This window comes from Pseudonocardia sp. EC080619-01 (assembly GCF_001420995.1).
GTDB lineage: Bacteria > Actinomycetota > Actinomycetes > Mycobacteriales > Pseudonocardiaceae > Pseudonocardia.
In genome coordinates this window covers 113,923-171,593 of sequence record NZ_CP012184.1, presented here as the reverse complement: position 1 = coordinate 171,593, position 57,671 = coordinate 113,923, and the positions used below count along the sequence as shown (strand labels likewise).

Annotated in this window: 53 protein-coding genes (2 of these 53 only partly in view); 27 read left to right on the top strand and 26 right to left on the bottom strand. The window is 73.4% G+C overall.

Annotated features, from left to right (window positions below):
- Positions 1-237, top strand: partial view of a PEP-utilizing enzyme gene (locus tag AD017_RS00780; RefSeq protein WP_145982613.1) — the end only. The gene continues 1,263 nt to the left of window position 1, outside the view; 237 of the gene's 1,500 nt are visible here — the last part of the coding sequence; the start codon falls outside the window, past its left edge; its stop codon occupies positions 235-237.
- 55 nt (positions 238-292) lie between these two features.
- On the opposite strand, the gene AD017_RS35100 is transcribed toward AD017_RS00780, so the two are convergent.
- Both AD017_RS35100 and AD017_RS00775 read right to left on the bottom strand, forming a co-directional pair.
- Entirely contained in the window at positions 293-430 is a 138-nt protein-coding gene (locus tag AD017_RS35100) for a hypothetical protein (protein WP_168170481.1), read from the bottom strand.
- A 169-nt stretch (positions 431-599) separates the two neighbouring features.
- Entirely contained in the window at positions 600-1,244 is a 645-nt protein-coding gene (locus tag AD017_RS00775; RefSeq protein ID WP_227012625.1) for a TetR/AcrR family transcriptional regulator, read from the bottom strand.
- Positions 1,245-1,302: 58 nt separating this feature from the next.
- On the opposite strand from AD017_RS00775, the gene AD017_RS00770 reads away from it, so the two are divergent.
- Positions 1,303-3,072 (top strand): acyl-CoA dehydrogenase, encoded by a 1,770-nt coding sequence (locus tag AD017_RS00770; protein WP_060572272.1) that lies wholly within the window; start codon positions 1,303-1,305, stop codon positions 3,070-3,072.
- A 57-nt stretch (positions 3,073-3,129) separates the two neighbouring features.
- Here the strand turns inward: AD017_RS00770 and AD017_RS00765 are convergent, their stop codons facing one another.
- The 7 genes from AD017_RS00765 to AD017_RS00735 all read right to left on the bottom strand — a co-directional run bounded on the left by AD017_RS00765 (position 3,130) and on the right by AD017_RS00735 (position 10,237).
- On the bottom strand, positions 3,130-3,828 hold the full coding sequence (locus AD017_RS00765; protein ID WP_060572270.1) for a GntR family transcriptional regulator: 699 nt from the start codon (positions 3,826-3,828) through the stop codon (positions 3,130-3,132).
- Between the two features lie 53 nt (positions 3,829-3,881).
- A complete protein-coding gene (locus tag AD017_RS00760) occupies positions 3,882-4,802 on the bottom strand; it encodes an alpha/beta hydrolase (RefSeq protein ID WP_227012624.1) in 921 nt (306 codons plus the stop codon).
- Positions 4,803-4,845: 43 nt separating this feature from the next.
- Positions 4,846-6,642 (bottom strand): gamma-glutamyltransferase family protein, encoded by a 1,797-nt coding sequence (locus AD017_RS00755; protein WP_060572267.1) that lies wholly within the window; start codon positions 6,640-6,642, stop codon positions 4,846-4,848.
- Positions 6,639-8,033, bottom strand: coding sequence for an APC family permease (locus AD017_RS00750; protein ID WP_060572259.1), 1,395 nt, complete (start codon positions 8,031-8,033; stop codon positions 6,639-6,641). The genes AD017_RS00755 and AD017_RS00750 overlap by 4 nt, the downstream gene beginning before the upstream one ends.
- On the bottom strand, positions 8,030-9,175 hold the full coding sequence (locus tag AD017_RS00745) for an FAD-dependent monooxygenase (protein ID WP_060572257.1): 1,146 nt from the start codon (positions 9,173-9,175) through the stop codon (positions 8,030-8,032). Before AD017_RS00745 ends, AD017_RS00750 begins: the two co-directional genes overlap by 4 nt.
- A 13-nt stretch (positions 9,176-9,188) precedes the next feature.
- The gene (locus AD017_RS00740; RefSeq protein WP_010228702.1) at positions 9,189-9,611 is read right to left on the bottom strand and encodes a hypothetical protein; all 423 of its coding nucleotides are present in this window, start codon (positions 9,609-9,611) and stop codon (positions 9,189-9,191) included.
- 251 nt (positions 9,612-9,862) lie between these two features.
- A complete protein-coding gene (locus AD017_RS00735) occupies positions 9,863-10,237 on the bottom strand; it encodes a nuclear transport factor 2 family protein (RefSeq protein WP_060572255.1) in 375 nt (124 codons plus the stop codon).
- Between the two features lie 120 nt (positions 10,238-10,357).
- Between AD017_RS00735 and AD017_RS00730 the strand changes: the two genes are divergently transcribed.
- The 6 genes from AD017_RS00730 (at position 10,358) to AD017_RS00705 (ending at position 17,672) form a co-directional block, all read left to right on the top strand.
- The gene (locus AD017_RS00730) at positions 10,358-12,052 is read left to right on the top strand and encodes an FAD-dependent oxidoreductase (RefSeq protein ID WP_060576161.1); all 1,695 of its coding nucleotides are present in this window, start codon (positions 10,358-10,360) and stop codon (positions 12,050-12,052) included.
- A gap of 158 nt (positions 12,053-12,210) precedes the next feature.
- Entirely contained in the window at positions 12,211-13,038 is an 828-nt protein-coding gene (locus AD017_RS00725) for a MurR/RpiR family transcriptional regulator (protein ID WP_010228706.1), read from the top strand.
- A gap of 26 nt (positions 13,039-13,064) precedes the next feature.
- The gene (locus AD017_RS00720; RefSeq protein ID WP_060572253.1) at positions 13,065-14,231 is read left to right on the top strand and encodes an ABC transporter substrate-binding protein; all 1,167 of its coding nucleotides are present in this window, start codon (positions 13,065-13,067) and stop codon (positions 14,229-14,231) included.
- Positions 14,228-16,018, top strand: coding sequence for an iron ABC transporter permease (locus AD017_RS00715; protein WP_060572252.1), 1,791 nt, complete (start codon positions 14,228-14,230; stop codon positions 16,016-16,018). The genes AD017_RS00720 and AD017_RS00715 overlap by 4 nt, the downstream gene beginning before the upstream one ends.
- Positions 16,015-17,091 carry an ABC transporter ATP-binding protein gene (locus AD017_RS00710; protein WP_060572250.1) on the top strand — a complete coding sequence of 359 codons (1,077 nt, stop codon included), beginning with the start codon at positions 16,015-16,017 and terminating at the stop codon, positions 17,089-17,091. Before AD017_RS00715 ends, AD017_RS00710 begins: the two co-directional genes overlap by 4 nt.
- The gene (locus AD017_RS00705) at positions 17,088-17,672 is read left to right on the top strand and encodes a histidine phosphatase family protein (protein ID WP_060572249.1); all 585 of its coding nucleotides are present in this window, start codon (positions 17,088-17,090) and stop codon (positions 17,670-17,672) included. Before AD017_RS00710 ends, AD017_RS00705 begins: the two co-directional genes overlap by 4 nt.
- Before the next feature lie 64 nt (positions 17,673-17,736).
- Here the strand turns inward: AD017_RS00705 and AD017_RS00700 are convergent, their stop codons facing one another.
- A complete protein-coding gene (locus AD017_RS00700) occupies positions 17,737-18,309 on the bottom strand; it encodes a TetR/AcrR family transcriptional regulator (RefSeq protein WP_010228716.1) in 573 nt (190 codons plus the stop codon).
- Between the two features lie 89 nt (positions 18,310-18,398).
- Between AD017_RS00700 and AD017_RS00695 the strand changes: the two genes are divergently transcribed.
- The 3 genes from AD017_RS00695 to AD017_RS00685 all read left to right on the top strand — a co-directional run bounded on the left by AD017_RS00695 (position 18,399) and on the right by AD017_RS00685 (position 21,488).
- Positions 18,399-19,934, top strand: coding sequence for an MFS transporter (locus AD017_RS00695; protein ID WP_060572247.1), 1,536 nt, complete (start codon positions 18,399-18,401; stop codon positions 19,932-19,934).
- A gap of 73 nt (positions 19,935-20,007) precedes the next feature.
- On the top strand, positions 20,008-20,862 hold the full coding sequence (locus tag AD017_RS00690; protein WP_060572246.1) for an alpha/beta fold hydrolase: 855 nt from the start codon (positions 20,008-20,010) through the stop codon (positions 20,860-20,862).
- A 68-nt stretch (positions 20,863-20,930) separates the two neighbouring features.
- Entirely contained in the window at positions 20,931-21,488 is a 558-nt protein-coding gene (locus AD017_RS00685; RefSeq protein WP_060572244.1) for a GrpB family protein, read from the top strand.
- A gap of 31 nt (positions 21,489-21,519) precedes the next feature.
- Here the strand turns inward: AD017_RS00685 and AD017_RS00680 are convergent, their stop codons facing one another.
- Entirely contained in the window at positions 21,520-23,307 is a 1,788-nt protein-coding gene (locus AD017_RS00680) for an ABC transporter substrate-binding protein (RefSeq protein WP_060572242.1), read from the bottom strand.
- Positions 23,308-23,545: 238 nt separating this feature from the next.
- Between AD017_RS00680 and AD017_RS00675 the strand changes: the two genes are divergently transcribed.
- Both AD017_RS00675 and AD017_RS00670 read left to right on the top strand, forming a co-directional pair.
- Positions 23,546-24,463 carry a polysaccharide deacetylase gene (locus tag AD017_RS00675; protein ID WP_010228730.1) on the top strand — a complete coding sequence of 306 codons (918 nt, stop codon included), beginning with the start codon at positions 23,546-23,548 and terminating at the stop codon, positions 24,461-24,463.
- 3 nt (positions 24,464-24,466) lie between these two features.
- Complete coding sequence (locus AD017_RS00670) at positions 24,467-26,821, top strand: penicillin acylase family protein (protein ID WP_060572240.1); 2,355 nt, start codon at positions 24,467-24,469, stop codon at positions 26,819-26,821.
- Positions 26,822-27,059: 238 nt separating this feature from the next.
- Here the strand turns inward: AD017_RS00670 and AD017_RS00665 are convergent, their stop codons facing one another.
- Positions 27,060-27,662, bottom strand: a complete 603-nt coding sequence (locus tag AD017_RS00665) for a TetR/AcrR family transcriptional regulator (protein WP_060572239.1) — start codon at positions 27,660-27,662, stop codon at positions 27,060-27,062.
- Between the two features lie 25 nt (positions 27,663-27,687).
- Positions 27,688-29,241, bottom strand: coding sequence for an MFS transporter (locus AD017_RS00660; RefSeq protein WP_060572237.1), 1,554 nt, complete (start codon positions 29,239-29,241; stop codon positions 27,688-27,690).
- Positions 29,242-29,446: 205 nt separating this feature from the next.
- Between AD017_RS00660 and AD017_RS00655 the strand changes: the two genes are divergently transcribed.
- On the top strand, positions 29,447-29,821 hold the full coding sequence (locus AD017_RS00655) for a hypothetical protein (protein WP_145982612.1): 375 nt from the start codon (positions 29,447-29,449) through the stop codon (positions 29,819-29,821).
- 153 nt (positions 29,822-29,974) lie between these two features.
- The gene (locus AD017_RS00650; RefSeq protein WP_168170480.1) at positions 29,975-30,700 is read left to right on the top strand and encodes a G1 family glutamic endopeptidase; all 726 of its coding nucleotides are present in this window, start codon (positions 29,975-29,977) and stop codon (positions 30,698-30,700) included.
- Positions 30,701-30,744: 44 nt separating this feature from the next.
- On the opposite strand, the gene AD017_RS00645 is transcribed toward AD017_RS00650, so the two are convergent.
- The 3 genes from AD017_RS00645 to AD017_RS00635 form a co-directional block, all read right to left on the bottom strand.
- Entirely contained in the window at positions 30,745-31,050 is a 306-nt protein-coding gene (locus AD017_RS00645) for a DUF2795 domain-containing protein (RefSeq protein WP_060572231.1), read from the bottom strand.
- 181 nt (positions 31,051-31,231) lie between these two features.
- A complete protein-coding gene (locus tag AD017_RS00640) occupies positions 31,232-33,172 on the bottom strand; it encodes an alpha/beta fold hydrolase (RefSeq protein WP_060572229.1) in 1,941 nt (646 codons plus the stop codon).
- Between the two features lie 410 nt (positions 33,173-33,582).
- Positions 33,583-34,806 (bottom strand): IS110 family transposase, encoded by a 1,224-nt coding sequence (locus tag AD017_RS00635; protein ID WP_060572134.1) that lies wholly within the window; start codon positions 34,804-34,806, stop codon positions 33,583-33,585.
- A 224-nt stretch (positions 34,807-35,030) separates the two neighbouring features.
- Here AD017_RS00635 and AD017_RS00630 point away from each other — a divergent pair, with 224 nt between their 5' ends.
- From AD017_RS00630 to AD017_RS35095, 5 genes are all read left to right on the top strand, one after another.
- The gene (locus tag AD017_RS00630; RefSeq protein ID WP_060572228.1) at positions 35,031-36,725 is read left to right on the top strand and encodes a thiamine pyrophosphate-binding protein; all 1,695 of its coding nucleotides are present in this window, start codon (positions 35,031-35,033) and stop codon (positions 36,723-36,725) included.
- A gap of 71 nt (positions 36,726-36,796) precedes the next feature.
- Positions 36,797-37,999, top strand: a complete 1,203-nt coding sequence (locus AD017_RS00625; protein ID WP_060572225.1) for a CaiB/BaiF CoA-transferase family protein — start codon at positions 36,797-36,799, stop codon at positions 37,997-37,999.
- Positions 37,996-39,519, top strand: coding sequence for an FGGY-family carbohydrate kinase (locus AD017_RS00620; protein ID WP_082398985.1), 1,524 nt, complete (start codon positions 37,996-37,998; stop codon positions 39,517-39,519). Before AD017_RS00625 ends, AD017_RS00620 begins: the two co-directional genes overlap by 4 nt.
- The gene (locus tag AD017_RS00615; protein WP_060572223.1) at positions 39,516-40,229 is read left to right on the top strand and encodes a GntR family transcriptional regulator; all 714 of its coding nucleotides are present in this window, start codon (positions 39,516-39,518) and stop codon (positions 40,227-40,229) included. The genes AD017_RS00620 and AD017_RS00615 overlap by 4 nt, the downstream gene beginning before the upstream one ends.
- A 212-nt stretch (positions 40,230-40,441) precedes the next feature.
- Positions 40,442-40,585 (top strand): hypothetical protein, encoded by a 144-nt coding sequence (locus AD017_RS35095; RefSeq protein ID WP_168170479.1) that lies wholly within the window; start codon positions 40,442-40,444, stop codon positions 40,583-40,585.
- Between the two features lie 170 nt (positions 40,586-40,755).
- On the opposite strand, the gene AD017_RS00610 is transcribed toward AD017_RS35095, so the two are convergent.
- The 8 genes from AD017_RS00610 to AD017_RS00575 form a co-directional block, all read right to left on the bottom strand.
- On the bottom strand, positions 40,756-41,754 hold the full coding sequence (locus AD017_RS00610; RefSeq protein ID WP_060572221.1) for an LLM class flavin-dependent oxidoreductase: 999 nt from the start codon (positions 41,752-41,754) through the stop codon (positions 40,756-40,758).
- A gap of 92 nt (positions 41,755-41,846) precedes the next feature.
- Positions 41,847-43,235 (bottom strand): nucleobase:cation symporter-2 family protein, encoded by a 1,389-nt coding sequence (locus AD017_RS00605; RefSeq protein ID WP_010242319.1) that lies wholly within the window; start codon positions 43,233-43,235, stop codon positions 41,847-41,849.
- 5 nt (positions 43,236-43,240) lie between these two features.
- A complete protein-coding gene (gene pucL / locus AD017_RS00600) occupies positions 43,241-44,134 on the bottom strand; it encodes a factor-independent urate hydroxylase (protein ID WP_010242316.1) in 894 nt (297 codons plus the stop codon).
- 6 nt (positions 44,135-44,140) lie between these two features.
- Positions 44,141-44,446 (bottom strand): hydroxyisourate hydrolase, encoded by a 306-nt coding sequence (locus AD017_RS00595; protein ID WP_010242315.1) that lies wholly within the window; start codon positions 44,444-44,446, stop codon positions 44,141-44,143.
- The gene (gene uraD / locus AD017_RS00590; RefSeq protein ID WP_060572219.1) at positions 44,443-44,958 is read right to left on the bottom strand and encodes a 2-oxo-4-hydroxy-4-carboxy-5-ureidoimidazoline decarboxylase; all 516 of its coding nucleotides are present in this window, start codon (positions 44,956-44,958) and stop codon (positions 44,443-44,445) included. Before uraD ends, AD017_RS00595 begins: the two co-directional genes overlap by 4 nt.
- Positions 44,959-45,512: 554 nt before the next feature.
- Positions 45,513-45,656, bottom strand: a complete 144-nt coding sequence (locus AD017_RS35090) for a hypothetical protein (RefSeq protein WP_168172295.1) — start codon at positions 45,654-45,656, stop codon at positions 45,513-45,515.
- A gap of 11 nt (positions 45,657-45,667) precedes the next feature.
- The gene (locus AD017_RS00580) at positions 45,668-45,862 is read right to left on the bottom strand and encodes a hypothetical protein (protein ID WP_060572215.1); all 195 of its coding nucleotides are present in this window, start codon (positions 45,860-45,862) and stop codon (positions 45,668-45,670) included.
- 97 nt (positions 45,863-45,959) lie between these two features.
- Entirely contained in the window at positions 45,960-46,433 is a 474-nt protein-coding gene (locus AD017_RS00575; protein WP_010242309.1) for a ribose-5-phosphate isomerase, read from the bottom strand.
- A gap of 546 nt (positions 46,434-46,979) precedes the next feature.
- Between AD017_RS00575 and katG the strand changes: the two genes are divergently transcribed.
- The 4 genes from katG to AD017_RS00555 all read left to right on the top strand — a co-directional run bounded on the left by katG (position 46,980) and on the right by AD017_RS00555 (position 51,931).
- Positions 46,980-49,181, top strand: coding sequence for a catalase/peroxidase HPI (gene katG / locus AD017_RS00570; protein ID WP_174521778.1), 2,202 nt, complete (start codon positions 46,980-46,982; stop codon positions 49,179-49,181).
- A gap of 289 nt (positions 49,182-49,470) precedes the next feature.
- Entirely contained in the window at positions 49,471-49,926 is a 456-nt protein-coding gene (locus tag AD017_RS00565) for an MSMEG_3727 family PQQ-associated protein (RefSeq protein ID WP_010242305.1), read from the top strand.
- 16 nt (positions 49,927-49,942) lie between these two features.
- Positions 49,943-51,625, top strand: coding sequence for a PQQ-dependent dehydrogenase, methanol/ethanol family (locus AD017_RS00560; protein ID WP_010242303.1), 1,683 nt, complete (start codon positions 49,943-49,945; stop codon positions 51,623-51,625).
- A 108-nt stretch (positions 51,626-51,733) separates the two neighbouring features.
- Positions 51,734-51,931, top strand: a complete 198-nt coding sequence (locus AD017_RS00555; protein WP_060572213.1) for a hypothetical protein — start codon at positions 51,734-51,736, stop codon at positions 51,929-51,931.
- 21 nt (positions 51,932-51,952) lie between these two features.
- On the opposite strand, the gene AD017_RS00550 is transcribed toward AD017_RS00555, so the two are convergent.
- Entirely contained in the window at positions 51,953-53,344 is a 1,392-nt protein-coding gene (locus AD017_RS00550; RefSeq protein ID WP_060572211.1) for a DNA-binding protein, read from the bottom strand.
- 420 nt (positions 53,345-53,764) lie between these two features.
- Here AD017_RS00550 and AD017_RS00545 point away from each other — a divergent pair, with 420 nt between their 5' ends.
- On the top strand, positions 53,765-55,219 hold the full coding sequence (locus AD017_RS00545; protein WP_029240036.1) for a DNA-binding protein: 1,455 nt from the start codon (positions 53,765-53,767) through the stop codon (positions 55,217-55,219).
- Here AD017_RS00545 and rpe read toward each other — a convergent pair whose 3' ends face one another.
- A complete protein-coding gene (gene rpe / locus AD017_RS00540) occupies positions 55,220-55,912 on the bottom strand; it encodes a ribulose-phosphate 3-epimerase (protein WP_029240035.1) in 693 nt (230 codons plus the stop codon).
- A gap of 157 nt (positions 55,913-56,069) precedes the next feature.
- On the opposite strand from rpe, the gene hxlA reads away from it, so the two are divergent.
- Both hxlA and tkt read left to right on the top strand, forming a co-directional pair.
- Positions 56,070-56,699 carry a 3-hexulose-6-phosphate synthase gene (hxlA, locus tag AD017_RS00535; RefSeq protein WP_029239997.1) on the top strand — a complete coding sequence of 210 codons (630 nt, stop codon included), beginning with the start codon at positions 56,070-56,072 and terminating at the stop codon, positions 56,697-56,699.
- Between the two features lie 35 nt (positions 56,700-56,734).
- Positions 56,735-57,671, top strand: the 5' portion of a protein-coding gene (gene tkt, locus AD017_RS00530; protein WP_082398984.1) for a transketolase. The gene runs 1,169 nt beyond the window's last position; the window shows 937 of its 2,106 coding nt (coding positions 1-937); it begins with the start codon at positions 56,735-56,737; its stop codon lies off the right edge, out of view.

Below are 57,671 nucleotides of genomic sequence, written 5' to 3'. Positions count from 1 at the left end.
CGTCCCGGTGACGTCGTCGTCGTCGCGAGCGGCGGGGCGGAGTGGCTCCCCGCGGTCCTGCTCGTCGGGGCGGTCGTGGTCGATGCCGGTATGTCCTGCTCGCCGCTCGCGGCCCTCTGCCGGATGTCCGCCGTCCCGTGCGTCATCGCCACGGAGACCGCGACCGTCCGGATCCGGGACGGCGACGACCTCGTCGTCGACGGTGCGCTCGGGACGGTGACCCGCCGGCGGGGCTGAACGGGCCCGTCGCACCGCCCGGCGCGAGGGTGAGCCCGCGCCGGCCGGCGTGGAGTCACATCGCCAGCAGGACGTACGCGACCGGGACGGCGCCGCTCACAGCCGCCAGGAACGCGGCGGCGAGGGTCAGGACGCGGCTCGTACGGACGGGCGAGGTCGCGGTGTCGGGGGAGGTGCGGGGCAGTGCGGTCATTGCTTCTCTCTCATCGTCTCGGTGCGGATCGTGCTGACGCCTGGTGCATCGCGCAGGTCCGTTGCTTCGTTCCCGTTGTGCGAGGTGTTCTGCCTCTCCTCGCCCCGACGGAGTACCCGCGCCCACCTACCCGGTCCCGGCCGGGCGTGGACCACCCGCCGGGACTCGGTCACCCGTCGTCCCGGCGACACGGGTCGCGCATGCCGAGCAGCCCGGCCGCCAGCTCCGCGTAGTGGGCGCCGAGCTCGTCGGGGGTCCAGCGCCCGCCCGGCTCGTACCAGCGGGCGACGTCGATGCCCAGCGAGAGGATCGCGGCGGTCGCGGCCCGCTCGTCGGGAACCGACAGGACGCCCGCGGCCGCCCCGCGCCCGACCAGGTCGCGGACGGTCCGCTCGGTCTGCCGGCGCAGGTCGAGCACCTCGGCGCGATGGTCCCCGTCGAGTGCCCCCAGCTCGTACTGGACCACCCGCGCGAGCGTGCGGTGTTCGGCGTGCCACCCGGTGAAGGCACGCACCAGGACGTCGAGTGCCCGCCCGGGATCCGGGTCCGCGGCCGCCTCCCGAACCAGCGCGAGCGCCAGTGCGTGCCCGTGCCGGGCGAGGGCGAAGAGGACCTCCTCCTTGGAGGCGAAGTGGACGTAGAGGGCCGCGGTGCTCAGCCCGGAGCCCTGGGCGATGTGCCGGAGGCTGGTGCCGTGGAAGCCGCGCTCGGCGAACGAGTCCAGCGCCGAGGCCGCGATGCGGCGTTGCGTCGCATTCGGCCACGCGGCCCAGGGGTCCTGTGCCGCGGGCATCGCCTTGACCGGATCCGTCACGGCTCCGTAGCTTACTGATCGATCAGTAAGTTGGTGGCCCGCTTGTGAGGGAACGACGATGCCGCACGCCCGCGACCTGATCCTGTCCCGGCAGGATCTCCACTTCCTCCTCCACGACTGGCTCGACGTCGAGGCGCTCACGACCCGTCCGCGGTTCGCCGACCACTCGCGGGAGACCGTCGACGCGGTGCTCGACCTGGCGGCGGAGATCGCCACCGAGAAGTTCGCCCCGCACAACCGGCGCAACGACGTCGAGGAGCCGGTGTTCGTCGGCACCGACGGTGTCGGCCGGGTGGAGCTGCACGACGAGGTCGCCCCCGCCCTCCGCGCGGCCGCGGAGGCCGGGTTGCTGTCCGCGACCATGGACGAGGCGGCGGGCGGGCTGCAGCTGCCGCACGTCGTCGGCGTGGCGGTGCAGGCGTGGTTCCACGCCGCCAACGTCGGAACCTGGGCCTACGCGATGCTGAGCGTCGCGAACGCGAACCTGCTGCTCGCCCTCGCGGACCCGGCCCTGGTCGAGCGGTACGTCCCGCCGATGCTGGAGGGCCGGATGCACGGCACCATGTGCCTGTCCGAGCCGCAGGCGGGGTCCTCGCTCGCGGACATCACCACCCGGGCCGAGCTCGCGCCGGACGGGACCTACCGGGTCACGGGCACCAAGATGTGGATCTCGGGCGGGGACCACGAGCTCGGCGAGAACATCGTCCACCTCGTGCTGGCGAAGGTCCCGGGCGGACCGGCCGGGGTCAGGGGGATCTCGCTGTTCCTCGTCCCGAAGATCCTTCCCGACGGCCGCCGCAACGACGTCGCGCTCGCCGGGGTCAACCACAAGATGGGCTACCGGGGCACGGTCAACACGCTGCTCGCCTTCGGGGAGTCCGGCGGCGCCGTCGGGCACCTCGTCGGCGCGGAGGGCCAGGGCCTGGCCGCCATGTTCCTGATGATGAACGAGGCCCGGGTCGGCGTCGGGGCCGGTGCCGCCGCCCTCGCCTGCACCGGCTACCTCAAGTCCCTCGACTACGCCCGGAGCCGGCCGCAGGGCCGTCCGGCGGGGGAGAAGGACCCGTCGTCGCCGATGGTGCCGATCGTCCGGCACGCCGACGTGCGCCGGATGCTCCTGGCGCAGAAGTCCTACGCCGAGGGCGCCCTCGCGCTGGTCCTCTACTGCGGCCTGCTCGTCGACGAGGAACGGACCGGCCCCGACCCGGAGGAGGCCCACCTGCTGCTGGAGACGCTGACCCCGATCGCGAAGAGCTGGCCGTCGCAGTGGGGGCTCGAGGCCAACGCGCTGGCGATCCAGGTGCAGGGTGGTTACGGCTACAGCCGCGAGTACGACGTCGAGCAGCACTACCGCGACAACCGGCTCAACGCGATCCACGAGGGCACCCACGGGATCCAGGCGGCGGACCTGCTGGGCCGCAAGGTCGTGATGGCCGGTGGGGCCGGGTTCGCCGCGCTCCGGGCCCGGATCGCCGACACGATCGGCCGGGCCGGGGCCGACCCCGCGACGTCGGCGATGTCGGAGCAGATGCAGGGCGCCCTCGACCGCCTCGTCGAGGTGACGGCGATCCTGCACGCCCACCCCGACGCCGAGGAACGCCTCGCCAACGCGAGCGTGTACCTCGAGGCGGCGGGGCACGTCGTCGTCGCGTGGCTGTGGCTGGACCAGGTCCTCGCCGCAGCCGGCCGCGACGACGACCTCGCCCGGGGCAAGCGGGCCGCGGCGCGGTACTTCTTCCGGTTCGAGCTGCCCCGGGTCATGCCGCAGCTCGACCTGCTGGCGTCGCTGGACCGCACCACGCTGGACACCGACCCGGCCTGGCTCTGAGACGCGGCGGAGCCGCTGCCGCCGACGCCACGACCATCCCGCCGGGCGGGGCGGCGCTCACCCGGCGTGGCCGCCCGAGCGGTCCAGCCAGGCGGCGACCGCGTCGACGGACACCCGGATGTGCGCGGTCATGAGCTCCCGGGCCCGGGCCCCGTCGCCGTCGAGGACCGCCTCGGCGATCGCGTCGTGCTCGGCGAGGTTGCGGGCCAGCAGGCGGGAGTTCCCCGCATAGGCTCCGAACGAGATGTTGTGCGGCAGCCGGCGCCTGAGCTCCGCGACGGTCAGCGACAGGTACTTGTTGCCGGCCGCCTCGAGGATCACCGAGTGGAACTCCCCGTTCGCCGCCGCCCACTCCTGCGCGACGTCCCCGTCGACCGTCCCGTCGACGATCTCGCGGAACCTGTCCCACGCCGTCCGCAACCGGGCCGAGAGCCGGTCGTCGATGCGGTCCGCCGCCCACTGCGCGGCCATCCCCTCGAGCTCGGAGCGGACCTCGCCGATCAGGCGGATGTCGCCCGGGGACTGGCCGTTCACCCGGGCCCCGCGGTTCGGCACGATCGTGACGACGTCGCGCTCCGCCAGGATGCGCAGGGCCTCCCGGACCGGTGTCCGGCTGATCTCGAACTCCTCGGCCACCGCGCTGTGCCGGATCCACGTGCCGACCGGGATCGTGCCGGCGATGATCCGGCTCTGCAGCGCCTCCGCGACCCGGTCGCTGAGCGAGAGCCCGTCGTCGGTGAGCAGGTCGGACTCCACGGCTTCCCCTGGGATCGAGCAGAAGGTGCAAGAAAGAACCTACTGCATCCCATTCAGCGCGCCGCGTCCTCCCAGACCTGACGGAGGAACGAGATCGCCGGCTCGACGACCGCCGGTGAGCCGAAGACGTCCGCCCCGTGCCCGGCGCCCTCCACCAGGGTCAGCTCGCTCCGCCCGCCGGCCAGGCGTACGGCGTCGTGCAGCAGCTCGCTCTGGCTGTGCGGCACGACCTCGTCGGCGGTGCCGTGGGCGAGCAGCAGCGGTGGGACCCGGGTGGCCCGTGCGGCGGCCGCCGGCAGCGACCCGTGCTCCAGCGGTGACAGGTCGCCCTCACGGGTCACCCCGAAGAAGTTGCAGGCCGTCGTCCACCACATGGCGAGCCGGTCGGGATCGGCGGGCTGTCCCAGCAGCGCCGGGAAGTCCACCGCAGGGTAGTGCAGGACCACCGCATCCATCGTCGCCGCGGCACCGGCGAGCTCCGGAACGGCGTGACCGATCGACGCACCGTCGGTGAACGCGGCCCGGCCCACCAGGTAGGCGCCCGCGGAGCTGCCCCAGCCGGCGACGCGTGCCGGGTCGAGCCCGTACCGCCGGCCGTGCGCGCGGACCCAGCGCAGCGCCGTGATCACGTCCTCGACGGGTTCGGGGTACCGGGCCTCGCCGGACAGCCGGTAGGCCAGCGACACGACCGCGATCCCGTGCGACGGCAGCGTCCCCCACGGCCCCATGCGGGGCACGCCGGCGATGAAGGCGCCGCCGTGCGCGTAGACCACGACGGGGAAGGGGCCGTCCCCGTCGTCGGGCACGTGCACGTCGACGGTCAGCGGCCGCCACCCCGGGATCGTCGCGACCGTGACGTCCGGATAGGACCGGCAGCCGGGGAGGGCACGGACCTCCACCGGCTCGGCGAACCCGGGCGCGACCAGGTCGAACGGGCGGACGACCCCCGGGCGGGGCCGGTCGTCGTGGAGCACGGGATCACGTCCTTCTCGGGTCGTGGGGTGGCGGGGCGGTGGTTCATCGGCCGACGGCGTAGCCCTGCGCCCCTCGCGGGTTCGCGGCCGCACCGACCAGGCCCGAGCGGCGGTCGTGCCAGGCCGCGGAGAGCCGGCCGAGCGCCCAGTCGCCGGCCCGGGTCACCACGTGGCCGCGCGCCACCAGCTCGTCGACGACGGTGTCGCCGAGACGGTCCTCGACGCTCAGGCCGCCGGGTTCCCAGGCCCGCGGCCAGAAGCTGGAGACGTAGCCGGTGGTGTGGACCGCGGGTGCCTCGACGGCGTGCTGCGGGCTCGACCCACCGACGACCGTGCGGAGCAGGAAGCCGAGCTGCCACTGCTCCTGCTGGTCGCCGCCGGGGGTCCCGAGGGCGGTCCACCGGTAGCCGTGCCGGACCAGGGTCGGCGACAACGTCGTCCGGGGTCTCCGGCCCGGACCCAGTGCCGCCGGGCTGGCCGCGTCGAGCCAGGTCATCTGGAGCCGGGTGCCGAGACAGAACCCCAGTTCCGGGATCGCCGGACTCGACTGCAGCCAGCCGCCCGACGGGGTGACCGAGACGACCGCGCCCCACCGGTCGACGACGTCGACGTGGCAGGTGTCCCCGCGGGTCTCGCCGTCGTCGCGGACCGTCGGTTCGCCCGTGGTCACCGACGCACCGGACGCCTCGGAGCCCGCTCGCCGCAGCGGTGGGAGCCACGGCCGGCGGGCGCCGGGCAGGTGCCCCGGGCGGAACTCGTGCGAGGCCACCTCCGCGACCTGCGCGCGCCGTGCCGCGGCGTACTCCGGCGAGAGCAGCGTCGCCAGCTCGTGGCGCGGCGTCGCGTGGCCGTACCAGGCGTCCCGGTCTGCCAGCGCCAGCTTGAGCGTCTCGGCGACCAGGTGGACGCCCTCGGCGGTGTCCGGGTCGAGCCGCGCGTCGCCGACGCCGTCCAGGACGGACAGGGCCTGCAGGAGCGCCGGGCCCTGGCTCCAGGGCCCGGCCTTGTACACCCGGTGTCCCCGGAACGTCACGCCCACCGGCTCCTCGAGGTGCGCGCGGAAGCCCGCCATGTCGGCACCGGTGAGCACGCCGTGGTGCGACGACCCCGACGAGTGCCGGTGCGCGGTCGTGGCGACGAACTTCTCCACGGCGTTCGCGACGAAGCCCCCGCCCCAGACCCGGCGGGCGTGCTCGATCACCCGGGCCCGGTCCGCGCCGGAGCCCGCACCGTGGACCGCCTCGTCCCGGATCCGGCGCAGGGTCGCCGCGTAGGTGGGGTTGGCCAGCACCTCACCCGCGACGGGCACGCGGCCGTCGGGGAGCCAGAGCCGGGCCGACGACGGCCACCGGTCCCGGAACAGGTCGCTCACGGCGCCGATCACCGCCGCCGTCGTCGGGAGCAGGGGGACGCCGCGCTCCGCGTAGCCGATCGCGTAGTCGAGGACGTCGCCCAGCGGCCAGGTACCGAACCGGGCCAGCATCAGCAGCCACGCGTCCACGGCACCCGGGACGGCGGCGGCCAGCGCCCCGGCTCCCGGCACCGCGTCGAGCCCCTCGGCACGCAGGTGCCCGATGCTCGCCGCCGCCGGGGCGGGGCCCTGGCCGCAGACGACGCTCGGCTCGCCCCCGGCCGGCTTCACCAGGCCGACGAGATCGCCACCGGGCCCGTTGAGATGGGGTTCGACGACGTGCAGCACGAACCCCGCGGCGGTGGCCGCGTCGACCGAGTTGCCGCCCCGCTCGAGCACCGACTGCGCCGTCGCCGAGGCCAGCCAGTGGGTCGACGCCGCCATCCCGAACGAGCCGACGAGGTCCGGACGTGCCTGCATCGCGGTCATCCGCGACGTCCGCTCACCCGGGCGGCGGCCGCACCCGCGACCGCGGCCAGCACCACGACCACGGGCATGGAGGCGATCACCGGGGAGGCGCTCCCGGTGACCTCCTCGTAGTTCACGACGATCAGGAACAGCGCCGCGAGCAGGCCGAGACCGGCCAGGACCGGTGCCACGACCGTGGACCACGGCGAACCGGTGACGATGCCGCGGGCCCGGGCCGCGAGCAGGCTCACGCAGCAGCCCGCCATCATCGCGACCAGCGAGATCGAGGTGATCCCCGAGACCGCGGGGAACAGGTTCACCAGCGGGTCGGCCCCGGCCAGCGCGAACGGCACGAGCAGGACGACGGCGACGACGCCGACGACGACGCACCCGACGTAGGGGGTCTGGTAGCGGCCGTGTGTGCGGGCCAGCGCCCGGGGCAGCAGGCCGTCGCGACCGAGCGCGAACAGGTAGCGGATCGCGAGGTTGTGGAAGGCCACCGCCGCGGCGAGGAAGCTGATCGCGATCAGCACGCCCAGCAGTGGTCCGGACCAGGGACCCAGGTAGCGGTCGGCGGCCTGCACGACCAGCGAGCCGGGATCCGCTGCGGCCGCGGCGGCGACGTCGTCGAACGCGGCGACGAGCGTCCAGGTGCCGAGGACGAAGACGCCCAGCAGGAGGCCGAGCGCCGCGTAGGTGGCGAGCGTGATGCTGCGGCTGGGCGCGTGGGTCTCCTCGCCGTAGGCGGCGGTGGCCTCGAAACCGCCGAACGAGAGGAGGCAGAAGACGAGGGTCAGGGCGAGCCCGGGGCCGAACCCCGCCGCCGGGGACAGCATCGCGCTGTTCGCCCACGCACCCGGACGCTCGACGAGGACCGCCAGCGCCAGCAGCCCGATGATGCCGAACTGCAGCACCGAGACGGTCGTCGTGACCCGCTGCGCGATCTCCACGCCCCGCAGCCCGAGCGCGACGGTGACCGCCAGCGCCCCCACCGAGAACAGCCACCAGGGCAGGTCCACCCCGGTCACCGACGACACGGCGAGCCCGGTGAAGTAGCCGGCGGCCGCCACCATGCCGCCCGCCGCGAGGGTGTAGGCGAGCGTCGCGACGAACGCGACGCTCCCACCGGCGCCCCGGCCGAGCCCGAAGGCCACGAAGGCCTGGTACGCGCCGGCGCAGGTCACGTGGCGGGCGAGCACCAGGTAGCCCGCCGAGAACACCGCCAGCAGTACCCCGGTCAGGATCATCACGAGCACGACGGCCGGGCCCACCCCCATGCCGAGGCTGAGCGAGATGTTCGACGACATCGCCGTCAGCGGCGCCGTCGCGGCGACCACCATGAACACCATGCCGGGCGCCCCGACGGCTCCCTTGCGCAGCTGTCCCGCGGTGGTCCCGCTCGTGGCCGTCACCGCGCACCGCCCGGTGCAGCCCCGGCGGCCGCCTCGGCCCGCCGCAGCAGGGCGTCCCGTCGTCCGAGGTCGGTCTCGGTCGCGGGGACCATGATGTTGCTGTTGCCGTCGACGCCGTCCTGGGCACGCTCGACCAGCGGGCGCTGGTGCGTCTCGTACTCGGCGAGGGCGGCGGCGAGGTCGTCAGGGGACCGGGTCACGGCCTCGGCCAGGAACCGTGCCCCGGTCATGGCCAGGCTGGTGCCCATGCCGGAGAGCAGCGCGGCACAGTGTGCGGCGTCGCCGACGAGTGCGACCCGTCCACGGTGCCAGGAGGCCATCCGGGTCTGGCTGATCGAGTCGAAGTAGAAGCCGGGGGAGTCCGGGTCCCGCAGCGACTCCCGCAGTCGGGGCATCTGCCAGGCGTCGTCGCCGGCGAGGACGTCGCAGACGATGTCCCGCTGCGCGGCGAGGTCGTGGACGTCGTAGCTCAGCCGTGGACTCCGGAACATCGTCATCCCGAGCGGACGGTCGGTGTCGTCGCGGACGAACGCCGTCCGTCCCGGGGCGCTGTACATGCCCGGGGCCCACCGTCGCCGGGGGTCCAGGGACACCAGGGCGACGTAGAGGCCCAGGTGACGGACGAACCTCTCCTCCTCGCCGAAGACCATCCGGCGCACCGCGGAGTGGAGTCCGTCCGCGCCGACGACGAGGTCGTACCGCTCGGCCGACGCCGGTGTCGTGACGGTGACGCCGTCCTCGTCCTGGACGATCCCGGTGATCTCGGTGCCGAAGACCAGGCGGGCGCGCGAGCCGAGGGAGTCGACGGCGTCCCGGAGGGCGGCGCCGAGCCGGTCGCGGCCGATCTCGACGTCGTCCGGGCTCTCGTTGCCGAACCAGGCGATGGCGAACCGGCCCCGGACGGCGCCGTCGGCACCCACGACGTCGTACGGGGCGGGGGGCCGGATCTGCTCGGCGCGGATCCGGTCGAGGATCCCCATCCGCCGGGCGGTGTCGAGTGCGGGGCCGCGGACGTCGATCGGTGCGCCGCCCCGCCGGATCCCCGGCGCCCGTTCGACGACGGCCACGTCGTGGCCGAGGCGGGCGAACCAGTAGGCGGCCGAGAGTCCCGCCATGGCGGCGCCGCAGATCAGTACCTTCATCCGAGCGCTCCGATCAGGACGGGGGATCGTCGGGCCCGGCGGTCGACAGGCCCGGGTGGCTGATGCGGCCGCGGTCGTTGGTCTGCGCGTCGAGGGTCACCGGGCTCGGGGACTCCTCGCCGATCAGCTCGACGACGTAGTGGGTGACCGCCGTGGAGCCGGCGTTCCGGATCCGGTGCGGGGTCATCGGTCCGCCCGACCCGACGGTCTTGAACATGCAGAAGCCCGGCTCGGCCGACTGGCGCACCGGCCAGGTGTCGTCGCCGAGCTCCTGAGCCTCCGCCTCGCCGGCGTCCGGCCAGATCACCAGGTGGTCGTGGTGGTGCTGGTGGAAGTCGAACATCCCTCCGTCGGCCTCGAGGGTCATCGACCACACGCGCACCCGGTCGTTCTCGAAGATCAGGGTGTCGCCGGGGGTGGGTGGGTAGGAACTCACGGCTCTCCTTCACTCAGGTGCGATGCAATGTAGCCAGTAATGGATGCAATGTGAAGGTGTCCGGTCGCGCCGGTTGCGGAGGGAGCCCGACCCGCCGGTTCCGGGCGGCGGCAGGAGCGACGGGCACGGAGGGCATGGCCACGGCGTGGCCGCGGCCCTGCGCGACGACGTCGGCACGCCACGACGGGACGCCCGGCCGTCGGCGCCCGGCGTGCCCGGCCGGGGCGGGACCGTCCGCTCCCGTGGCCCGGTCAGGCGGGCCGGCGGGTGAACTCGTTCCGCAGCGACACGATGCGGCCGTCCGGTCCGACGGTCGCGCACTCGACCCCGGCCGCCGTGACGACGGAGCCGTCGGCGACCCGCGCCGCGCACGCCCACGTCGCCTCCTCCCGGCCGTCGGCGAGGACCCTGGTGTTCCAGTAGTGCGTGGCCTCGACGTGGACGGTGACGAAGTCCCGGTACAGCTCGCGCAGGGCGTCGCGGCCGCGGACGGGGACGTCGTCGAGCTGCACCACGGCGTCGGGGGCGAAGACGTCGAGGAGGTCGTCGAGGGCACCGTCGTCGGCGACGGCCCGGTCGGTCGCGGCGATGTAGCGGTCGAGGGCGAGCGGCGGTGTCGCGGGCATGTCGATCTCCTTCACGGAGGTGCTGGTCGTGGACGGGATCCGGACGCGACGATACGGGACCGTCCCGTCCCACGGTACGGTCGTCGCCGGACACCGGTCGCGTCCGTGAAGGAGATCGACATGCCCGTCCCCGCCGTCGTGATCGCCTCTGCCGAGCACGCCGAGGCACTGCGTGTCCCGCTGCGCCGCTACGAACACGACTACGACGTGCGCGTCGCGGGGTCCTCGGTCGGGGTCCTCGCCGTCGTCGACGAGATCACCGCCGCGGGTGCCCAGGTGGCGATGATCGTGCAGGACGGCGAGCTGCCCGACGCCGATGCGCTCGCGGCCTTCACCGCCTGGCGAGCCCGGGTGCCTGCGGCGCGGCGGGTGCTCGCCCCGCCCTACGAGCAGTTCATGGCCGAGCTCCGCACGTCGGAGCGGGGCCTGCGTGCGGCCCTGGGCGCCGGTGTGTTCGACGCCTACCTGCTCATGCCACGCGGCCCACGGGACGAGGAGTTCCACATCGCGCTCACCGAGCTGCTGTCCGACTGGGGCGCCACGACCGCCGATCCCGAGGTCGCGCTGATCCGGATCGTGGACCCCGGCGCCGATCCCCTGACCGCTGCCGTCCGCGAGCTCACCGAACGCATGGGGATGCCCACCGAGGTCGTGTCGCCCGACAGCGACGCCGGCCGGGCCGTCCGCGCCGCCTGCACCGCGACCGGCGGCACGGTCGGTTACCCCCTGGTCCAGGTCTTCGACCAGCCACCGATCGTGCCGAGCGCCCCGGCGGACGTCGCGGCCCTGCTCTACGGGGCGCCCGGCGACATCACCGACACCGTCGACCTGGCGGTCGTCGGGGCCGGTCCCGGCGGGCTGGCCGCCGCCGTCTACGGGGCCAGCGAGGGCCTCACCACGGTCGTGCTCGACACCGACGCCGTCGGCAGTCAGGCCGGCACCAGCTCGATGATCCGCAACTATCTCGGGTTCCCGCGCGGCATCTCCGGCATGCGCCTCGCGCAGCGCGCACGGACCCAGGCGAGCCGCTTCGGTGCGCGTTTCCGCGTCGGCTGGGAGGTGCGGGGGCTCGTCCGCGGTGCCGACGGGCTCCACACCCTGCACACCACCGGCGGTGAGGTCCGCGCCCGCGCCGTCGTCCTCGCCTGCGGTGTCGCCTACCGGACGCTCGGGGTCGACTCCCTCGAACGGCTGGTGGGACGGGGCGTGCAGTACGGCGCCGCGATCAGCACCGCCCGCGACACCACCGGCCACGAGGCCGTCGTCGTCGGCGGCGGGAACTCCGCCGGCCAGGCGGCCATCCACCTGGCGCGCTTCGCCGCCTCGGTCACCGTGGTCGTGCGTCGCGGGGGACTCGCCGACACCATGTCCGACTACCTGCTGCGCGAGATCGAGTCCCACCCGCGGATCGGGATCGTCACGCGCAGCCAGGTCGTCGACGGCGGGACCGACGAGCGGGGTGCCCTGTCCTGGGTCGCGCTCCGCCACCTCGACACCGGCGAGACCACCCGGCGCGAGGTGCGGGGGCTCTACCTCCTGCTCGGTGCCGACCCGCACGGCGACTGGCTCCCGCCGGAGATCGACCGCGACGGCCGGGGGTTCGTCCGCACCGGCCGGGACCTGCCCACCGAGTACTGGGTCGACGGCCGGCCCCCGGCCGACCTCGCCACGAGCGTCCCCGGGGTCCTCGCCGTCGGTGACGTCCGTGCGGGCTCGATGAAGCGGGTCACCTCGGCGTCGGGGGAGGGTGCCTCGGTCGTCCCGATGGTGCACGCGTACCTGGCGGCGACCGATGCGGGAGCCGGTCGCGGATGACGGCCCGTCGTCGCCGTCCCTGACGTCGCCCGGTAGCGCCGCATCGCGGTCGTGGTGACTCCGGAGGGACCGTCCACCCCGCCGGTTCACCTACCGTTGCGAAGTAGTTTGCAAGTAGTGCCCTGTCTGCAAGACATCGTGCAGCTAGCGTCTCCCGCGTGTCGCTCCGTGCCGTCATCGACGAGAACCGATCCCGCCTCTCACCGGCCGATCTCGCCGTCGTGGACGTCCTGCTGTCGCATCCGACCGAGGCGGCGTTCCTCCCCGCCGAGCAGGTGGCCGGACGCGCGGGCGTGCACGTGGCGGCGGCGACCAGGCTGGCGAAGAAGCTCGGCTACACCGGCTACCCGCAGCTGCGGTCGGCGTTCCAGTCCGAGCTGGTCGTCGGGACGGACGCGGCCGAGCGGGTGCGCCGCAGGCTGGACCGCTCCGACGACGTGCTGGCCGACCTCGTCGAGGACGAGGCGGACGCGCTGCGGGCGCTCCCGCGCGCCGTCGGCGGTGCGGAGATCGACGACGTCGCCGGCCGGATCCTCGCCGCGCGCCGCACCCTCGTCTACGCCCGGGGCAACGCCACCGTGCTCGGCGGGATGCTGGTCCGGCGGTTGCGCCGCTTCGGCCTGCCGGTCGTCGAGCTGCCGGGCTCGGACCGGGACCTGGCCGAGGAGCTGATCTCGCTCGACCCCGGCGACCTCGTGGTCGCACTGGCCTTCCGCCGCGCGCCCCGCACCCTGCCCCCGCTGCTGGCCACCGCCGAGGAGATCGGGACCCCGGTGGTGCTGCTGACCGACGTCCTCGGGGGTGCGGGCGGCGGATCGCCCACGGTGCTCGTCGCACCGCGGGGCAGCGGGCGCGAGTTCCAGTCCCTCACCGCGCCGATGGCCGTGGTGAACGCACTCGTCCTCGGCATCGCCCGGCTCGCCGAGGACCGCACCACCGCAGCGCTGCGGAGGCTCGACGACCTGCTCGACCGCTTCGACTCCTGACACCCTCACCGCACGCGGAGAACCCCATGTCGCAGCTCCTCGCCCGCACCCTGGCAGCCACCGCCGTCCTGTGCCTGACCCTCACCGCCTGCGGTGGCGGGGTCCCGGACACCGGCGCACCGGCCCCGGCCGCGCCCGACCCGCTCGACACCGCCCCGACCGCCGAGCTCGTCGAACGGGCGCGGCAGGAGGGGCAGGTCGTCGTGTACTCCTTCACCAGCCGGATCGCGCAGGTGGAGGCCGAGTTCGAACGCACCTACCCGGGTGTCGACCTGCTCGCCACCGACATCTCCTCCACCGAGCAGATCGCCCGGATCCGGGCGGAGGCCGAGGCCGGCAGCCCGGGCGCGGACGTCGCGTACCTGTCCGACGCGCCCGTCGTGCTCGACGAGCTGCTCGCCGAAGGCACGGTCCGCAACTACGTGCCGCCCCGGATCGCCGGCTCGGTGCCGGACCGGTTCCGGGAGCCGTTGCTCGCGAGCAGGCTGTCGACCAAGACGCTCATGTACAACGAGGAGGCGCACCCCGCCGGCCCGCCGGTGACCAACCTCTGGGAGCTGACCGACCCGCAGTGGCGGGGCCGGGTCGTGATGGTCGACCCGCAGGTCCGTGGCGACTACCTCGACCTCATGACCGAGGTCGTCCTGCGCTCGCCCGAGATGGACGAGGCGCACCGGGCGCTGCGCGGTGGCCCGGTCGTCCTCGGCGACGGTATCGGGTCGGCGGGGGAGCAGTGGATCGCCGACCTCTACGCCAACGACGTCGTGCTGGTCGGGGACACCGACGAGGTGAACGCCGCCGTGGGTGCGCGCGGCCAGCAGGACCCGCCGGTCGGTTTCACGACCTACTCCGACCGCCGCGACAACGAGGACGAGAACCGCGCGCTCCAGGCCGCGACCGGGGTGGCCCCGGCCCCGGGGATCGCGTTCCCCGCCCTGCTCGGGGTCACCCCGGACGCCGCGCACCCGGCTGCCGCGCGGCTGCTCGTCGACTTCCTCATGGGCGACGGCTCGCCGGACGGCGGCCCCGGGTTCGCGCCCTTCTACGTGCCGGGGGACTACCCGACCCGCACCGACGTCGTCCCGCCGTCCGGGGCGGTGCCGCTCGCCGAGCTGGGTGCCTGGACGATCGATCCCGCCGTGGTCGCCGGCCGTCGCGGCGACGTGGCCGACCTGATCCTCACCCTCGGATGACCGCGCCCACCCTCGCCCCACCGGGAGCACCGCCTCCACCGGGCCCGCCGGCGGCCGGCCTCCTGCGCCGGCTGGTCACCGATCCGGTCGCCCGGCTCGGGACGCTCGTGGCCGCCGTCCTCACCGTGCTCGTCGTCGTCCCGATGGTGGGGCTGGTCGCGTCCACACTCCGCCCGACCGGTCGCGAGGCATGGTCCGACGTCCTGACCGGCCGGCTGGCGGGCAGTCTGCTGTGGGAGCCCCTGGGGAACTCGCTGCTGATCGGTACCGCGACCGCCGCCGGGTCGGTGCTGCTCGGCGGCGGGCTGGCGTGGCTCGTCGTGATGACCGACGTCCCGTTCCGGCGCACCATCGGCCTGCTGGCCACCGTCCCGTTCGCGCTGCCCAGCTTCGCGCTGGCGCTGGCCTGGGAGACGGTGTTCCGCAACGACCTCGTCGGCGGCCGGGTCGGTGTGCTGGCCGATCTCGGTGTCGCCGTGCCGGACTGGCTGGCGTGGGGACCGGTGCCGGTGGCCGCGACGCTCGTGGCGCACTACTTCTCGCTGTCGTTCCTGCTCGCCGCCGCCGCGCTCGCGACGGTCAACGGCGAGCTGATGGAGGCGGCGGCGATGACCGGTGCCGGGCGTCTCCGCATCGCCCGCTCGATCGCGCTGCCCGTGGTCGCGCCGGCCCTGCTCTCCGGCGGGCTGCTGGCGTTCGCCGAGGGGGTCGGCAACTTCGCCTCGCCGGCGCTGCTGGGGCTGCCCGTCCGGTTCCACACGCTGTCCACCCGCCTGCACGGCGCCGTCGTCACGGGTCAGGTCGAGCGCGGCTACGTGCTCTCGATCGTGCTCGTCGCGGTCGCGGCGACGATCCTCCTCGCCGGCAACCGGGTCGTCGGTGGCCGGCGCTCCTACGCCACCATCGGCGGCAAGGGCGGACGGCGGACGCTCGTCGGGCTCGGACCCTGGCGGGTGCCGCTGACGGCCGCCGCGGTCGGGCTGTGCCTGGCCACCAGCGTGCTGCCCGGCCTGGTGCTCCTCGCGACCAGCTTCGCCCGGCGCACCAACTCGTTCACCGGCGGCTTCACGCTGCACTTCTGGACGGGCGCCTCGGACCCGGCGTTCGCCCAGGGGCAGCGCGGGGTGCTGCGCGACCCGCAGATCGTCGAGGCGGTCCTGACCACCGTCGGGCTCGGGCTCGCGGTGGCGCTCGCCGCGACCGTGCTGGGCACGGCCGTCGGCTACGTCGGGGTCCGGCTGCGTGGCGCCCGGCCGGTGACCGGGGCGCTGGCGCTGCTGTCCTACCTCCCGTTCCTGGTGCCGGGCATCGCGCTCGGCGCCGCGTTCATCGCCCAGTTCGGACGCCCGGTCGGCCCGCTGCCCGCGCTGTACGGGACGTTCGCGCTGTTGGTGATCGCCGGGACGGCGTACACGTTGCCGTTCGCCGCGCAGGCGGGTCGCAGCGCCGTCGGGCAGATCTCGCCGGACGTCGAGGAGGCCGCCGTCATGGCGGGTGCCGGGCTGGCCCGCCGCGGCGCACGGATCGTGGTGCCGCTGGCGGCACGCGGGCTGCTGGCCGGGGCGGCGCTCGTCTTCGTCAACATCGTGCGGGACCTGTCGCTGGTGGTCCTGCTGGTGACGCCGGCCCTGCCGCTGCTGTCGGTGCTGACCTACCGCTACGCCGCCGAGGGCTTCGCCCAGTTCGCCAACGCCATCACAGTGATCATCGTCGTGCTCTCGGTCGGGGCCACCGTGCTCGCCCGCAGGCTCGAGCGCACCGCACGACCGTGGGAGGAGACCGGATGAGCGGGATCAGGCTGACCGGGATCGGCAAGAGGTTCGGCGGTGTGCCGGCCGTCGACGGCATCGACCTGGAGGTGCCCGACGGTGCGTTCCTGGTCCTGCTCGGACCGTCGGGCTGCGGCAAGACCACGACGCTGCGCATGCTCGCCGGGCTCGAGGACCCGACCGCAGGCGAGATCCGGTTCGGCGACCGGGTCGTCGCGGGACCCGGCGGGGTCGTCCCGCCGGGCCGGCGCGACGCGGGCCTCGTCTTCCAGAGCTACGCCCTCTGGCCGCACATGACCGTGCGGGCCAACGTCGCCTGGCCGCTGACCGTGGCCAGGACGCCCGCCGCGGAGCGCGACGCCCGGGTGGACGAGGTGCTGGAGCTGCTCGCGATCGGCCCGCTCGCCGACCGCTACCCGGGCGAGATCTCCGGTGGACAGCAGCAGCGCGTCGCGATCGCACGGATGATCGGAACCCGCCCGTCCGTCCTCCTGTTCGACGAACCACTGTCCAACCTGGATGCCAAGATGCGTGTGGAGACCCGCGCGGAGCTGCTCCGCGTGCACCGGTCGACCGGGGCGACCAGCGTCTACGTCACCCACGACCAGATCGAGGCACTGACGATGGCCACCCACGTCGCCCTGATGCGCGACGGCCGCATCGAACAGTTCGGGCCGCCCTCGGCGCTGCTCGACGATCCCGCCACCGACTTCGTCGCGACGTTCATGGGCACTCCCGCGGCGAACGTCCTCGACGCCGTCGCGGTGGACGGGCGGCTGGACCGGGGCGGCGTCGACCTCGGGCCGGCGGGCCCGGTCGGGCCCGGCGCGGCGGTGCGGGCCATGTACCGGCCGGAGTCGCTCCGTCTCGGTCCGGTCGACGCTGCCGGACCGGCGTTGCCCGTCGAGTTCGCCGAGGCCACACCGCTCGCCGGGCGCGTGGTCGTCACCGGGTTCCACCAGGGGACCCGGCTGTCGGTCGTCACCGACGAGGTCCCGGCCGCCGGTCCCGGTGACCCGCTACGGGTCCTGGTGCCGGACCGGCCGGACCGTCTCTTCGACGCGGTGACCGGCCTGCGGATCGCGTCGTGAGACTGGTGCTGGTGCGGCACGGCGAGACCGCGTGGAACGCCGGCCACCGGCTGCAGGGCGACGCCGACGTACCGATGTCCGACAGCGGCCGCGCGGGCGTGCGCGCCCTCCGTCCGGTGCTGGACGTCCACGGGGCCGACCACGTCGTCGTCTCGCCGCTGGGCCGCACCCGGGAGACGGCCGAGCTGCTCGGCCTGCCCACCGCCGGGACCGACGCCCGCTGGCGGGAGGCGCACCTCGGGGAGTGGACCGGGCGGTCGGTCCCGGACCTGCCTGCCGACCGGTACGCGGAGTGGCGCGCGGGCCGGGCCGCGCCCCCGGGCGGGGAGTCGTTCGCCGAACTGACCGAGCGGGTGCTCGCCGGGCTGGCCGATCTCCCCGGGGAGGGGACGACGGTCGTCGTCTCCCACGGCGGCCCGATCCGCATCGTCCTGCGGCACCTGGTGGGGCTGCCACCGGAGAAGCTCGTCCCGGTCGGTCCGGCGACGTTGACCGTCGTCGACCGGTCCGGGGCGCTCGACCGGCTGCACGCCTACAACATCGGGGGTGTGCGGACGGCCGGCGCCGAGCCGTCCGAGTAGCCGGCCGCGCCGCCGGGGGCACGCTCGGTGCACCCGAGGCGGTCGTCGGCGGGGCGGTGCGGCCTCATCCCGGGTCCGGCCGCACCGCGGCGTCGACCAGGGCGATGAGGTCGGTCTCCAGCTGGTCCCGCACCGCGGGGTCCAGTTCGGACGCCCACAACGGAGGACCACCGACCCCGTCCGCGGCGGCGACGACGAGGGTCTGGGTCGCGGCCGGCACGCCGTCGGCGTCCATGTCGCGCTGCCAGCGGCGCTCGTCGTCGCGGGCCAGCTCCAGCACAGCGGGGACCGTGAGCAGCTGCGCGATCAGGCTGAACCGCTCGCGGGCGTCGTCGCCGTCGACGTCGACCATGCTGGCGCGGACGTAGGCCCGGGTGAGCCGCCCCGGGGTGCCGTCGGGCTCGGCGGTCCGGGCGAGGACGTCGTCGCGGAACGCGTCGAGGTGCTCCTGGGCGAGTGCGACGAGCAACGCCTCCTTGCTCGCGAAGTGGTAGACGAGACCACCCTTGGAGACGCCGGCGTCGCGGGCGATGACGTCGAGCGTCGCCCCGATCCCGTGCCTGCGGATGACCCGGTCGGCCGCGTCGAGCACGAGTCGGCGGGTGTCCTCGGGTGAGCGTCCGGTCGTGCGGCCCATGGGTCCATCCTTCCTCCTGCGTCCCGGTGGGGCGGCGTCACACCGGAATACCGTCGATACTGGTCCGACCAGTCGGTACAGTTTTGGTCATGTCCCTCGATGTCACCGCGCCCGGTCGCGGTCTGTCGCCGCGCCGCCGGTGGGCGGCGCTGGCGGTCCTGGCGGTCGCCGTGCTCGTGCTCGCGATCGACAACACGGTGCTCTACCTGGCGGTGCCCGCACTGACGGCCGATCTCGCGCCGACCGCGAACCAGATCCTCTGGATCGGTGACGTCTACTCGCTGGCCCTGGCCGGGCTGCTGATCGTCATGGGGTCGCTGGCCGACCGGATCGGACGCAGGCGGCTGCTGCTGATCGGCTCGGCGGCGTTCGGGATCGCGTCCCTGCTGGCCGCGCTGTCGACGAGCGCGGAGATGCTGATCGCGGCGCGGCTGCTGCTCGGCGTCGCCGGCGCGACCCTGATGCCGTCGACGCTGTCGCTGATCCGCAGCGTGTTCCCGGACCCGGCCGAGCGCACGCGGGCGATCGCGGTCTGGTCGGCCGCTGCCGGGGGCGGGGCCGCGCTCGGGCCGCTGGTGGGCGGGGCGCTGCTGGAGTTCTTCTCCTGGGGGGCGGTGTTCCTGATCAACGTCCCGATCATGGCGGTGCTGATCGTGGGCGGTGCGTGGCTGCTGCCCGAGTCGCGTGACCCCGCACCGGGCCGGTTCGACCTGGTGTCGGCTGCGCTGTCGCTGGGGGCGATCGTCCCGGTCGTCTGGGCGGTCAAGCACACGGTCGCGAGCGGGATCGACGTCGCCGGCGGTGTCGCGCTGCTCGCCGGGATCACGGCGGGCGTGGTGTTCGTGCGGCGGCAGCGGCGGCTGGAGAGCCCGTTGATCGACGTGTCGCTGTTCGCGCACCGGGCGTTCAGCGGGTCGGTCTTCGCCGGGTTCATGGCCGTGTTCGCGCTGACCGGGCTGCTGTTCTTCTTCTCCCAGTACCTGCAGCTGGCGCGGGGGTTCAGCCCGCTGCAGGCGGGCCTCGCCGAGCTGCCGACGACGCTGTCCGCGATCGCGGTCGTGGTGCTGGTCGGCCGGGTCCTGCGCCGCCTCGGCCTGGGACCCGCGATCGCGGTGGGCCTGCTGCTGGTGAGCGTGGGGCTGGTCGCGGTCGCGGTGGCGGAGGGCGCCACCGGCTACGTGTGGCTGGCGCTGGCGCTGGTCCCGGTGGGGCTCGGCGTCGGGCTGGCGCAGACGCTCACGACCGACGCGGTGGTCTCGGCGGTGCCGCCGCGCAAGGCCGGTGCCGCCTCGGCGATCGCGGAGACCGCGCTCGAGCTGGGGGTGGCGACGGGCATCGCGATCCTGGGCTCGGTCGTGTCCCTGGTGTACCGGGCGGGGCTGTCGCTCCCGGCCGGGCTGGATCCGCAGCAGCGCGCGGCGGTGACCGACTCCCTGGCGTCGGCGACGTCGGTCCTGGAGCCGGGATCACCCGTCCTGGACACGGCCCGGGCCGCGTTCACCGAGGCGATGCAGACGACCTCGCTGATCGCCGCGGCCGTCACGTTCGCCGCCGCGATCGTCGCCTTCCGCACGATCCCGAGGACCGTCGACGCCGATCGCGGGACCCCGGCCCGGATCCACTGACGCCACGCTGCCCGACGTCGCCACCGGCCGGCTCGTCCGCCGCGGCGCCGTCGACGAGAGGAGGGACGACGCCATGTCGATCTACGGGGACGACCGGGCACGCGGGACCGTCCGTGCCTGGTGCCGTGCGCGGCTCGACGGACAGGACCACGTCGCGGGACGTACCGAGCTGCCGACGAGCCTCGGCACCACCCACGTCACGCTCTCCGGATCGGCCGGACCCACGGTCGTCGTGCTCCCGGCCGCGGGAGAGTGCGCCGCGGTCCTCGATCCGCTGGTCGCCGAGCTCGCCACGGGGCATCGTGTCGTGACCGTCGACCTGCCCGGGGAGCCGGGCCTCTCGCACGACCGGCGACCGCACGGGGACCTCGTGCGGCGCTACGGCCACTGGGTCGACGAGGTCGTCGAGGCGGTCGCTGACGGGCCGGTCGTCGTGGTCGGTGACGGCCTGGGGGCGACGGTCGGGTTGTGCGCCCGGACCGGGCGGATCGCCGGGCTGGTGGCGGTCGCCCCGGCGGGGATCGACGAGTACCCGGGCGACCTCGCCTTCGAGCTGAGGGTCCTGCGACACGAGCTGGCACCGTCGGGGCGCAGCGCCGAGCGGGTCCTGCGGCCGCTGTACGGCGACCGGGTGCCGGACGACCACGACACCCTCGTCGAGTGGACGGCGCTCACCGGTACCGCGGTGTGGCCGAGCGGCCCTCCGGCACTGCTGCCGAACGCGGTGCTGCGCGACTGGCGGGACGTCCCGCACGTCGTGCTGGTGGGGGAGCGGGACCCGATGTGGACGGCCGGGCGGCTGGGGCGACCCGTCGCCGCCCTGATGGGTTCGGCGGTGCGGGTGGTCCCCGGTGCGGGCGCGCTCGTGACCCACGAGGCACCGGACGTCGTCCGCGCAGCCGTCACCGGTGTGCTCGCGACGAGCTGAACCCTCTCCGAGGCACGACCGCCAGGGGTGCGGTCGCCGGTCCGGGGCCCGCTGGGATCCTCACGGGTGTGGCGAGCGGACCCGAGCTGATCGGTGGAGTCGAGAAACGGGACATCGTGGTCGTCCCGTACGACCCGGGGTGGCCGGTGAGGTTCGAGGCCGAGCGCCGCCGGATCGTGGCCGCGGTGGGAGCGGTCGCCCGGCGGGTCGACCACGTCGGCTCCACGGCGGTCCCCGGTCTCGCCGCCAAGCCGATCGTCGACATCGATCTCAGCGTGCCCGACGTGGACGACGAGCCGTCGTACCTGCCGGCGTTCGAGCGTGCGGGATACCTGCTGCGGGTGCGGGAGCCGGGCCACCGGCTCGTCCGGACCGCCGAGCGCGACGTGCACGTGCACGTCTGCCCGGCCGGGAGCGACTGGGAGCGCCGGCACCTGCTCTTCCGCGACCGGCTCCGTGCCGACCGGCGGGACCGCGCCGCGTACGCCGCGCTGAAGCTCGATCTCGCCGGACGCGAGTGGGCGGACATGAACGCCTACGCCGACGCGAAGGGCCCGCTGATCGCCGACATCACCCGTCGCGCGGAGGGATGGGCACAGCGGGTCGGCTGGACCGTCGACCGGTAGCCGCGGGCACACGCCTCGGCCGGACGCGCCCTCATCGGCCGCCGGGACGGCCCGGCACGGTCGCGGGCATCCGGAACCCGCCGGTGCGGAACGGGCCGCCACGGATGATCACCTGCCGGCCGTCCTGGATCTGGTAGAGCAGCTGCGGCTGGGCCAGCGACGGGTCACCGTGGTCGGGTGTGCCCAGCGCGGCCTGGCCGGGGGTGTCGAAGTTGTAGGTGCCGTTGACCCCGCGGTAGGGCTCGGTCCGCAGGTGGGCGGCGATCCCGTCGGCGTCGGTGACGTCGCCGCACGAGTTCCAGGCCCGCGCGATGCGCTGCATCCGGTCGTAGGCGAGCCCGGCGTGCGAGCGCCCCGGGACGACCCCGAACCGGTCGGTGTAGCGACGGGCGAAGGCCCGTCCGGCACCGTCGGAGTAGGTGCCGGTGGTGGTGGCCCACACGACGCCCTCGGCCAGCGGTCCGAGCCGGTGACGGAAGGCGGGCACCGACGGGGCGTAGATCGCGTAGGGGAGCGCGGTGGAGCCCAGCTCGTGCAGCGCGGTGACGGCGGCGACGGAGTCGTCGACGAAGAAGCTGCCGATCATGACCGCCGCGGTGGGCGCCCGCACGGCGGTCGCGACGGCACCGGCCCAGCCGTCGCCGCCCGGTGCCCCGCCGACCGGGACGACGTCGAGCGTCCAGTTCTCGCGTTCGGCGACCGCCCGGGCCCGGTCGATGCCGAAGTCGACGCCGTGCCAGTCCCGGACGACGATCGCGAGCCGGTCCGCGGTGTGGCCCCACCGGCCCCGGTCCCGGAGCGAGGTCATGAACGAGACGAACCGTGGCGCGTACTCGGTGTCGCTGGCGCACACCTGGAAGATCCGGCTGAAGCGGGCGTGGTCGTCGCGCACCATCCGTTCCATCGCGCCGCTGGTGGCGGCGTGCAGGTAGGGCACCCCGCTGTCCGCGGCCGTCTCGTGCCCGATCTCCTGCCCGGCGAGGTAGCCGGAGGTGAGGACGTCGACGCCGTCGCGCAGCAGCGACGCGAAGGCGGTCCGGACCGACGCGGGGCTGGTCACCTCGACGTCGTGGACCGACGCGCGGATCCGGCGTCCGCGGACACCCCCGGCGGCGTTGAGCTCCTCGATCGCGAGCCGCAGCCCGTTGACCATCTCGCGGCCGTCGTCGCTGCCCGTGCCGGACAGCGGCAGGGCGGCGCCGACGACCAGCTCCCGGCGCGGTCGTGGCAGGCGGGGTTGCCGGTGTCGCTGCTCGGGGCCTGCCGCCGCGGCCGCGAGCAGCCGGCCGAGCGACAGGTCCGCGTAGCGGGCCGGAGACCCGGGGAGGGGCACGCAGAGCAGCCCGGTGTCCAGCGCGTAGGTGGCGGCCGCCGTGCGCGTCGGGGTGCCGAGCTTCTGCATCAGGTGCGTGACGTGCGTGGCGGCGGTGCGCTGGGTGATGCGGAGCTCGCCGGCGATCTCGGCGTTGGACGGCCCGACGACGAGCATCGTCAGGATCTCCAGCTCGCGTGCGGACAGCCCGGCGGGGAGCCGCTCCACCGGGTCGCCGCTCAGCTCGACGTGGTCGAAGCCGGACTCGGTGCGGGCGGTCAGCGTGACCCGGCAGAACAGGCCGGAGACCGGCGACCGCCAGTGGAAGCGGCAGTGCTCCAGACCGGCGCGCCCCATCGCGCCCGCCGCTCGGCGCAGGTCCGCAGGGACGTCGGCGTGGTCACCGCGGTCGGCGAGGCCGAGCCGGCCGTCCGGGCGCACCTGCACGGTGAAGGCGTTCCCCGACCACGCCGAGGGGCGCGCCGGAGCACCGTCCGGTGACGTCATCGGGGCACCTCCTCGTGGCGGCCCGGGGACGCGGCGGCACGCCTGTGTGTCCTCCGAGCATGCCGTACCGATGCGGATCCGGCGATGGGTCACCGGCCGCCGACCGCTACGTACATCTGACGATGGCGGGCCGGCGGGCCGTTCCTAGCGTGTGCCCACCGAGCTCGCCGGCGAGCGGGTGCATCCCCGCCGGCGGGCCCGTGGACCGACCATCGGACTCGAATCGATCGGAGATGTCATGGGACATCTGCAGCTCCCCCCGGGGAAGAAGATCGCCGTCAACCTCGGCACCGACTTCGACGCCCAGTGCCTCTGGCTCGGCGCGTTCAACCGGCCGACCCCGGCGTCCATGTCGCGTGGCGAGTTCGGCGCGGAGGTGGGCGTCCCGCGGCTGCTCTCGCTCTACAAGCGCTACGGGGTCCGCACGACCTGGTTCACCCCGGGCCACTCGATCGACACGTTCCCCGGGTGGTGCAAGAAGATCCTCGACGACGGCCACGAGTTCGGCCACCACGGCTACTACCACGAGAACCCCACGATGATCTCCGGCGACACCGAGCGCCGCCTGGTCGACCTGGCCTTCGCGACGTTCAAGAAGGTCCTGGGCATCCGGCCGGTGGGCTACCGGTCCCCGTACTGGGACTACAGCGAGTCCACACTGGACATCATCGAGGACTCGGGGCTGATCTACGACACCAGCCTGATGGGCCGGGACTTCCACCCGTACCACCCGCAGCGCTGGCAGGTCCGCTGGGAGCAGGGCAACGTCGCGGGGCGGGCGAGCCGGGTCCTGGAGGTCCCGGTCAACTGGTACCTCGACGACTTCCCGCCGCTGGCCTACACCGGTGCCCAGGCCGGCATGCAGGACTCGGACACGATCTTCAACCGGTGGAAGGACATCTTCGACTACGGCTACGCGCACGAGACGAACCCGGTCTTCGCGACCTGCGTCCACCCGCAGATCATCGGCCAGGCGCACCACATGCTCTGGTACGAGAAGCTGGTCGACCACATCAGCGGCCACGACGGGGTCTGGTTCGCCACCATCGAGGAGATCGCCCGCGCCTGGGTCGACGACGAGACCGACGAGGCGAAGTTCGCACTCCCCGACGTCCGTGGGGTCGAGCCGGCACCGGCCGACTCCGGCTGGGCCTGAGCCGTGGCGACCGTCCCGTCCGAGTCCCGCCCCGTCGCGGGCCTGCACGGCGACGTCGAGGTGGTCCTCGACCGCTGGGGGGTCCCGCACGTCTACGCCACGGACCGGCACGACGCCTACCTGGCCCAGGGCTTCCAGGCGGCCCGCGACCGGCTCTTCCAGATCGACCTGTGGCGGCGCCGCGGGCTGGGCAGGCTGTCGGAGGTCTTCGGTCCCCGTTTCCTCGCGCAGGACCGGGCGACCCGGTTGTTCCTGTACCGGGGGGACATGCGGGCCGAGTGGCTCGCCTACGGCACCGGCACCCGTGACGTCGTCACCGCGTTCGTCACCGGCGTCAACGCCTACGTGGAGTGGGCGTCGCAGGATCCCGGGGAGCGGCTGCCGCCGGAGTTCGCCGCGCTCGGTCACCGGCCGGCGCGCTGGGAGCCCGAGGACGTCGTCCGGATCCGCACGCACGGCCTGCTCTACAACGCCGAGCAGGAGCTGGCCCGGGCCCTCACGGTCCGCGACCTCGGTGCCGCGGCCGAGGAGCTCCGCTCGATCCGCGAGCCGCACACCGAACTCGGCGTGCCCGATCCCGCGGCGCTGCAGCACCTCGACGACTCCGTGCTCGACGTGTACCGGCTCGCCTTCGCCCCCGCCGACCTCGCCGGCCTTCCCGGCGCCGGCGCGGCCGTCGCACCGTCCGGCAGCAACAACTGGGTCGTGTCGCCGCAGCGGTCGGCCACCGGGCGTCCGGTGCTGGCCAACGACCCGCACCGCGCGGTCACGGTCCCGTCACTGCGCTACCTGACCCACCTCGAGGCGCCGGGGATGAGCGTCATCGGTGCGGGGGAGCCGAACCTGCCGGGTGTCTCCATCGGACACAACGGGCGGGTGGCGTTCGGGCTGACGATCTGGCCGGTCGACCACGAGGACCTGTACGTCTACGAACTCCACCCCGACGACGACACCCGCTACCGCCACCGCGGCGGGTGGGAGGCGTTCACCGTCGTCGAGGAGCGCACGGCCGTCGCCGGCGGCGGGGAGGAGGTCCTGCGGCTGACCTTCTCGCGGCACGGCCCGGTCGTCCACCTCGACACCGGTGCACGGACGGCCGTGGCCGTGCGCGCCGTCTGGCTCGAGCCGGGCATGGCCCCCTACCTGGCCAGCCTCGAGTACCAGGACGCCGACGACGTCGACACCTTCCGTCGTGCGCTGCGGCGGTGGGGCGCGCCGGGCGTCAACCAGGTGTTCGCCGACGCCGGCGGGGACATCGGCTGGCAGGGCTGCGGTCTCGTGCCGCGCCGGCCCGGGTGGGACGGCGCGCTCCCGGTGCCGGGGGACGGGAGCTTCGAGTGGGACGGGTTCGCCAGGCTCGAGGAGCTGCCCGGGGTGCGCAACCCGGACTCGGGCTGGTTCACGACGTCGAACGAGGAGAACCTCCCGGACGGCGTCGGCGACCGGACGCCGACGGTCACCACGGACTGGTACTCCGACGCGCGGCACGAGCGTCTCACCGGCTGGCTCGGCGGCGACGCCCCGGTCGACGTCACCTCGAGCATCCGGATGCAGGGCGATGCCGCGAACCTGCACGGACGGCGGCTGCTCGACCTGCTCGCCCCGCTCACCGGGATGCCGCGGCACGCCGGCGAGTGGGCGGCGCTGCAGGAGTGGGACGGCATCGAGTCGACCGGCAGCCGGGCGGCACTGGTCTTCCAGGTGTGGGTGCGCCGTCACCTGCGGCCGTGGCTGGCCGACCGTTGCCTGGAGCGGCTCGGCGTCGACGCGGAACGGGCGAAGGCCGCACGTCACCGGCTGCTCCGCGCCGACACGCTGTTCTCCGACCTCCGGCCGGACCTGCGGATGCTCGGCATGTTCGACCTGTCCGACCCCGGCGACGCCGCGACCCTGCGCGACGGGATCGACGAGACGCTCGACGCCGCGCTCGCCGACATCGCGACCCTGCTCGGGCCCGACCGCGACGGGTGGACGTGGGGAGCGCTGCACCGCACCGATCTACGGCACGCGGTGTTCGCCCACGACCCCGGAGCTCCGGACGACTGGCGGTCGCTGCCACCGGTGCCCCGCGCCGGCAGCGGGGACACGGTCGGCCTGGCCGGGCACGACGACTCCTTCAACGCGGTGATGGGGAGCAGCTTCCGCATCGCCGTCGACGTCGGGGAGTGGGACTCGACCCTGGTCCTGAACTCACCCGGGCAGTCCGGCGACCCGAGATCGGCGCACTACGCCGACCAGCTCGACCTCTGGGCGGCGGGTGAGGCCTTCCCGCTGGCCTACAGCCGCGACGCGGTCGAGGAGGTCGCGGAGAGCAGGCTCCGGTTGACACCGGTGGCGGACCTCCGGCCCGCGGACTGACGGACGCCGGGCCGGCCGCCGGCCCGGCTGCCCGGCGGCTGCCCGGCGGGAGCGGGCCACCTCGTCGGTGCAGACCCGCTCACCGGACGTCGACCAGGCACTGCCGGACGAAGGCGACCGGCTTCACGCACAGGGCCGCGTCGCCGAGCTGGATCACCGCCGGCACGGCCGGCGGCCACCACGGTTGCACCATCTCGTGTCGCGCCTCGGGCGGTGGCCGAGGCGCCCGGTCCGCGCGTCAGGTCCCGGTGCCGAGAGCGTGAACGAGGACGCCCCGCAGGTGGTCGACGTCAGGAAGGTCGTCGGCGAGCAGGACCGATGCACACAGACCGTCCGCAGCGGCGATGAGCGCCGCGACGGCCGTCGGGTCGTCGGTGCGGGTGCGGGCGATGTCGGCGACCTTCCTGCGCCACCCATGGGCCAGGCCACGCAGCGCGGGGCGGCGAGCAGCGAGCGTCGACAGTTCGCGCTCGGCCAGTGCGCGGCCGCGGCCGGTCTCGGTGCCCGACTCGGACAGCAGCCGGGCGAGCCCGGTCAACGGGTCCTCGCCGGAGGCCAGAGTGGACTCCAGCACGGTCTCGTAGTGCCGACAGACGTCGGTCAGTGCGGCGACCAGGAGGTCGTCGAGAGTGGCGAAGTAGTAGGTGGCCAGGCTGGCCGGGGCCTCCGCCTCACGGGCGACGGCGCGGTGCGTGACTCCGGCGGCGCCGTCGCGCTCGACCACCCGCAGGGTCGCCGCGATCAGCTCGGTCCGACGACGATCGCCGCGGGCCCGCCGCCCGTCCGGGTGCGCGGCGGGAGAGGCGTCGGCGCCCGACGCGGTCGCTGTGGTTCGCGGCACGGGAACCTCCTCGGGCTCGTGACCGCTACAGGTTATCGATCCGCCCGGTACGCCGCCGCGGCTCACCGGCCGTCGTCCCGGACCCGGCCGCCCCGATCGGGCCGACGCCGCGCAGCAGGACGAGGGCGATCACCGCCAGAGCCGCGACGGCGACACCGGCAACCGTTCCGACGACGCCCAGGCCGGCGGTCTGTGCCTCCCGGGCCGCATCGAGTGCGGCCGGTGGAAGGTCGGCGGCGACGGCTCCGGCGAGGCTCGACGTACCGGCGTCGAGCAGCTCGGCGCGGGGGTCGGCGAGCACGGTGGCCCGGTGGACGGAGTCGGCGAGACTTCCGAGGACGGCGACGCCGACTGCGATTCCCAGCTCCTGGACCGTCTCCGACATGGCTGCGGCGGAGCCGGCCCTGCCGGCCGGAGCACTCCCCACGACCAGATCGGTGCCGAGCGCAGCGATCGCGCCGAGTCCGAGGTAGACCAGCGCGAACGCGACCACCACGGTCCCGACGTTGCCCGGGCCCTCGACCCGGCTCAGCAACAGATGGCCGGCCGCAGAGGCCCCGAGGGTCGTCGAGACGATGACGGCGGGCCGGATCCGGCGTGCCAGCAGCGGTGCGGTGATCGCCGCCGCGAACATCGCCAGTGCGGCCGGTCCCATCCACAACCCGGTGGTGAGCGGAGAGAGCTGCTCGACCACCTGCAGATGCCGGGTGACCAGCAACATCGCACCGCCGACACCGACGAGCGCGACCAGCAGCACGACCAGCGCCGCGCTGAACGCCGGGGCGCGGAACATGCCCGGATCCAGCAGCGGGTCGGTGAGCCTGAGCTGCCGGCGGACGAACACGGCCGCGGACACCACCCCCACGGTCGCCGCGACGAAGGTCGTCGTGTCGAGGCCGGCATCGGCGCCGTGCTTGACGGCATAGACCACCGGCAGTATCGCCAGCAGCGAGACCCCGACGCTCGGCAGGTCGAGGCGCCCGGCACCGGGATCGCGGTACTCGGGAAGCAGCAGGGGTGCGGCGATCATCACGATCGCGACGACCGGCAGTGCCAGCAGGAACACCGATCCCCACCAGAAGCGCTCCAGCAGGAGCCCACCGGCGATCGGACCCAGTGCCATCCCGAGAGCGAACATGGTCGCCCAGATCCCGATGGCGAGACTTCGCTGTCGCGGGTCCCGGAACATGTTCCCGATCAGTGCCAGGGTCGACGGCATCAGCGTCGCGCCGGCGACCCCCAGCGCGGCACGCGCAGCGATCAACATCGACGCCGACGTCGAGAACGCTGCCGCGACGGACGCGAGGCCGAACGCACCCGCTCCCACCAGGAGCAGACGCCGGCGCCCGAGCCGGTCACCGAGCGTCCCCATGGTGATCAGCAGCCCCGCGATCAGGAACCCGTACACGTCCATGATCCACAACGCCTGGACGTTGCTCGGGCGCAGATCCGACGACAGCGCCGGCACCGCGAGGTAGAGCGCGGTGATGTCGAGACCGAGAAGGACCGTCGGCAGCGCCAGCACGCCGAGCCCTGCCCACTCACGGACCCCGGCCCGATCGTCGTCCGTCGACGGCACGGTGACTCCTCACAAGAAGTTGAGCGATCGTACTAGTTGTACCATCGTTCATGTAGTTGGAAAGAGTGGTGGAGTCCGGGTGAGGCGGGTGCCCGCGTACCGATGGCGACACCGGCGGTCGACCGGGGCAGACCGTGTGGCCGTAACGCCGCGCCGCCGCGGCGCGACCCGAGCGGCGACAGCGTTCGTCGGATCGGGAGTCGTCGTGTCGAGGATCGTGCTCACGCTGGCGCAGGCCGTCGGCATCGTCGTGCTGGCGTTCGTGGTCCTGAGCCTCGTGGTCGGGGTCGTCCAGTGGCTCGCGGTCGCCGCGGTGCTGGTCGCCGTCCCGGTCGCCGCAGTCTGGTTGTTCCTGCGTTCCTCGGGGCGGCGCGCGGGGCCGGGACGGTCCGGGCGGCCGCAACGGGGAACCCGGCCGGACGGTGCCGTCACGCGACGGGCCGAGCTGGAGGGGCGGGCCGTGCTCGACCCGGCCGGCCGGTGCGGATGGTGCGGCTCGGCGACCCGGCACCAGGACCGTTTCGGGTTCCCGACCACGCCGCTGGCCCATCACCGCGAGGAGATCGAGGCGATGCTCTGACCGGTCCGGATGCCCGGCCCGCCACGTCCGAAGGTCCCGGGGCCCGCCGGGACCGATGCCGGGCCCGGCCGGGCCGGACGTACCTGTGCTCGGTCGGCGTCCGCCGTAGCGTCACGCCTCCGGCCCGGCACCCCGTCCGACAGGAGGTTCCGCATGCGGACAGACCGGACCCCCGCCGGAGCGGAGCGGAGGAGAGGTGCGCTGCTGGTGGCGCTCGCCGTCGTCGCGGTGGTGTTCACACCGGTCCCGGCGCACGCCGAGGGGGCGCGACAGGACGGACCGGCCGGACCGCCGTTCTCCGTGGACGGTGGGAACTGGTCGGGCTACGTCGTGACGGGCTCCGGGTTCCGGTCGGTGTCGGCGCGGTGGACCGTGCCGGACGTCGCGTGCACGGCCGGTGCCACGCCGTTCGCACCCTGGGTCGGGATCGACGGCTACGGCAGCAGCACCGTCCAGCAGACCGGTGTCGCGACGACCTGCGTCGGCGGCGAGCCGGTCCACCGTGCGTGGTTCGAGATCGCGCCCGCCCCGGCGGTGTACCACTCGATGACCGTCCGGACCGGGGACGAGATCGCGGCCGAGGTGGTCCGCAGCGGCGACGCGTACACGATGACGATCCGGAACCTCACCCGTGGCGACAGCCGCAGCGTGGTCAGGACGCACGCCGGGGCGAACGTCTCGGCCGAGGTCGTGCTGGAGGCGCAGCAGGGCGCGTTCCCGAGGTTCGGGTCGGTGCGGTTCACCGGGGCGACGGTCGACGGGGAGTCGATGGGTGCGCGGTCGGCGACGGCGATCGACGCGACCGACGGGAAGGGCTTCATGACCGCGACGGGCCGGATGTCCGGGGACGCCTTCACGATCCGACAGCTCCGGGGGTAGCCACCGGGTTCGGAACCAGGTGAGTACGGGCGCAGCGTCAGTCCTCAGCCGTCCGCCGGGCCGGCGCGGGAGCCGGGCCGGCCGTCCCGGAGATCGACGGGGACGCCGGGCAGTGCCGCCCACAACGCGTCCGGGTCGTCGAACCGGCCGTCGGGGAGGGTGGCGAGCAGCTCGAGCAGAGCGGGCCGGGCACCCTCGGCCGCGGCGTGGGTGACGAGTGCCGACCGGGTGGGCCGGTCGTCGTCGAACGCCTCCCCGACGAAGTCCAGGACCTCGATCCGGGTCACCGGGACCCGGGGATCCTCGAGGGGGATCCCGAGCTCGTTCTCCGGACCGTGGTCGCGCCGCATGGCCGGAGAGTCTCGACGGGGCGTGCTGTGGGGGCCCTGAGAAGCTGTGGCCGCCCTGAGAGCACGGCGCCACGGCCGCGAACCCTCGCACACGATCGTGCGCGGACTTCGTTCCGGATTCGCACCGTCGTGGTCGGTCCGGCGATCCGGTGGTCCGCATGGTGGAACGCCGGGCTCCGGCTCAGGAGATCGCGGACGACCTGCGTCCGGCGTCGCCGCCGAGGTGCTCGGCGAAGTGCCGCTCCATGGCCCGGTAGAACCGGATCTGGTTCTCCGGGTTGGCGAACCCGTGGCCCTCGTCCTCGGCGAGCAGGTACTCCACGGGGACGCCGCGCTCGCGCAGCGAGGCGACGATGTTGTCCGACTCGGCCTGGACGACGCGGGCGTCGTTGGCGCCCTGGGCGACCAGCAGCGGCGTCCGGATCCGGTCGACCATGGTGATCGGCGAGCGGGCCAGCATGTCGGCCTCCTGCTCGGGGACGTCCGGGTCGCCGACATACCGGTACCAGGCGTTCACCTGGTACGGCCGGACGAACGGCGGCAGCGTCCGCATGAAGTTCGCCAGGTCGGAGATGCCGACGTAGTCCACGGCGGCGGCGAAGTGGTCCGGTGTCACGGTGACGCCGACGAGCGCGGCGTACCCGCCGTAGGACCCGCCGTAGATGCCGAGCCGCGCCGGGTCGGCCCAGCCCTGGGTCACGGCCCACTCGGTGGCGTCGATGAGGTCGTCGTGCATCGCGCCGGCGAGCTCGCCGATCGCCGCGGTGATGTGCCGCCTGCCGTAGCCGGAGGACCCGCGGAAGTTGACCTGCAGCACCGCGTAGCCGCGGTTGGCCAGGAACTGGACCTCCGCGCTGTAGCCCCAGGTGTCGTGCACCCACGGTCCGCCGTGCGGGAGCAGCACGAGCGGCAGGCGCTCGGGCCCGGCGCCGACCGGCCGCGTCAGGTAGCCGTGCAGCGGTAGCCCGTCCCGGGCCCGGAAGCTCACCGGCTCCATCGGGGCGAGCGCGGCCGGGTCCAGGTGCGGGTAGGGGCGGAACAGGATCCTGCTCTCGCCGGTGGAGTGGTCGTAGAGCCAGGTGACCGCCGGGTCGCGGTCGTGGACGAAGGTGGCGATCCAGCGCTGCTCCGACTCGTCCGAGGAGAGCGTGCCCAGCACGCCGTCGGACAGCTTCTCCAGCTCGGCGTAGACCTCCGCGAAGTGCGGGTCGAGGACCTCGATGTGCGGCCGTTCGCCGACGAAGCGGGCGGCGATCACCTCGCCGGTCCGGCGGCTGGTGAACACGGTCGGCGGCAGCACGCCGGGAGCCATCAACCCGAGGGTGCACAGGTCGTGGCCCTCGACGGCGGCGACGACCGTCTCCTCGCCGGTCTCCCGGTCGACGCGCACCAGCCGCAGGTCGTCGGAGTCCTGGTAGGAGCCCAGCAGCAGGCCGGAACCGTCCGGTGTGACGAGCTGGGGCTGCACGCCCAGCGGGTGCTCGGGGCCGCTGACGCGGCGCAGCAGGCGTCGTTCGTGGGTCTCGGGGTCGACCGCCGAGAACTCCCAGGTGCCGTCCTCGGTCAGCAACGAGTGGAAGACGGGCGCGCCGTCCCGGTCCACCAGGTAGTTGCCCCGGGGCTCGGGCTGTTCGAGCAGCAGCGTCGTCTCGCCGGTCGCGACCTCGATCCGGAACAGGTCGACCGACAGGGGGTTGCGGTTCATGCCGACCAGCACGTTCCCGGGCTGCGACTCCAGCGGGTCGACGCCGACCACGCGCGAACCCGGGTCCATCGGGGTGAGGTCGACGGCCGGCTGGTCGGGAGCGTCGAGATCGACCCGGTAGAGGTGCCAGTCCTCGTTGCCGTCGGTGTCCTGCTCGTAGAGCAGCCAGCGCGGGTCGTCGGTCCAGTGGTACTTCGTGATGCCGCGGCGGGAGTCGTGGGTGACGCAGACGGCGTCGGTGTGGTCCTCGTCGATGCCGCGGACCCAGACGTTGCGCCGGCCGAGGTGCGGGGCCAGGTAGGCGATCCGGGTGCCGTCGGGGGACAGGGACGCGCCGGAGAACACCGGGTCGGCGAAGAACTCCTCGAGCTCGATCCGCGTCGGTGCCTGCTCGGTCCGGCCGGGTGCCTGGGTCATCGGTGCCCTCCTCGGTGTGCGCCCGGGGGATCTCCACGGCGCGCGGTGACGGGGCCATGGCAACGGGTGCCGTCGCGGCACACTCAAGCGGGCGTGGCGCGGGTCACAGCCAGGTCCGGCTCGGAGCAACGGCGGACCGGCCACCGCCCAGGCCGTTGGTCCCTTCCCGGGCCCGGTGCCGGTACCTACTCTTCGGCCCCACGACAGGTGCCCCGGCGCCCTCGCGAACGGCCTCCGGCCTCGGTCCGGGGCCGTGCGGCCGGCGGCGGGACGAGGCCGCGCGACCACCGTGGCGGGACGGCAGCACGCGGTCCCCGCCTCCGCCGGCAGGACGACGTCCGCACCGCACGGACACGCGGGCCGGACGCGCCGGCTCCCTACCATCACCGAGAGGAATCCGAATGACCGTGTCAAGCCGCGATAGCGGGTTGTGGTGCGGTGATGGTGAACATCCTCCGGTCACGCAGCAGGGCCCACAGGACGTCGACCAGGCGTCTGGCCAAGGCGAGCAGAGCCTGGGTATGAAGCATTCTTTCGCTGCGTTTGCGCTGGTAGAAGGCCCGGGACGGGCCATTGACCTTGAGGCTGGACAGTGCGGCCATGTAGAACACTCGCCGCAGGCGGCGGTTGTAGCGTCGTGGGCGACGCAGGTTCCCGCTGATCCGGCCGGAGTCCTGGGGCACCGGGACGAGTCCGGCGTAGGAGGCCAGCCGCCCTGGAGAGGTGAATCCGCCCAGTTCAGGGCCGACACCGCCGTGGGTGGCGGTGAGGAACTCCGCGCCCAGGATGGGTCCGAGACCGGGCAGCGACTCGATGATCGCCGCGTCCGGGTGGGAGCGGAACACGGTGGTGATCAGCTTGTCGGTGTCCTTGATCTCCCGGTCGAGTTCCAGCAGTCGTCGGGCCAGGCCGGCAACAAGGATCGCGGTCCGCGTCTCGCTGGGCAGTGCCACGGTCTGGGCGTGGGCGACCTCGACCGCGGTGGCGGCCATCGCAGCAATACCCGGTGCCCACGCCCGATGGGCACGCAGGTACTCGATCACCCCTGCCTCGCCGGCGTCCCGGAGGGCCTGGGGTGTCTGGAACCCGGTGACCAGCACCAGAGCGCTGCGGGTGGAATAGTCGAATGCCGCCTCGAGACCGGGAAAGATCGACCCGAGCAGGTCACGCAGCCGGTTGACCCCGCGCACCCAGTCGGCCATCAGGTCCTCGCGATGGGCCACGAGCCGGGCCAGTTCGGCAGTGGTCTCATCAGTGGCGGTGACCGTGGTGAGGTCGGCGCCGCGCATGCGGGCGGTCTCGGCGATGACCTTCGCGTCACGGGCGTCGGTCTTGGCCTCGCCCCGGAACACGCCGCTCATCCGGTCGACGACCCGACCGGGGACATAGACCACCTGCTGGTCGGCCGCGGTGAGGACCACCTGCAGCAGCGCCGCATAGCTGCAGGTCAGGTCGATGGCCCACCGCACGTCCTGGGCCGCTTCCGCAGCGCGGGCCAGCAACGCCTCGATCGCGGCCTGGTCGTTGCTGACCTTGCGGGAGAACACCACCTTGCCGTCGGTATCGATCGCGCACGCATGGTGCGTCCTCTTCCCGACGTCGATCCCGATCCAGATCACTGGCCGTTGCGCCACGCGCAGGCTCCTGTCGTTGCAGGTCACGCCCGTGGACAACCCGCCATCAGGTCCCTAATCAGCGACGGTCCGCACAGATCCGAATCAGTGGCCAGGCCTGTCCAGCACGACGGGGCGGCCATTCCTTCCGAGCCACCGAAGCGACAACACCTCATCAGCCACACCCCGTCGTCCCGGGCATCCGGGGCACCAACCCCGAACACCTACGACCTTAGGGACACCGCATGTCGGAGAAGATGACCGGCGGCCAGCTGGTCGTGAAGATGCTCGAGTCGCTGGGGGTCCGCCACGTCTTCGGCGTGGTCGGCGGGCAGACCCTGGCGATCACCGACGCGATCATCGACACCCCCGGCATCGAGATGGTCCACACCCGGCACGAGAACGCCGCCGCGGTGATGGCCGACGCCTACGGCCGGCTCACCGGCACCCCCGCCGTCGCGATCGCGACCACCGGACCCGGTGCGACGAACCTCCTCACCGGCGTCGGCGGCGCGTTCCGCGACTCCAGCCCGGCGATCATCGTCACCTGCAACAACAACGGCGAGAACATCCACAAGGACGACGCGCAGAACGCCGACCACGTCAAGATCTTCGAGCCCTTCACCAAGTACAGCCGGCTCGTCGCGCACGCCTCGTCGATCAAGCAGGCGATGGAGGAGGCCTACGTCGTCGCCATGACCGGCAACCCCGGCCCGGTGCACCTCGACTTCGCCCGCGACACCATCGAGAACGTCGTCGACGCCCCGCCCGAGGTGCCGGCGACCCACCCGTCCCGGACCTGGGTCGGCACCCGTCCGGTGCCGGCTCCGGCCGCGGTCGCCGAGGTCGCCGAACGGGTGCTCGCCGCGGAGCGCCCGGTGATCTGGCTCGGCAACGGCGGCAACCGCGCCAGGGCCGCCGACGACGTGCTGGCGCTGGCCGACTCTCTGAACATCCCGGTCATCACCACGTTCAACGGCATGGGGGCGGTCCCGACCGGCCACCCGCTGGTGTTCGGGGCGCTGTCCCGGATGGGCACCGCCCTCACCTCGCGGGTGCTCGCCGAGTCCGACCTGGTGCTGGCGCTGGGCAACAGCCTCAACGCCGTCTCCACCCGCCGCTGGAAGACCGCGCTGCCGCCGGTCGTCCAGGTCGACGTCGACCCGACGATGATCGGCCGCTACTACTCCGAGACGACCACCGGCGTCGTCGGTGACCTCGGCGCGTTCTGCACCTCGCTCGTCGAGGCCACCACCGGCGGTGCCGCCGCGGCACGGGAGTCGCGGGCCGGATGGGTGACCGGGCTGCAGCAGGCCGAGAAGGACTGGTGGGAGCTCTCGGGGTCCCGCGAGCCGGAGACCCCGGGCACGGTCTCGCCCGCGGTCGTCGTGCGTGCGCTGCGCGAGGTCACCCCGCCCGAGTCGGTCCTGATCCCGGACGCCGGCAACCCCGGTGTCTGGTCGTTCCTCTGGGAGATGCCCCGGCCGTACCGCTACATCAAGCCGGTCGGGTTCGGGAACATGGGTTTCGCTCTGCCCGCGGCGATCGCCTCGGTCGCCGACGACCCCGAGCGGCCTGTGCTCGCGCTGATCGGTGACGGCTCGCTGGGCATGAGCCTCGGTGAGATCGAGACGCTGGCCCGGGTCGGCGGCCCCGTGTGCCTCGTGGTGCTCAACGACTCCAGCTACGGCAACATCCGCCAGGAGCAGGAGCTCCACTTCGACGGCCGCACCATCGGCGTCGACTTCGGCCAGGTCGACTTCGCCCGGGTCGCCGAGGGGATGGGCGTGCCCGGCCGCCGGGTGACGACCGTCGAGGAGCTCGTCGACGCGGTGAAGTCGGCCTTCGCGAGCGGGCGGCCCGCGCTGGTCGACGTCGTCCTCGACCGCGCCGCCAACGCCTGGACCTACGAGGCCTTCCTGCCCCATCGGGCAGGCTGAGGCGCGAACGACCGCACCGTCGCCGCCGTCCCGCCCGGACGGCGGCGACCGGTCACCGAAGGGAACAGACAGTGCAGTCCGCCCCCCACGCGCCCGGCCCCCTGGCCGGGTTCCGCGTCCTCGACCTGTCCCGGTTCATCGCCGGCCCCAGCTGCGCGCAGATCCTCGCCGACTTCGGCGCGGAGGTGGTGAAGGTCGAGCGTCCCGACGGCGAGGACGCGCGTCACCACGAGCCGTACTACGAGGGCGAGAGCGTCTACACGATGCTCTACAACCGCAACAAGTACGGCGCCACGCTCGACACCCGCCACCCCGACGCGCTCGGGGTCCTCGAGCAGCTCGTCCGGTGGGCCGACGTGGTCGTGGAGAACTACCGGCCCGGCACCATCGAGAAGATGGGCATCGGCTACGAGCGGATGACCGAGCTCAAGCCGGACATCGTCCTCACCTCGATCTCCGGGTTCGGCCAGACCGGGCCGCTGTCGCGGCGCGCCCTGTTCGACGCGATCGCCCAGGCCTCGTCCGGCCTGATGGACACCACCGGTGAGGCGGACGGCCCGCCCACCCTGACCGGCACCTACATCGCCGACTACGTCACCGGGTTCCAGGCCGCGCTCGGGACGTTCGCCGCACTGATGCACCGGGAGCGGACGGGGGAGGGGCAGCGGGTCGACGTCGCCAGCCTCGACTCGATGTTCGCCACCCTGGGCACCCGGCTGATCAGCTGGCTGATGCTGGGCAGCGAGATGCCCCGCAACGGCTCCCGGGACCTGCTCACCGCGCCCGTCAACGTCTACGCCTGCGCCGACGCCCAGATGTACATCCAGGCCGGGACGAACTCGTTGTGGCCCAAGCTCTGCCACGCCATCGGCCGCGACGAGCTGGCCACCGACGAGCGCTACCGCACCGTGCCCGGGCGGATGGAGCACGTCCCGGAGCTGGAGGCGGTCGTCGCGGACTGGGCCCGGGACCGCACCGCCGACGAGATCGGCGACGTGCTGGAGGAGGCCGGGATCCCGTTCGCCAGGGTGGCGACGGTGCCCGAGGTGGCGGAGTCCGAGCAGATCGCCGCCCGGGAGATGGTCGTCGAGTCCGAGCACCCGAAGCTCGGGACGATCCGGATGCCGGGCAACCCGATCAAGATGGAGAAGTCGCCGCCGACCGTGCGCAAGGCCCCGCCGACCGTGGGCGAGGACAACGATCACGTCTACCGGACGATCCTCGGGATGGACGACGCGGAGCTGGAGCGGCTGCGCTCCTCCGGTGCGGTGTGAGCGGCGACCGGGTCGTCGCCGTCGACGTCGGGACCTCGGCGGTGCGTGCCGCCGTCGTCTCCGGTGACGGCACGGTCGAGAGCGCCGTCCGGGTGCCGCGTACGGACGGCGCGGGCGGTGGGCACGTCGATGCCGAGCAGCTCTGGTCCGATGTGGTCACCGCGCTGGGCCGGGTCCGCGGGACCGCTCCCGGTCCGGTGGGTGCGCTGGGGATCGCGGGGCACATCGGGACGGTCGCGGTCGACCCCGAGCTCCGCCCGGTCGGGCCCGCCACCGGGTGGGCCGACTCCCGCGGCGCGGACCTGGTGGCCGCGCTCCCCGAGCCGGTGCTGGACCGGATCCGGGAGATCAGCGGCCGGCCCGTCCCCGGCGCGGGCGGGCTCGCGCACGCGCTCGACCTGCGCGCACGCCGTCCGGAGCTGGCAGCACGGGTGCACGCGCTGCTCTCACCGAAGGACTTCCTCGTCGCGCGCTGCGTCGGGTCCCCGGTGACCGACACCGTCGACGCCGCCTACACGCTGCTGTTCGACGTGTGCACCCGCACGTGGGACCACGACCTCCTCACCGAGCTGGACCTGCCGGCGGGCTGGTGGCCCGCGGCTGCCGGGCCGGCCGACCCGGTCGGCGGGCTCCGCGACGACGTGGCCGCGGCGACCGGTCTGCCCGCCGGGCTCCCGGTCGTCGCCGGCGGGCCGGACGGGTCGGTCGGCATCGGCCTGCTCCTCGGTGGGCGCACCGACCTGATCGCCGACGTCGCCGGCACCACCGACGTGCTGGGACGGCTGAGCACCGACCCGGCCGGGACCGCCGGCGGGGTCCTGCTGAACCCGGCCCTGGCCGGCGGCCGGTGGGTCGTCGGCGGGCCCACCGGCCTCACCGGAGGTGCCGTGGCCCGCTGGCGCGAGCTCGCCGGGACGGTCGAGGAGGACGTCGTCGACGCCGTCGCGCCGGGGGCCGACGGCCTGCAGGTGATCCCGGCGATGTCCGGCGAGCGGTTCCCGCGGTGGCGGCCTGCCACCCGCGGCGCCGTGCTCGGTCAGGGGCTCGGCCACGGCCCGGCACACCTGCTGCGGGCTGCCCGGGAGGGCGCGGCCTTCACCGTGCGGGAGGGCGTCGACCTGCTCGACGCCGGAGACTCGCCCGGCTCGACAACCGTGGTATTCGCCGGTGGCGCGGCCCGCTCGGCGGCCGCCACCCGGCTGCGCGCCGACGTGCTCGACCGGACCGTGCTGGTCTGCGACGACCCGGACGTCACCCTGCTCGGCGCCGCCGCCCTCGCCCTCGCCGGGACGGGCCGCGACCTCGACGAGGCACTCGAACACCTGCGCCCGCGCCTGCACCGCGTCGACCCCGATCCCGGGCGCGCCGCGCTCTACGGCGAGCTGTACCCGCGGTGGCTCGCCTCCCGCGCCCTCGTCGCACCTGATGCTCCGGCGCGTGGGACGCCGGGCGGTGGTACCCGAACCGATACGCTCGGTCCCCGACGTGATCACAGCGACGGACGACGAGGGGGCACGTGAGCCGGATCCCGCGCTACCAGGTCATCTACGAGGACCTGTCGTCGCAGATCTCCTCCGGGGCGCTGGCGCCCGACGTCCAGCTCCCGAGCGAGGCCGACCTCGCGCAGCGCTACGGCGTGAGCCGGATGACCGTCCGCCAGGCGGTCCGCCAGCTGCAGGACGAACACCTGCTCGTCCGGCGGCGGGGGTCCGGCACGTTCGTGACCCGTCCGAGCGCGCAGCGGCGCCGGCTGAACCGGCTCGGTTCCTTCGCCCAGGAGATGGGCACCGACGAGACCCGGGTCCGCACGGAGCTGCGGGCACGGGAGACGACCGTCGCGTCCGAGGAGGCCCGGGAGCACCTCGGGCTCCCGGCGGGCCGGGAGACGATCCGTATCGAGCGGCTCCGCCTGATCGACGACCGGCCGGCCGCACTGCAGGTCAGCTGGCTGCCCTACGCGCTGGTGCCGCTGCTGGCGCGGGTCGAGCTCACCGGCGGGTCGCTCTACCGGACCATCCGTGAGCACTACGGCCTGCGGCTCAGCTGGGCGGACATGGAGGTCTCGGCGACCGCGGCCACGGCGGAACAGGCGCGGGTGCTCGCGGTCCGCCGCGGCGGACCGCTGATCGCGTCGGTGCGCATCACCCACGACGAGTCGTCGACGGCGGTGGAGTACGCCCGGAGCTGGACGCGTCCGGAGTTCCCGCTCTCCATCCGTCTGGAGGGGTGACCCGGGCCGACCGGACCGTTGGACCCGGCGCGAGAGGGCCGGACGGCGGGTGCGGGCGGTGCCCGGGGAGCCGGATCCTCCGTACGGACGGGCGCAGGTCGTGCAGACCCCGCCCCGGCCCCGCGGCCCCACACGGATCGGACGGATGCCATGACCCAGCCGGTGCAGGACTCAGCAGTGTCGGGATCGGGTCCGCCGATCCCGGCGGTGTCGTGCTCGACCACTCCGGTGTCCACATCGGGTCCGCCGACCGGGACGGCGAGGTCACCGACTTCGCGGGCGTGCACATCGGCCGCGTCGTCCCCGGCGCCCGCCCGGCGGACGCGTCCGCGCCCGGCGCCCCGGCCGGCCCGTGACCTCTCCGCCGGGGCCGGCCGACGGCTCGGGCGGCACCACCTCGGGCCCGGGAGTTCGTCGCGGTGCTCGCCGAGCACCGCGTCCTCCACCTCGTGCTGTGCTCGGGCCTCGTCGTCCTCGGGGTCCTGCTCGGCCTCGGACGCTGAGGCGCCGTCGCGCCCCACCGGGCTCAGGCGGCGGCGCCCTGGACCTTCGTGGCGAGCAGCTCCCAGCTGCGCCACCAGCTCTCGCGCTGGGGCGCGAGCCCCGCGACGATCAGCTCGTCGGCGTCGGCGCGGGTGGTGAACTCCTCGAGGTACCGGGCGACGGTGTCGGGCGTGCCGACGGCGCTGTAGCGGGTCATCGACCGGATCTGCTCACCAGCGGGGCTGTCGAGCACGGCATCGGTCTCGGCGTCGGTCAGCGAACGGCCGCGGCGGCCGGTGAACAGGCGCACCCGCTGGCGCTGGGCCTCCCGGAACTGTGCCTCCGCCTCCTCGGCCGAGTCGGCGGCGATGACGTTCACCCCGGCCAGCACGCGGGGCTCGGAGAGCTGCTCGGACGGACGGAACTCCTTGCGGTACAGGGCGACGGCCTGCTCCAGCGCGTCCGGCGCGAAGTGTGAGGCGAACCCGTAGGGCAGCCCGAGCAGCGCGGCGACCTGAGCCCCGTAGAGCGAGGACCCGAGGATCGACAGCGGTACGCGGGTGCCGCGGCCGGGGTAGGCGTGGACGTTCGGGACGAGGCTGTCCTGTGCGAGGAAGGCCTGCAGCTCCCGGACGTCGGACGGGAAGCGCTCGGACGCGCTCGGGTCGCGCCGCAGGGCGCGCACCGTCTCCTGGTCGGTGCCGGGCGCGCGGCCCAGGCCCAGCTCGATCCGGCCGGGGTGCAGTTCGGCGAGGGTGCCGAACTGCTCGGCGACCTGCAGCGGCGAGTGGTTGGGCAGCATCACGCCGCCCGAGCCGAGGGTGATCCGCTCGGTGCGTGCGGCGACGTGCGCGATGAGCACGCTGGTCGCGGCCGACGCGATGCTGCCCATGTTGTGGTGCTCGGCGTACCAGATCCGCCGGAAGCCCCAGTCCTCCGCGCGCTGCGCCAGCGTCGTGCTGGCCTCCAGGGCCTGGGCGACGGTCTCGTCCCGGGAGACGGTGGCCAGATCGAGGATCGACAACGGCAGTGGCAGGGACACGGCGGTACCTCTCGTTCGGGAGCTCGTCCTCCCTCCCAACAACGAGAGGCCGCTCGCACTTCCCGTTCCGGGCGGATCGGCCGGCGACGGGCTCAGCCCTGGTCGACGACCGGTGCCGGTGCCTCCGCGACCGGGCTGGTCTCCCGGTCGCGCGCCCCGTGGAACAGCACGTTCAGCAGCACCGCGGCGACGGCGGCCGCGCTGATCCCGGAGTCGAAGACCGTCCGGAACCACTCCGGGAAGCCCTCGTAGAAGTCGGGTGCCGCGATCGGCAGCACGCCCAGTCCCAGCGCGACCGCGACGATCACGAGGTTCGCGTGCCCGTCGAAGTCGACCTTCGCCAGCGACCGGATCCCGGACGCGGCGACGGTGGCGAACAGCGCGAGACCCGCGCCGCCGAGCACGGGCTGCGGCACCGAGGCGATCACGGCGCCGAGCTTCGGGAACAGGCCGAGCACCATCAGGATCGCGCCGCCCGCCGCGACGACGAACCGGCTGCGGATCCCGGTGATCGCGACCAGGCCGACGTTCTGCGCGAACGCCGACGCCGGGAAGCTGTTGAGCAGGCCACCGGAGACGGCGGTGGACAGCGTGTCGGCCCGCAGGCCGGCGACGACCCGCCGGCCGTCCGCCCTGCGGTCGACGATCTCGCCGACGGCGAGCAGGTCGGCCGTCGTCTCCGTCATGATCACCAGCATCACCACGGTCATCGAGATGATCGCGGCGACGGAGAACTGCGGCGTCCCGAAGTGGAACGGCGTCGACACCGCGAACCACGCCGCCTCCCCGACGCGGGAGAAGTCGGCCATCCCGAGGACCGCGGCCAGCGCGGTGCCGGCGACCAGCGACAGCAGGATCGCGATCCGGGCCAGGAACCCGGGCAGGAACCGGTAGATCAGCACGATCACGAGCAGGGTGAACCCGGCGAGCCCGATCGCGGCCGGGTCACCCGGCTCGCCCTCGGACGCCCCCGACGCCCAGCGGACCGCGACCGGCAGCAGCGAGACACCGATGACGGTGATCACCGTCCCGGTCACGACCGGTGGGAACAGCCGGATCAGACGGTGGAACAGCGGCGCGAGCAGGAAGCCGGCGACGCCGGCGACGAGCGTCGCGCCGAAGATCAGGGTGAGCCCCGCCCGGCCGCCGCCGGCCCCGGTGCCGATGGCGATCATCGAGGCGACGGAGGCGAACGACACGCCCTGCACCAGCGGCAGCCGCGCGCCGATCCGCCAGATCCCGATCGTCTGCAGGAGCGTCGCCAGCCCGGCGACGAGGAGGGTCGCGGCGAGCAGGTAGGAGATGTCGGCGAAGGGCAGGCCGAGTGCCTGGCCGACGATCAGCGGGACCGCGACCAGGCCCGCGTACATCGTCATGACGTGCTGCAGGCCGTAGAGCAGCAGCGTCCCGGTGGGCAGCACCTCGTCGACGGGGTGCACCTCACCGGACGGGCGGGGGCGCGGCAGCCGCAGCCGTCGCACGCCCCTCACCAGCCCTGGCCGGGATCGAAGGCCGGTCCCGGGTCGGGGGTGTCGTCGCGGCGGACGGTGCCCTCGATCAGGCCGTAGGGCCGGTCGTCGGCGTGGAAGACCTCACCAGGGTTCTTGAGCCCGAAGGGGGAGAGGTCGATCAGGAAGTGGTGCTTGTTCGGCAGCGAGAAGCGGATCTCGCCGATGCCGGGCCCGTCGGCGAGCACCCGGGTGCCCATCTCGTGGAGCGTCTGCTGCAGGGCGAGGCTGTGGTGCCCGGCGAACGCCGACGTCATCGCCGCGACGGTGCCGGCGTGCGAGGCGTTCCAGTCGTCCGGGTCCTCGGCGTGCCACCACTGCGCGGTCACCTCGGTCGCCATCACGCGGTCGGTCGTCTCGGCGAGCGTCGTGTAGCGGTCGGTGTAGAAGGTGTGGAACTCCGAGTCGGTCGTCTTGAGCACGACGAGGCCCTTCACCCCCGACGTCACCCACTCCGCACCGGTGGCAGCGCGAGTGACGGTGGTGGTGCGGGTGTGGCCGCCGTCGCGGGCGAACGCGTGCGGGTGCGGCGCGCCGTCGTGGTCGAGCCGGCGCCACGGGAAGGTCTCGATGTTCACCCGGACCCGCTCCACCTGCGGCACCGCGGCGAAGTGGCGGGCCAGCTCCCGGCCGAAGACCTCCGGGGTGCGGGCGGCGTCGCCCGCCTCCTTGGCGAAGGCGTTGACCGTGTTCTTGACCGCGTCGGTGGTGAGGACGCGGGTGTTGTCGCCGGTCAGGTGGGTGTCGGCGAACTGCCCCGACAGCGCGACCGAGACGTTGTGATCGGCGATCTCGTGCGGGTCCGCGTCACGGAAGATCCGCACCACGCGGACCTCCGCCTTGCCGTACTGCGTATGACCGAGGACGGGCATCGTGGATCAGCTCCCGAGATAGGTGGAGTAGGAGTACGGCGACAGGAGGAGCGGGACGTGGTGGTGCCGGTCGGTGCGCTCCGGGCGGAACGCGATCGACACCTCGGGGAAGAAGGGGCTCGGTGCCTCGAAGGTGATGCGGTGGAGCTCGCCCGCGGTCAGCGCGGCGGTCTCCGGGGCGCGCCAGCGGCCGTCGTCGTCGGTCCGGCCGGAGGCGAGGACCGTGCCGTCGGCCCGGGACAGCACCACCGGGACGCCGGTGGCGGGCACCCCGCGCGCGGCGTCGAGGACGTGGGTGGAGAAGCTGCTCATCCGGCCAGCACCTGCCGCATCCGCAGCTCGGTGATCTCGGCGAGCTGCCCGGCCGCCTCGGTCCGCTCGGTCGCCGGGTCGTTGCCGAGGCGCCGTTCGAGCTCGGCCAGGACCTCCCCGGCGTCGCGGCCCGCGGCCCGGATCAGGAACACGTGACCGAACCGGTCCTCGTAGGCGGCGTTCCCGGCGGCCAGCCGCGTGGCGGCGTCCCCGCCGGAGCCGGAGCCGATGCCGGACTGCTCCCGCCGGGAGAACGCGGCGCCGTCGGCGTGCGCGCCGCCCGGGCGTTCCCCGATGCGGGGGTGCCCGGCGAGCGCGGCGTCGATCTCGGCGGCGTCGAGCGCGAGGACCGCCTTCCCGGCGGCGGCGACGGCGTCGTCGACGCCGGCGAACGGCCGCCCGGCCAGCAACCGCCCGGCCCACGCGGGGGAGGTGTTGCAGGCGCGGAGGACGGCGGCGAGCTCGTCCGGCGGCGCGGTGTTGAGTCGGTCGAGGGTGAGAAGGTCCGGCATGGCCCTGCTTCCGTGCTTCCGTGCGGGAGATTCCGCATGATGGAATCGTGATTCCGAACTGGGATCAGTGTTCGTTCCGCGGCGAAGCGTGTCAAGGGTCACTCCTGGAACGCCCCGGGTCCGCTCCGCCGAACAGCCCTGCCGGGCGCGGCGCCACCGGCGGACCATCACCCGCCATGGACACCGAGGTCGCGCTCACCACCGGCTGGGACGACGCCGTGCCCGTCGGGGACAGTCTCGCCCGCCGGTTCGTGCACGCCTACGCCGACCGGATCGTCGCGATGGCCGACCGGACCGGCGAGCGGTTCCGCCGGACCGACGGCGCGGTGCTCGCCGATCTGGGGTCGCCGTTCGGGTACGACAACGCCGTCGTCCTGACCCGGCCGCCGGACCCGTCCGGGCTGGACCGTGTGCTGGACGAGGCGTGCGGCTTCTTCCCGCCGGAACGCTGGTGGGTGCTGCTGTCGCTGTTCCCCCTGCCCGGGGACCCGGGGCACGGGCTCGACCCGGTCGGCCACCCGCCGCTGATGCTGCGCCCGCCGGCCCCGCTCCCGTCACCCCCGGCCGGGCTGGAGATCCGGGTGGTGCCCGACGCCGACCCCGGCGACTTCGAGGACGTCCTCGTCGACGGCTACGGGCTCGCCGACCTGGGCCGCCCGGCGGCGGCCGATCCACGCCTGACCGGCGGGCTGCTGCACCTCGTCGTCGGCTACGCCGACGGCCGGCCGGTCGCGACGGCAGGCTCCGCCGTGCACCACGACGTCGTCGAGATCGACTGGGTCACGACCCTGCCGAGCACCGCGGCCGCGGCCACGGCCGCGCCGTCACGGCGGCGGCGTGTGCGGTCGCGCCGGACCTGCCCGCGCTGCTGCTCTCCAGCGACGACGGCCGGCCCGTCTACCACCGGCTCGGCTTCTGGGACCTGTTCCGGGCGACCATGTGGGAGCACCCGGCACCCTGACCCCGACGCGCCGCGTGCGGGCGCAGCGCGTCCCGTGGGTTCAGTGGCCGGCCGGCAGCGCAGGCGGCTCGCCGGTGCGCTCGTACTCCGCGAGCAGGTCGATCCGGCGCTGGTGGCGGCCGCCCTCGAACTCCGTGGTGAGGAAGGCGTCCACGATGGCCTCGGCCTCCTCGACCGGGTGCATCCGGGCGCCGATCCCGGCGAGCCGCGCGTCGTTGTGCCGGCGGGCGAGCCGGGCGGTGTCGACGCTCCACGCCAGCGCGGCGCGGGCGCCCGGGACCATGTTCGCGGCGATCTGCTCCCCGTTGCCGGACCCGCCGATGACCAGACCGAGACTGCCCTCGTCGGCGACGACCCGCCGCGCCGCCTCGACACAGAACGGCGGGTAGTCGTCGTCCGCGTCGTACGCACGGGGGCCGACGTCGATCACGTCGTGGCCGAGGCCGGCCAGGCGCCCGGCGAAATGGGCCTTCAGTTCGAAGCCCGCGTGGTCGGAGCCGAGGTAGATGCGCACACCGGCAGTCTAGGAGCGGATCCGGCCGGCCCGGCATCGAAAGCCGTTATGGCCGTGGTCGGCGTTCCTGATGGCTCGCGGTGAACGGCGTCACCCGGGTGGCGGACCGGTGCCCGACTCCGGTTCGGCCCGCGGGCCGCCGGTGCCCGCATGCCCTCCACTCGTGGGCCCCGGGCCGCCGTTCGGCACCGATTGCCGACTACTTGTTCGAGGGCGGTTGCGACGGATCCGCGCGGTCGACGAAGGTCGTTCGGGACCGCGGAAAATCGTGGTGTATTCCTCGAAGAAAGCGCGGCTCACGACAGCGAGGAGGAAGAAAATGCAGTGGGAAACTCCGCAGTACACGGTCGTCGAGGTGTGCGCTGAGGTCACCGGGTACTTCCACCGGGGCTGAGGGGCACGGGGCTCGTTCTGCTCCACCGGGTCGACGCGAGGCACCCGCCTCGCGTCGGCTCCCCGGTGGTGTCGAACGGTCCAGGGTGGCCGGGCACGCGACGTGGCCGAATCGCGACACCGTCGTCGCCGGCCGATCGGGGGAGGACGACGATGCCCGAGCATCCCGACACACACGTCTATCGCACCTACGACCGGATCATGGACAGCGCCCGTGAGCAGGCGGGGAGCGGCCGTGCCGGCGGATGGTGGCCACACCGGCTCGACCTCACGCCGTTGCGCAGGCACCGGCCCGCGGACGCCGGCTATGCCGAACGGTTCACCTCGATCGATCTCGACGAGCTGGCCCGCGACATCGACGAGGTGCTGACGACGTCGCAGGACTGGTGGCCCGCCGACTTCGGACACTACGGGCCGCTGGTGCTGCGCATGGCCTGGCACTCCGCAGGCACCTACCGCACCGGTGACGGCAGGGGCGGTGCCGGTGCCGGGATGCTGCGCTTCGCCCCGCTCGACAGCTGGCCGGACAACCGCAACCTGGACAAGGCGCGCCGGCTGCTGTGGCCGGTGAAGCAGAAGTACGGGCGCCGGATCTCCTGGGCCGACCTGATGATCTTCGCGGGCAACCGGGCGCTGGAGTCGATGGGCTTCACGACCTTCGGGTTCGGCGGCGGTCGTCCGGAGGTGTGGGGGCCCGACGAGACGTACTGGGGGCCGGAACGCACGTGGCTGGCCGAGGAGCGCTACCGCGGGCTGCACGAGCTCGACGAGCCGCTGGCGGCCAGCGCGATGGGGCTCGTCTACGTCGATCCGCAGGGTCCGGCCACCAACCCCGACCCGGTGCTCGCCGCCCGCGACATCCGCCAGACCTTCCGCCGGATGGGGCTCGACGACGAGGAGACCGTGGCGCTCATCGCGGGCGGGCACACCGTCGGGAAGACCCACGGCCCGGTGGACCCGAACGTGACCGGGGGACCCGAGCCGCAGGCCGCGCCGCTGTCCGCGCAGGGCCTGGGCTGGCTCGGCGGGCACGGCACCGGAGCCGGGGCGGACACGGTCACCAGCGGGCAGGACGGCACGTGGACGCGCACGCCGGTCACGTGGGACCACACCTTCTTCGACACGCTGTTCATGTCCGGGTGGGACATCGAGCTCAGCCCGGCGGGCCAGTGGCAGTGGGTCCCGAGCGACGGTGCCGGCGAGGGCACCGTGCCGGACGCCGTCGACCCGGACGTCACGCACCGGCCGGTCATGCTGACCACGGATCTCGCGCTCCGGGAGGACCCGGCGTTCGAGGCGATCTCCCGGCGGTTCCTGGAGGAGCCGGACCGGTTCGAGGACGCGTTCGCCCGGGCATGGTTCAAGCTGACCCACATCGACATGGGCCCGGTCGGCCGGTACCTGGGCGCGCTCGTCCCGGCCGAACCGCTGATCTGGCAGGACCCGGTCCCGGAGGTCGACCACGACCTGGTCGACGCCGGCGACATCGCCGCCCTCAAGGCCGACATCCTCGCCTCCGGCCTGACGGTGGCCCAGCTCGTCGCCACGGCGTGGGCGTCGGCGTCGACCTACCGCGACAGCGACAAGCGCGGCGGCGCGAACGGGGCGCGGATCCGCCTCGAGCCCCAGTGCGGCTGGGAGGTCAACGACCCCGCACAGCTGGCTGTCGTCCTGTCCGCGCTCGACGCCGTCCAGGAGCGGTTCCACGCCTCGCAGACCACGGGCACGCGGATCTCGATGGCCGACCTGATCGTGCTCGGTGGATGTGCGGCGGTCGAACGGGCCGCCGCGGCCGGTGGTCACGAGATCGCCGTGCCGTTCCGCCCGGGACGCACCGACGCGACCCAGGAGTGGACCGACGTCGAGTCGTTCCGTGTGCTGCGGCCCCGGGCGGACGGCTTCCGGAACCACCCGGGCGAGGACGCCGGCGTGCCGCCGGAGCACCTGCTGGTGGACCGGGCCGGCCTGCTGACACTGACCGCGCCCGAGATGACGGTGCTCGTCGGCGGTCTGCGGGTGCTCGGAGCCACCCACCGGGGTTCCCCGGTGGGCGTGCTGACCCCGACGCCGGGGGTGCTGACGAACGACTTCTTCGTCCACCTGCTGGACGGGGGGACGGAGTGGGTGCCGGTCCCGCACGGGGAGGCCCACCCGACGGTCTACGAGGGCCGCGACCGGTGCACCGGTGCGGTGCGGTGGACCGCGAGCCGCGTCGACCTCGTCTTCGGCTCGAGTTCCGAGTTGCGCGCGCTCTCGGAGGTCTATGCCGGCGACGACGCGGGCGCCATGTTCGTCCGGGAATTCGTCGCGGCATGGGTGAAGGTGATGGAACTCGACCGGTTCGATCCGGACTGACCACTGGTGCGACCGAAAGGGGTGTGCGTGTTCCGGCGACGTGGCCGGTACGAACGGTATGTCATTCCGGGTGAACGGTGGATCGGGCCCGGATTTCGGTGAGATATTCCGGAACAGTGCGTTCCGGGGTAGAGTTCGAATCAGTCACAGGCTCCGCGGGGAAGACGAGAATCCGCGCCTGTGACCGGCGTGCCACATCACTCTGGAACGTGGCGTAGCGCTCGCGCGCAATCAATTCCGCGACACCAGTCGATGTGCTCATTTCTCGATGACGAGGAGGTGGAGTCCGATGACGATCGCCCAGGAGCGGGAAGACCTGCTGGCCGAGCTCGGCGGACAGAACAAGGCGACCATCGGTGCTGTGCTCGGCACCGGCGAGATCGCCAAGGCGACCGAGCGTGCCGACGGGACGATGGAGGCGACCATCAGGATCCCGGAGGACGCGATGGTGTGGGAACCGGCGGTCCTGATCATGCCGCACGGCGGCACGCTCGAGCTGACGATCATCAACGATGACAAGAACACCCACGCCTGCCTGCTGCCCAGCAACGGTGACAGGCAGTTCATCTCCCTGGTGAACCACTCCAAGGGCAGCGCGACCCTCGAGCTCGACGGTCCCGGCTGCTACTGGTACGGCTCGCCCGCCGGCAACGACGAGGGCCGGGGCCTGACCGCCGCCATCGTCGTGTCCGGTGAGGTGCCGCCGGAGGCCAAGCTCGACCGACCCGCCCAGCCGCGGCCGTAGAAGGGCAGCGATCACCATGACCATCGAGTACGTCGACGCCGGCAAGGCGTTCAACCACAACCGGCTCTCCAACCTGCCCCACAGCGCGCCGGACGTGACCCGCGACATCGACTACGAGCGGATCCTGCAGGCGCGCAGCGAGTCCCACAACTGGATCACCTACTACGGCGACTACGACGGCAAGCGCCACAGCCTGCTCGACCAGATCAACGCCGGCAACGCCAAGGACCTGAAGGTCGCCTGGATCTTCCAGGCCAGCGCGACCGGGATGATCGCCTCGACCTCGACGTACGCGTTCGAGGCCTGCCCGATCGTCGTCGACGGCATCATGTTCGTCACCGGCTGGGACGGCTGGCTCTGGGCGCTCGACGCGAAGACCGGCGAGCAGCTGTGGCGCTACAAGCACGGCATCCCGATCGACGTGACGCTGTGCTGCGCCAACGTCAACCGCGGTTGTGCGGTGGCCAAGGGCAAGGTCTACATGGTCACCCAGAACGCGCAGCTGGTCGCGCTCGACGCCACCAACGGCCAGAAGGTCTGGCAGAAGACCATCGGCGACGTGCGGGCGGGCGAGAGCGCCTCGATCGCTCCGCTCGTCATCAAGGACATGCTCATCACCGGTTCCGCCGGTGGCGAGTACGGCGTCCGCGGCCACATCGACGCCTGGGACCTGGAGACCGGTGAGCAGCGCTGGCGCACCTACACCGTGCCCAAGCCCGGCGAGCCCGGCTCGGAGACCTGGCCGGCCGACGGTGAGGCCTGGCAGCGCGGCGGCGGGAACCACTGGGTCACCGGCACCTACGACCCGGAGCTGAACCTCTACTACGCCGGCACCGGGAACCCCGCCCCCGACTTCGACGGCGGGGTCCGCGAGGGGGACAACCTCTACACCGACAGCGTGGTCGCCCTGGACGTGGACACGGGCGAGATCCGGTGGCACTACCAGTTCACCCCGCACGACCTGTGGGACTACGACTCCACGATGGAGATGACCCTGTTCGAGCGGGACGGCAAGAAGCTGCTGGCCCACTTCGACAAGAACGGGTACATGTTCGTCCTGGACCGCACCAACGGCGAGCTGCAGCACGTCACGCCGTTCGTCGACCGGATCGACTGGGGGGTCATCACGCGCGACGGCAAGTTCATGCCGCGCAAGTACCCGGACAAGGAGGGCGAGCCCTGCCACTTCTTCCCCGGTCCCGCCGGCGCGAAGGAATGGACCCACGCCTCCTACAACCCCGAGCACGACCTGTTCTACGTCCCGGTGGCGGACGTGGGCGCCACGGCCACCCGCCGGCGCCGCGAGTTCAAGGAGGGCATGCCCTACTGGGGTGCCGCCGTCGAGGTCGACGTCGACAACATGGCCGGATCGGTCAGCGCCTTCGACTCCCACGGTGAGGAGAAGTGGCGCTACCGGCTCGACGGCATGCCGATGGCCGCCTCCACGCTGAGCACGGCGGGGAACCTGGTGCTCGCCGGCACCCCGACGGGCGAGTTCCTGGCGCTCCACGCGGAGACGGGCGAGAAGCTGTGGAGCTTCCAGTGCGGCAGCGGCCACCACAGCAGCCCGAGCACGTACACCGTCGACGGCAAGCAGTACATCGCCGTGCCGGTCGGCTGGGGTGGCTGGCTGGAGGGCATCGTCCCCGGCATGTCCGGGCAGGGACACGGTGCCGCGCTGATCGTGTTCTCCCTCTGACGGACATGCTCCGCTGACCCACACCGACCGGTGGCCGGGCCGTTCCACCGAACGGCCCGGCCACCGGTGCGGTGTGCCGGCGGCCGACGACGAACAGCGGGGACGCGGATGACCCACTCCTCAGCGGACAGCCGGTACGAGCACCTGCCGTGCTCGTCCTGCGGGCAGCGCTTCGGGCCGGACGAGGTCGCGCTGCACACCGAGCCGGTGCACTGCGGGCCGTGCATCACGTGCGTCGACAAGCCCGGATGCTTCAGCTGTCGTCTCATGTACTGCGTCTGCGACGTGCACAGGTACCGCGGCTGAACGACCCAGCGGTGCGACGGGTCAGATCTCCAGGGCCCGCCGCACCGTCGGCGCGTTCCGCCGCGACACCGGCACCATCGTCCCGGCCGGGTCGTCCATGACCAGGAGCAGCTCGCCCCGGTCACGGCGCTCCACCTCCCGGACCCGGCCGAGGTTCACGACGTACTGGCGGTGCACACGCAGGAATCCGCCACCGGTCAGCTCGGCCTCGAGCCGGTCGAGGCCCGGCGAGGCCGAGCGCACCGGCCCGTCGTCGGTGCACAGCCACACGTCGTTGCCGTCCGACTGCGCGAAGGCCACCTCCGCGAGCCCGAGCAGGACCAGACGGTTGTCGCGCGTCGCGACCATCCGGCGCGGCCGGTCGCGGGTCGACGGGTCCGCTCCCGCGCGGGGCAGCGGGTCCCCGTCCGACACGCCGAACGAGACGACGGTGCCGACCAGGTGTCCCGACCGCAGCACCGGCCGGAAACTGATCGACGTCGGTTCGTCGGTGAGCCGGGTGTAGATCTGCGTCGAGCCGGCCCAGTCCGGATTCGAGGCCGCCCGCTCGGCGGCGTAGACGGCGGCCTGGATGAACTCGGGGAGCTCCGGTTTCCAGCGCACCGCGGGATCGGGCGCGGGCGTGGAGCCCGGGATGCCCAGGAGGACGGCCGCGGTGTCGTCGGCCAGGACCACCCGGCCCGCGGGGTCCACGGCCGCGAGCGGCGCGCTCGTGCCCGATCTGACGTGGTTGAACGCGGCGACCAGCTCGCCGCCGTCGTCCTCGGCGCGCCGGCGCAGGATGCGCTGGGTCATCGTGGCGGCGTTGCCCAGCCAGGAGGACACGGTCGCGGGGACCTCGCTGCGCCAGCAGGAGACGTTGAGCACCGCGACCGGTCTCCTGGTCACGGCGTCCCGGACCGCCACAGCGGCGCACGTCCAGTCGTGGAAGGCCCGGCACCAGTGCTCGGCGCCCCGGATCACCACGGGGGTGTACGACATCAGCGCGGTACCCATGCCGTTGGTCCCCGTGGCGCTCTCCGACCAGCAGGACCAGCGCGCCAGGTTGGCGTCGGCGGCGACGGCGCGCGTGCTCTCGTCGCCCCACTGGGCCAGGACCCGGCCGGTGGCGTCGGTGATGGTCACGATGCCGCCGACGGTGCCGACCTCGTGCGCCATCGCGGCGGCGCGGAAGCCGAGCTCGGCGATCACGACGTCGTGCTCGAGTCCGTGGTCGACCTCGGCGACCGCCGCGGGAGCCCTGGTGAGGCCGGGGTCGACCCGGTACTGGTCCCGGCACCGGTGCCAGGAGATCGCGATCTCGGGCCGCACGCCGCTGAGGTCGTCCTCGCCGCCGGCGAACCGCTCCCACGCCTGCTGCGTCGTCGCCGCACGGCTGCGGGAGCCGGGCGGGAGCCGTCGTGGCTGTGCCATGGGAGACCGCCTCCGGTCCGTCGGGCCGGGACACGACGACGTGGTCGTCACGACGTGGGCTCAGGGCTGGCGGGCACGCTAACCGCCGTCGCGAATCGAGGGCAACCGGCGCGGGCCGGCACGTGACGAACGGTGGTGAATCGGTGATCGATCGCAGGAAATCGGCCACGAGTAGCGGCGGGATCCGGCTCCGGACGCGCATGTCGCACACCTCGCCGGATGTGTGGGTATTTCCGCGGGCACCTCTCCGATCGGTCGGTTCTGCCGTGACCCTCTCCGAAAGGTCAGTTCACCCGCGATGTCGGGATGCAGCGGTAACAGGTGTTGCAATTGCCGGGTGCAACGCGATATTTTTCTCTTTCTGTCAGCGCCCGGTGGATCCCAGGATCCCCGGTGCGCCGGGCGACGAGGAGGTCGCACATGGTCGGGAGAGTGCCGCCGCTGGTGATCGCACCGAGCCGTCCCGTCGGGGGTGACCGCGGTCCCGACCGCTCCCTGGTGGCCACCTCCTCGGCCAGGGAAGTGGCTCGCGCGTGGGAGGACTTCGCCGCGGGCGACGACATCGAGACCGGGGTGCGCCCCGAGATCCTGGCCTCGTGGTACCGGTGCCGGGACCGTTACGACGTCGACCGCACGCTGGACGTCGCGCCGGGGGCCCGGGCCGACGAGGCCCAGGGGGTCGACAACGGCGTGGTCTTCACCGCGCTCGGCGGTGTCGGTGCACTGGCCGGCAAGGAGGTCGAACGCGACGGCGCCGTGGTCACCGTGACGGACGGTGTGGGGCGCGTCCTCGGAGCCTGGGGCGACCCGTCCGCCCAGCGACGCGCCGAACTGCACAATCTCGCGCCGTGGTCGTCGTGGTCGGAGCAGTGCACCGGGACGAACGGGATGGGCACGGCCCTCGAGCTGTCCGGCCCGGTGACCGTGACCGGGCCCGAACACTGGTGCCAGGCGTTCCACCAGTGGGCGTGCGCGGGCATCTCCGTGCGTGACGTGGTGACCGGCGCGCCGGTCGCGTCGATCAACATCTCGCGGTGGAACGCGTCGCTGCCCAAGCTCGTGCCGCCGTGGCTGACCAAGGCCGTGGCGTGCGTCGAGCAGGAGATCTACCGGCGTGCGATCTACGAGGCCGACACGGTCGTCACCGCGTTCAGCAGGCGGTACGCGCAGTCGCGTGGCGCGTCCATGGCGATCGACCGTGGTGGGAACGTCATCGCCGCCAACGACGCGGCCGTCGCCCTGCTCGGGCTGGCCGGCGACACCCCCATCGTGGCGGGCGGTACCGAGCCGGCGGACCGCTGGAGCCCGGACATCCTCGGGCTGCCCGACGTGGTGCGGTGGGCGACCGAGCGGGCGCACGGCAACGCGGAGTGGAGCGGCTACGCGCGGCTGCCGGTCTGTCCCGGCGAGGAGGCCGTGCCGCTGACCATGCACTCGGTCGTCGACGCCAACCACGTGGTGGGCATGCTGTGCGAGTTCGGGGTGCAGGAGGGCGAGTCCTACGAGCAGAACGACGACGCCGCGGCCGGCCAGCTGCCCCGGTGCATCATCGGGATGCGCAACGACCGGCTCGTCTTGCTGGCGCCCTCGGAGATCCGTTACGCCGAGGCCGACCGCAACGTCGTCTGGCTGGTCACCGAGCGGGGCCGGATCCAGGCGTCGACCCGTGGCCTGGACAACGTCGAGCGGTCGCTGGCGCCCTACGGGATCCGCCGGGTGCACCGGAGCTATCTGGTCAACCTGCGCCGGGTGGCGGAGATCGAGCGGGGCATCAAGGGGGAACTGGTGCTGATCATGGACTCCCGCGGGTCCCAGGAGCTCGTTCCCGTCTCCCGGCGTCACGCCCCGGAGCTGCGACGCATGCTCGGGATCTGATCAGCCGGCCCGCCCGGCGGCGTCCCGGGCCCTGCTGCGCAGCGCCTCGACCGCCAGCGCGGGATCGGTGGCCGCGTAGACGGCCGAGCCGGCGACGAAGCAGTCGACGCCGGCCTCGGCCGCCGCTCCGATCGTCTCGGCGTTGATGCCGCCGTCGATCTCCACCATCAGGTTCAGGTGGCCGGTGTCGACCAGCGTCCGCGCCGTGCGGACCTTGTCGAGTACCTCGGCGATGAACGTCTGGCCCCCGAAGCCGGGCTCCACCGACATCACGAGCAGCGTGTCGTAGTGCCGGAGCACCCCGAAGTAGGGCTCCAGCGGTGTGCCCGGCTTGATCGCCAGGCCCGCCTTCGCCCCCGCGGCGCGCAGGTCCTTCGCGAGCATCACCGGATCCTCGGCGGCCTCGACGTGCACCGTGACGTTGTGGGCGCCCGCCTCGGCGTAGCCGATCGCCCAGTGATCCGGGTTCTCGATCATGAGGTGGCAGTCCATCGGCAGGTCGGTGCTGGCCAGCAGCGACGTCACGACCGGTAGGCCAAGGGTCAGGTTCGGCACGAAGTGCGCGTCCATGACGTCCACGTGCAGCCAGTCCGCACCGCGTCCCGGCTCGCCGCGCACCGCGGCCACTTCGTCGGCGAGCCGGGCGAAGTCGGCAGAAAGAATGGACGGCGCAATCAACGGCTGATTCGACACGGCCTCGAGCCTAGGTCAGCAGGGACCGGCGGACGGTTATGTGGAAGGTGTATCGGGGGATTGGTTTTTCGCATGTGCTGCGGCGTTGCCGGTTTTCGGTGGTGGCGGTGATGGTGGTGGGGACATACATCGGAGTCGTGACGTTGGGAGTTCTCTCGTGCAGCTGCAGGTGGCGTTGGATGTTCTGGATCTTCCCTCGGCGTTGAGGCTGGCGGACCAGGTGGCCGAGCACGTGGACATTCTGGAGCTGGGTACGCCGTTGGTGAAGTCGGCGGGTATCGGTGCGGTGACCGCGATCAAGGCGGCGCACCCGGACAAGCTGGTGTTCGCGGACCTGAAGACCGCGGATGCGGGTGCGCTGGAGGCGGAGCTGGCGTTCTCCGCGGGTGCGGATCTGGTGACGGTGATGGGTGCGGTCGACGACGACACCGTGCGTGGTGCGGTCGCGGCCGGGGAGAAGCACGGCAAGCAGGTCGTGGCGGACATGATCAGTGTGGTCAACGGGCGGGTGGCCCGGATCCGTGAGGTCGCGAAGCTGGGTGTGGCGTTCGTGGAGATCCATGCCGGTCTCGACGAGCAGGCCCGTCCGGGGTACTCGATCGCGCAGCTGCTCGACGACGGCCGGGAGGCCGGGGTCGCGTTCTCGATCGCCGGTGGGGTCAAGGCCGACACGATCGCCTCGGTCCGTGAGGCCGGCGCGGTCGTCGCCGTCGCGGGCGGGGCGATCTACGGCGCCGACGACCCGGGCGCGGCAGCGGCCGAGCTCAAGCAGCGCGCCACCGGCTGACCGACCCACCCGCCGAACCCAGGGAGCCCCCGTCCATGTCACCACACCACTCCGCCGACGAGCTCGTCCGCCTGACCACCCGGCGGGTCCCCGAGGACTGGTCCGATGTGGACCAGCGCGCGGTCGACACCGCCCGCGTGCTGGCCGCCGACGCGGTCGAGCAGTGCGGCAGCGGACACCCCGGCACCGCCATGAGCCTCGCCCCCGTCGCCTACGCGCTGTTCCAGCGCGTCCTGCGGCACGACCCCGGCGACGCGCAGTGGCTCGGGCGGGACCGGTTCGTGCTGTCGGCCGGGCACTCCAGCCTCACCCTCTACATCCAGCTCTACCTCGCCGGCTACGGCCTGGAGCTCGACGACCTGAAGGCCCTGCGCACGTGGGGTTCCCTGACACCGGGACACCCCGAGTACGGGCACACCGCAGGCGTGGAGACGACCACCGGCCCGCTCGGACAGGGCCTGGCCAACGCCGTCGGTATGGCGATGGCCGCCCGTCGTGAGCGGGGGCTGTTCGACCCGGACGCCGAGCCGGGCACGAGCGTCTTCGACCACCAGGTCTACGTCATCGCCTCCGACGGCGACATCGAGGAAGGTGTCACCTCCGAGGCGTCGTCCCTGGCGGGAACCCAGCAGCTGGGCAACCTGACGGTGGTCTACGACAGCAACGAGATCTCCATCGAGGACGACACACGCATCGCCCTGTCCGAGGACACCGCCCAGCGGTACGAGGCCTACGGCTGGCACGTCCTCACCGTCGACGGCGGCGAGGACGTCGCCGGGTTCCTGGCGGCGGTCGAGCAGGCCAGGGCCGAGACCGCCCGCCCGACGCTGATCGTGCTGCGCACCGTGATCGGTTACCCGGCGCCGACCACGATGAACACCGGCAAGGTGCACGGCGCCGCGCTGGGCGCCGAGGAGCTCGCCGCGGTCAAGCGCGCCGTCGGCTTCGACCCCGGGACGAGCTTCCAGGTCG

What these genes read in the sequence shown, in the direction of transcription:
- uraD (WP_060572219.1), bottom strand. Translation starts at nt 44,958, where the DNA reads ATGCCGGACCTTCTCACCCTCGACCGACTCAACACCGCGCCGCCGGAC.
- AD017_RS00630 (WP_060572228.1), top strand. Translation starts at nt 35,031, where the DNA reads ATGTCGGAGAAGATGACCGGCGGCCAGCTGGTCGTGAAGATGCTCGAG.
- AD017_RS00735 (WP_060572255.1), bottom strand. Translation starts at nt 10,237, where the DNA reads ATGCCCGCGACACCGCCGCTCGCCCTCGACCGCTACATCGCCGCGACC.
- AD017_RS00690 (WP_060572246.1), top strand. Translation starts at nt 20,008, where the DNA reads ATGTCGATCTACGGGGACGACCGGGCACGCGGGACCGTCCGTGCCTGG.
- AD017_RS00770 (WP_060572272.1), top strand. Translation starts at nt 1,303, where the DNA reads ATGCCGCACGCCCGCGACCTGATCCTGTCCCGGCAGGATCTCCACTTC.
- pucL (WP_010242316.1), bottom strand. Translation starts at nt 44,134, where the DNA reads ATGCCCGTCCTCGGTCATACGCAGTACGGCAAGGCGGAGGTCCGCGTG.
- AD017_RS00755 (WP_060572267.1), bottom strand. Translation starts at nt 6,642, where the DNA reads ATGACCGCGATGCAGGCACGTCCGGACCTCGTCGGCTCGTTCGGGATG.
- AD017_RS00545 (WP_029240036.1), top strand. Translation starts at nt 53,765, where the DNA reads ATGGTCGGGAGAGTGCCGCCGCTGGTGATCGCACCGAGCCGTCCCGTC.
- AD017_RS00700 (WP_010228716.1), bottom strand. Translation starts at nt 18,309, where the DNA reads ATGGGCCGCACGACCGGACGCTCACCCGAGGACACCCGCCGACTCGTG.
- AD017_RS00715 (WP_060572252.1), top strand. Translation starts at nt 14,228, where the DNA reads ATGACCGCGCCCACCCTCGCCCCACCGGGAGCACCGCCTCCACCGGGC.
- AD017_RS00560 (WP_010242303.1), top strand. Translation starts at nt 49,943, where the DNA reads ATGACCATCGAGTACGTCGACGCCGGCAAGGCGTTCAACCACAACCGG.
- AD017_RS00730 (WP_060576161.1), top strand. Translation starts at nt 10,358, where the DNA reads ATGCCCGTCCCCGCCGTCGTGATCGCCTCTGCCGAGCACGCCGAGGCA.
- AD017_RS00650 (WP_168170480.1), top strand. Translation starts at nt 29,975, where the DNA reads ATGCGGACAGACCGGACCCCCGCCGGAGCGGAGCGGAGGAGAGGTGCG.
- AD017_RS35100 (WP_168170481.1), bottom strand. Translation starts at nt 430, where the DNA reads ATGACCGCACTGCCCCGCACCTCCCCCGACACCGCGACCTCGCCCGTC.
- AD017_RS00640 (WP_060572229.1), bottom strand. Translation starts at nt 33,172, where the DNA reads ATGACCCAGGCACCCGGCCGGACCGAGCAGGCACCGACGCGGATCGAG.
- AD017_RS00720 (WP_060572253.1), top strand. Translation starts at nt 13,065, where the DNA reads ATGTCGCAGCTCCTCGCCCGCACCCTGGCAGCCACCGCCGTCCTGTGC.
- AD017_RS00695 (WP_060572247.1), top strand. Translation starts at nt 18,399, where the DNA reads ATGTCCCTCGATGTCACCGCGCCCGGTCGCGGTCTGTCGCCGCGCCGC.
- AD017_RS00550 (WP_060572211.1), bottom strand. Translation starts at nt 53,344, where the DNA reads ATGGCACAGCCACGACGGCTCCCGCCCGGCTCCCGCAGCCGTGCGGCG.
- AD017_RS00645 (WP_060572231.1), bottom strand. Translation starts at nt 31,050, where the DNA reads ATGCGGCGCGACCACGGTCCGGAGAACGAGCTCGGGATCCCCCTCGAG.
- katG (WP_174521778.1), top strand. Translation starts at nt 46,980, where the DNA reads ATGCCCGAGCATCCCGACACACACGTCTATCGCACCTACGACCGGATC.
- AD017_RS00675 (WP_010228730.1), top strand. Translation starts at nt 23,546, where the DNA reads ATGGGACATCTGCAGCTCCCCCCGGGGAAGAAGATCGCCGTCAACCTC.
- AD017_RS00595 (WP_010242315.1), bottom strand. Translation starts at nt 44,446, where the DNA reads ATGAGCAGCTTCTCCACCCACGTCCTCGACGCCGCGCGCGGGGTGCCC.
- AD017_RS00565 (WP_010242305.1), top strand. Translation starts at nt 49,471, where the DNA reads ATGACGATCGCCCAGGAGCGGGAAGACCTGCTGGCCGAGCTCGGCGGA.
- AD017_RS00745 (WP_060572257.1), bottom strand. Translation starts at nt 9,175, where the DNA reads ATGAAGGTACTGATCTGCGGCGCCGCCATGGCGGGACTCTCGGCCGCC.
- AD017_RS00710 (WP_060572250.1), top strand. Translation starts at nt 16,015, where the DNA reads ATGAGCGGGATCAGGCTGACCGGGATCGGCAAGAGGTTCGGCGGTGTG.
- AD017_RS00680 (WP_060572242.1), bottom strand. Translation starts at nt 23,307, where the DNA reads ATGACGTCACCGGACGGTGCTCCGGCGCGCCCCTCGGCGTGGTCGGGG.
- AD017_RS00555 (WP_060572213.1), top strand. Translation starts at nt 51,734, where the DNA reads ATGACCCACTCCTCAGCGGACAGCCGGTACGAGCACCTGCCGTGCTCG.